Below are 49,208 nucleotides of genomic sequence, written 5' to 3'. Positions count from 1 at the left end.
GCCGCGCCGAACAGCCCCAGGTAACCCATCAGCACCGGTCAGTGGGCCGGGTAGTCGGCTATGTATGTATGGACTCGCCCCCACTTTCAACCCGCTTTTCAAACATTGGTACCCGGTTGCATCTATGTATCAGGCCTATCCGAGGAAGCTCCAAACAGCTTCTGGCCAACATTGGATCAGCTCGCGATCTGCCCATTACAAAAAGGGCCTCAAGGGCCGGTAGGAGCGCAGGCATCAATTCGCGACGGTCTGACCAGGGGTCAATGTTCGTTAGCGCGGGTTGGAGCGGCTAAACGCCCCGGTGGCAGAACTCTGTAAATCAGTGGCTCATCGCAGCCTCCTGACTATTGCCTGGCTGACGTCGATAAGTCTGGTCGCTTTGCAAGAGCCGCCAGAGGATACGCAGGTTGCGGTTGGCCAAACGCACCGCCGCTTCCTTGCGCCCTAAGGCGAGATACCCAACGCTGTAGCCGCTGGTCGTCGGGCTGTTCTGAATCCGGTCGCACCTGTCTTAACACGGCGTGGGCCCCCTGGACCGCCAGGCTGCGCAAATACGCATCACCCTTCTTGCTCATCTTGCCGAAATTGCCCTGTGCTTGCAGTAATCGCGCCCATGCCTGAGCACCTGGCCCGGTTTCCACCAGCACCGTCACGCTTGCTGGAAGCTTAAGAAGAAAGGTTTGAAAGGCCTCTCGTGACTTAATCCGATCCTCGAATATCACCTGGCCGAGCGCATTCTCACCGGCCACCTGGAAGACCTTTTTGGCAAGGTCTACCGCGACGTTTACGCAAGTAGATACATCGGCTGACAAAGACTGATTGATCGTCGTATGCTTTTTCATGGGCTCGCCCTCGCTGTCGTTGGCTTCTATAAGAATGCCACCGTGGCGCATAGACGCCTCGGCTTGGGCGAGTCCATCTAATTACAGAGGTAACTCATGAGCGCCGCACGAAGGTGCGCATGGTTTGCCCAGGGCCGGTGCTGAATACGGTGGGCCTGGGCATGCCTTCATCCGCTGCGATAAATACGAAATCATCGCCGTCGAGCCGGTAACTGGCGGGAAGCTGCTTGCCCGCGTCATCGCCGATAGCGTCAATCCAGGTAATGCTTTTGGGCGTGGTACTGGCATCCAGGAAAAAACGGCCCGCCAGCAGTTGATCACCATTGACGGTGGTCACTTCGAAGCAATCGCCCGTGATGGTGGTAATAGCCCCTGGCGCACTGTGGGCGTCGGCGGGGTTGAGGATGCCACTGTCTTCAAGGGCAGTCTGCTCCCAGGTGCCTTGTAAGCCGCGTAAATCGAGAGTTGAAACAGACAGCATGCAAATTCCTTATTGCTGATCAGGGAAGCGCCCCGTTGCATCAGGTACGCAACCACGACGTAGGCGGATAAGTTTTTTCTTTAGAAGACAGCTATTTGACAGCATTTTGATGTTCTATTGACTATGCTTGCAAGCGCGCAAGTCCGACAATGCTGCGCCATTTGTACTACTCCTCGATATAAAACCGAAATAATCCTTGGAAATGTGGGATATTTCGGCTGGCTAAGTGGTCACATCGCCACCGGTCCGGCGTATCCAGGGCGTTGTCCCTGATTTTTGAAGCCATTTAGGTTTCTGAGAATGATGGCCTTTTAGTATTATTTTAAGGTGTTCTTATTTTGAATCGCACTTCCCCGCTCCCGCCCTCCGTAGCGTCTGATGAAATTGACTTGTTTGAATTGTTTCACGCCATCTGGCGACAAAAAAAGCTGGTAGTCGGATGTACGCTTCTGGTGGGCGTATTAGGGGCAGGGTACGCGTTCCTGGCACCCAAGACTTATGAAGTCAGCAGTGTGCTGCGGCCTGCGGCAATCAATGAACTGGATGCGTTGAACCGTTCGGAAGTCTATAAGTTGCCTCCCGCTGACGCCCTGATGAAAGTGGGAGCACAGTTAGACTCTTACGAGGCGCGCTTGGGATTTTTCAAGGAACACGAGGAATTGTTCAAGGCGTTCAAGAAGCCGGGGCAGAGCCTTGAGCAAAGCTTTGAGGCGTTCAATCGAAACTCTGTCAACCTGATCTTGCCGGACCCGAAGAAATCAGACTCGCTGAGCAGCTATATTCGCTTGGAACTGCAATACCCGACAGACGTTGATGGTGTCGCGATCCTCAACGGCTTTGTAGACTACGCCATCGCCGCCGAGCGTCAGCAGGTTGGCGCCGACCTCAAGGTGATCGTCAATAACCGCTTGAGCGAACTCAAAGGCAAGATCGACGCCGCCCGTGACAACTACGATACGGAAAAGGAATCCAAGATCGCCAAGTTGCTCGAGGCTGACCGACTCAAGCGTGCCCAGTTGCAGGATGAGCTCAGCGCGCTGCGCTTGCAGATGAAGATGGAGCGTACCAATCGCCTGGCCGAGCTGGCGGAAGCCATCGCCATTGCCAAGTCCATGGGCATCCGCACCCCGACGACACCATCTTCCATGGCGGACTCCACGCGCAGTGGGTCGAGCCAGGTCATGCGCACAGAGGTGAACAATCAAAAGATCCCGCTGTACTTCATGGGCACCGAGGCTCTGGAAGCCGAACGCGCTGCGCTGCAACAGCGCACCAGCGATGACTTCACCAACCCGCGAATTGCCGAGATCGGCAAGGATTTGCAACTGCTCGAAAGCAACCGCGAAGTCGAGGTGCTGCGCAAGCGCGGCAATGAGGACATATTCCTGCAGGACGTCGAGCCGCTTCGTGCTGAAGTTGCCAGGCTGCGTGGCTTGAACATCGACATGAGCAACCTCAAGCTGGTAACGGTCGACCGCCGCGCCCAAGAGCCTCTGGCGCCGATCAAACCGAAAAAATCGCTGATCATTGCTTTGAGTCTGGTGGGCGGCCTGTTGGTGGGACTCATGATCGCGCTGATTCGCTACTTCATCCGCAGCCGCAGCCAGGCCGTACCCTTTACGGCGTTGGGAGACGGCAGTTTGCCCCGCCGCGAGATTAAGGACACCCCGCAATAATTTCAGCAAAACCTTTAAGCAGGTGGGCGGGAACGCCCGCCTGTTCCCTTCCCCAGCACACTCAGTAGACAGCTTTTCACAATTCTTAGTTAACCTTTGGTTACAAAGTATGGCTAAATAACGGCCAATGGTTACACGCCGCAGGTCGCCCAGCCTGCCGTGTCACCTGTACGTGAATTGTGATTTCAGGTGCTGCATATCCATCCTCGGCCGTTGTGGGCCCGCAGGAGCAGCCTGTTCTCTCCCTGACTTGTGACGAATCCCTTGAAACTCATCATTGTTGCTCTCTACGTTGCCTCCATTGCGTATGTACACCTGCGTGGTCGGGTGCGACACAAGCTGGGTCGCCAGCTTAGCGATCACTCGACGTTCCTGGCGCCGATCAACTGTTTCCTGTACTTGTTCTCCAAGCAGCCCAGCCGTCCCTATCTGTCGCCCAGCGATTTTCCAGACCTGAGCCCCCTGCAGGAACATTGGCAAGAGATCCGCGAGGAAGGCCAGAACCTGATGCGGGCCGGGGAGATCAAACGTTCGGATCAGTACAACGACGTGGGTTTCAACTCGTTTTTCAAGTCGGGCTGGAAGCGCTTTTACCTCAAGTGGTATGGCGACAGCCACCCTTCGGCGATGAAGCTGTGCCCGCGCACCACCGAGTTGGTGCAAGGGATCGGCTCGATCAAGGCCGCGATGTTCGCCGAACTGCCACCGGGCTCCAAGCTGGTGCGCCACCGTGACCCGTACGCGGGCTCCTATCGGTATCACCTGGGGCTCGATACGCCCAACGACCCAGGGTGCTACATCAATGTGGATGGCGAGAGCTATTACTGGCGCGACGGCGAGCCGGTGATGTTCGACGAGACCTACATTCACTACGCAGAAAACACCACCCAGCAGAACCGCATCATTCTGTTCTGCGATATCGAACGCCCGATGAAGTACCGCTGGGCGGCGGCATTCAACCGTTGGTTCAGCCGCAATGTAATGGCCGCTGCAGGCTCGCCCAATGATGATGGCGACAAGACCGGCGGCCTCAACCGCGCCTTTACCCGCTTGTACAAGATCCGCCTGCGCGGCAAAGAGCTCAAAAAGCGCAACCGCACACGCTACTACCTGGAAAAATGGGCGATCTTTGCCGGTCTGGCGCTGATCTTCATTCTTATCTGAACCCTGTGCCGGGCGCGAATCACTGCGGTGGTTTTGCGCCCAGCTTGTCCCACATCTTCTTGCCGATTTTCTGCCGATTGGCATAGCCGGCCCATGGGTCGCCCTTCAACCCCTGCAGACGCTCATGCAGGTTCGCCACCGTCCACTGCTGGGCCCCGCGCAATCCTTTCAATTCTTCCCGACTGACCGGCACCGATACCGGCAGACCCGGCCGTGCACGCACGGAGTATGCCGCCACAGTGCTGGCGCCACGGGCATTGCGCAGGTAGTCGATAAAGATCTTGCCCACACGGTTTTTAGGGCCGCTGGTGGCGGTAAAGCGTTCGGGCAGTTGCTGGCTCATAAATTGGGCAATGGCCTTGGCGAATGCCTTGACGGCGTCCCAGCCATCACGCCGGGCCAGCGGCACGATCAGGTGCAGACCTTTACCGCCGCTGGTCTTGACGAAGGCTTGCAAGCCCAGCTCATCCAGCACCGACAGGGTCAGTTCGGCCGCTTCCAACATGGATTTCCAAGGCAGGGCCGGGTCCGGGTCGAGGTCCAGGACGAACAGGTCAGGGGTTTCAATCTTGTCCGTAGTGGCGCCCCAGGTATGCAACTCGACAGTGCCCATTTGCACGGCGCCGGCCAGCGCCTCTGCGCTGTCTACCTCCATCAGGCGTGCATGACCGGGATCCAGGGCCTGATCCAGTTGCTTGATGTGGGGAATTGCCATGCGTTCGGAGTGCTTCTGAAAAAACTGCTCCCCTTCGATGCCTTCGGGTGCGCGCAGCAGCGACACAGGACGACCGCGCAGGAACGGCAGGATCCATTCGCTGATGTCGGCGTAGAACTGCGCCAATTGCTGTTTTTGCGTGCCACTGTGCTTGTCGATAATGCGATCGGGGTGGGTGATTTTCACGTTCTTCACCGCGTTGTCGGCTTTATCGGTTTTCTGCTTCTTCGAGGCATTGACCGACTTTGCCGCACGCGGCTGTTCATGAATTATCTGCGACGCAGGCTTATCAGTGCGCAGCCCCACAAAGGCCGCCTGGCGCACCACGCCTTCACGCGTCCATTCGGCGAATTGCACTTCACCCACCAGGCGCGGCTCGACCCAATGCACGCCACGGGCCTGGGTGCTGGTCAAAGGCTTTTGCAAGGGCGAGTCCTTGCGCTCCAATGGCGTGAGCTTGGCGTAGATGGATTTCAACGTGGCCTGATCAAATCCGGAGCCCACACGCCCGGCATATACCAGCCCGGTTTCATCGTTGACGGCCAGCAGCAGCGCGCCAAACCCGCTGCGCGAACCCTGAGGGCGGGTGTAGCCAACAATCACAAACTCCTGGCGCAGGCGGCATTTGAGCTTGATCCAGTCAGCACTGCGGCGGGACACATAGGGGCTGCCTGCACGCTTGCCGATCACGCCTTCGAGCGCCAGGTCGCAGGCGCTTTCGAAAATATCGCGGTGGTTGGCGGCAAAGGCTTCGGAGAAACGCAGCAGTTTGCTTTTGCTGCCGGCGAGCGCAGCTTTAAGCGCAGCCCGACGCTCCTCGACCGGATCTTCGCGTTGATCACGGCCGTTCAGGAAGGGGGCATCAAATAGGTAATAGACGATGTCCAGGCTGCGGCCGATATCGAAGGCATTCTGCAACGCCTGGAAATCCGGCAACCCGTCGCCGTTGAGGCTGACCACTTCGCCATCCAGCCAGCTGTCCTTGAGCTTGAGGGCTTGCAAGGCTTTGGCCTGGCGCGGCAGGCGTTCGGTCCAGTCGTGGCCGTTGCGAGTGAACAGGCGCACTTGACCGTCATGGATGCGCGCGAGAATGCGATAACCGTCGAACTTGATCTCGTAGCTCCAATCGCCCTCGGGGGCGCGATCGACCAAGGTCGCCAATTGCGGGGCAAATTCTTCGGGTATGGCGCTCACTTGCGTGCGGGCCTTGGCCTTTGGCGCTGGCTTTTTTTTGACTGGGACCTTGGCCTTGGGCGTGCCGACCACCGCATCGCTGAGCACGCTGGCAGGCTCGGCGTCGACAATATCGTATTCAGAAGCGGGGCGTGCCTGCTGGTCTTTTTCCTTGATCAGTAGCCACTGCTCCTTGTCGCCACTACCCTTGAGTCGGGTGCGTACCAGGGTCCAATCCCCAGCGAGTTTTTCGCCCACCAGCGTGAACTTGAGCTTGCCGGCCGCATAGGCTTTGCGCGGCTCGTCATGGGGTTGCCAGATACCTCGGTCCCACACAATCACATCGCCTGCGCCATATTGGCCGGCTGGGATGCTGCCCTCGAAACCGCCATAGCTCAGGGGGTGGTCTTCAACGTGGACCGCCAGGCGCTTCTGGCTTGGGTCCAGGCTCGGGCCCTTGGGCACCGCCCAGCTCAACAGCACGCCGTCGAGTTCCAGGCGAAAGTCATAATGCAGGTTGCGCGCATCATGCTTTTGAATCACGAAGCTCAGCGCCGAGGCTTTCCGCTTGCTGGCGGGTGAGCTGCCGGCGGGTTCGGCGGTGATCTTGAAATCGCGCTTGCGGTTGTATTCGCTCAGGAGCTTTGCCATGTCGCGCTCCAGTCAATGGCAGGCTCAAGAGGCCTTTTTGTTGGATTTCTTCGCGGCGGGCTTTTTCGCCGCGGGTTTGCCCGCCAGGCTGCGTTTAAGCAGTTCGGTCAGGTCGATAACGTCGGCGGATTTGCGCTCTTCGCTGTCTTGGCTCGACTCCACGTCTTCGATCTTGCCGGCCTTGGCCTTTTTCGCCACCAGCGCCATGATCTTGTCCTGGAAGCTGTCGCGGTACTCATCGGGTTGCCAGTCTGCACTCATGTCTTCCACCAGGCGCTTGGCCATGTCCAATTCACCCTTGGCCAGGGTCGGTTTGGTTACATCGGCACCGAGTTCCAGCTCGTCCAGGCTGCGCACTTCTGCGGGCCAGCGCAGCATCACCAGTACCAGGGCCGATTCGAGCGGCATCAACGCGGCCAAGTGCTGTTTGGTATGCAGCACCACATTGGCCAGGGCGACCTTGCCGGTTTTCTTCAGGGTTTCGCGCAGCAGTGCATAGACCTTGCCGCCACGTTTGTCCGGCGCCAGGAAGTAGGGCGTGTCGATGTTTTGCAGGGGGATCTGGTCAGCGGCGACAAACGCGATGATCTCAATGGTCTGGGTCGATTTCGGATGGGCCGAGCGAATTTCATCTTCGCTGAGCACCACATAACGGCCCTTCTCAAAGGCGACGCCCTTGACGATATGTTCCTTGGTGACTTCCTTGCCCGTGGTTTTGTTGATGCGCTTGTAGCCGACCGGGTCCATGCTGCGTTTGTCCAGCCAGTCGAAATCAACGCCTTGGGAAGATGTCGCCGAGACCAGCGACACCGGGATATGAACCAGACCGAAACTGATAGCGCCTTTCCAGATTGCCCGTGGCATAACTCCGATTCCTTAAAAAGTGAGCCTGTTCTGGTGACTCGCAGGCCGCGGCAAAAGTTTCGGCGGGCAGATGCTCGGACAGATCGTGTTACACCTGATGAGAAACTATTTAGTGTCGCAAGCCGAACCCATGGCGTAGCGTGTTATCGAAAGCACGTAGTACTCGGCATAGAGAGGCTCCGTCATGAATGCTTATGTACGTTATCTTGCAGTACTTGCGCTGGGCCTGGCCCTGGCGCCTTGGGCCCAGGCGCAAAACCTGCCGGGCCAATATGACACCAATAACAGCCCGATTCACCGGGCCAACCCCAATAGCATGCAGGGCACTCAGCCCAATGCACCTGCGGCCGGCGGTATCCAGACTGCGCCCACCGGCCCTCGGCCGACCGTGGAAAACCGCGGAATCGGCAATACGTATCCCAAGCGCGACGTAGCTCCCAGTCGCCCGGCCACCGAAACCAAAGCACCCACCTATGATGCCAACGGCAATCGCCGGTAAGGACTTCGCCTTATGTTTCTACGCAAAACTCTGCTAGCGGCTGTCTGTGCCGCCACGCTGCTGCCGTTGACCACCGTTTATGCCGCCGATAGCCAGCAATTCCCCAGCGAGCAAGGCAGCATCACCGTCACGCCGATCGCCAAAGGCCTGGATCATCCCTGGGCGCTGGCGTTTCTACCGGATCAGCAGGGCTTCCTGGTGACCGAGCTTCCCGGGCATCTGCGATTTGTCAGCCCCGACGGTAAGCTTTCCGCTCCGTTGAAGGGGGTGCCGCAAGTCTGGGCCAAGGGGCAGGGCGGGTTACTGGATGTGGTGTTGTCACCCGACTTCAAGCAGGACCGTATGGTCTACCTGTCGTACGCCGAAGGCGGCGGGCAGGATGGCAAAGCCGGAACCGCTGTGGGGCGCGGGCGCCTGTCCGCTGACATGAGCGGCCTGGAGGACTTCAAGGTGATCCTGCGCCAGGAGCCCAAGCTGTCTACCGGCAACCACTTCGGCTCGCGCCTGGCGTTCGATCGTGACGGCTATCTGTTCGTGACCCTGGGCGAGAACAACGACCGCCCGACCGCCCAGGACCTGGACAAGCTGCAAGGCAAAGTTGTGCGCATCTATCCAGATGGCCGCGTACCGGATGACAACCCCTTCGTCGGTCAACCCGGTGTACGTCCCGAGATCTGGTCCTACGGCCAGCGTAACCCACAGGGCCTGGCGCTGAACCCGTGGAGCGGCACGATCTGGGAAAACGAGCATGGGCCGCGTGGGGGCGATGAAGTGAACATCATCGAGCGCGGCAAGAACTACGGGTGGCCGCTGGCGACCCACGGCATCAACTACTCTCTGCTACCGATTCCCGAAGCCAAGGGCAAAACGGCAGAAGGCACGGTGCAGCCCCATCATGTCTGGGAGAAGTCCCCGGCCATCAGCGGCATGGCGTTCTATGACGCCGACCGGTTCAAGGTGTGGCAGCACAATCTGTTTATCGGTGCGCTGGGCACTCAGGAGTTGATTCGGTTGCAGTTCGAGGGTGACAGGGTCGTTCACGAGGAACGTTTGCTGGGCGAGTTGAAAGCGCGAATTCGTGACGTGCGGCAGGGGCCGGATGGGTTTCTGTATGTGCTGACGGATGAGGATAATGGAGTGTTGTATCGGGTCGGGCTGAATCAGGACTGATGCCTTTCGGTAATCGCTTTTTGTAGGAGCGAGCAAGCTCGCTCCTACAAAGGGTAAGAGAGCTACAGCCCTAGGTCTGACAAGCCCGGATGATCATCCGGGCGACGCCCCAGCGGCCAGTGGAACTTGCGTTCGCTTTCCTGGATCGGCTTATCGTTGATGCAGGCAAAGCGGTTGGCCATCAGGCCGTTCTCATCGAACTCCCAGTTTTCATTTCCGTAGGAACGAAACCAGTTGCCGGAGTCGTCATGCCACTCATAGGCATAGCGCACGGCGATGCGGTTGCCGGTGAACGCCCACAACTCCTTGATCAATCGATAATCCAGTTCCCTGGCCCATTTACGGCTCAGGAACTGCCTGGCTTCTTCGCGGTTGTGGGCGAATTCGGCGCGGTTACGCCACTGGGTGTCCAGGGTGTAGGCCAGGGAAACCCGTTCTGGGTCGCGGGAGTTCCAGCCGTCCTCGGCCAGCCGGACTTTTTCGATGGCTGACTCGCGAGTAAAGGGCGGTAGGGGCGGGCGGGCTTGTGCATTGGCTGACATGGGGTGGCTCCTTAAAACAATAGGGTTGAATGATAGAAGTTGCCAATTCCGAGAATTCAAAGTCCCAATAACGTTCGCGCCATGCATTGCGCATTATCGGCAGCTGTTGAATCACCCATGATCAGGGCAACGGTAATGGCGCCATCGATCAGGATCAGCAGTTGCGCGGCCTGCTGTTGCGGGTCGGGGGTGCCATGTGCTTGACACAGTTCAAGTGCGTACTCGAACAGTTTGTGTTTATGGGCCTTGGCCAGCAGGCGCACCGGATCTTGAGCGTTGCCGGTTTCGCCACTGGTGTTGATAAAGGCGCAGCCGCGAAAATCCGCGGAACCGAACCAGCTTTTCAGGGCGCTGAACAGCGCCAGCAAGCGCTCGCCGCTGTTGTCGCTGCGTTCCACTTCGCTGCGCAGCCACTGCATCCAGCGTTCGTCGCGACGCTGTAGGGCGGCAATCACCAACTCGTCCTTGTTGGCGAAATAGCGATAGATGCTTTTTCTCGATACGCCAGCGGTTTTTACCAGCAAGTCCATGCCGGTGGCGGCGATGCCATGGCGATAGATCAGCTTTTCGGTGACGTCGAGGATAATGTCGCGGGTTATGTCGTTCATGCTTACTACAGTAGAACGATCGTTCTTCTTGGTCAACCGGCTTTTTTCCATGCCGTACGGCGAGACCTGAGCAGCCCCATGGTGTAAGCTCTGGACCTCTTCGGATTCGACCCATTGCGAGCCCTATGCCGTCGTTCTTCAAACGCTCCCTGTTGCCCAAACTACGCGGTTTCCCGCTGTCCCCGGAGGCCATCGAGGTGCTGTCCGGCGCCGATGCCTATCGTCGCTGCCTGCTGGAAAAAATCTCCCAGGCGACGCGTCGCATCTACATCGTCGCCTTGTACTTGCAGCACGACGAAGCGGGGCAGGAGATCTACGACGCGCTTCACGCTGCCAAGGCGGCACGGCCGGAGTTGGACATCGTGGTGATGGTCGACTGGTTGCGCGCCCAGCGTGGCTTGATTGGCGCCGGCAAGCAGCCGGGCAACAGCGCCTGGTACCAGGCCATGACGCAAAGCCACGCCAGCGAAGTGCCGGTGTATGGCGTGCCGGTGCAAACCCGCGAGCTGTTTGGCGTATTGCACCTCAAGGGCTTTGTGATCGATGACAGCGTGCTGTACAGCGGCGCCAGCCTCAACAATGTGTATTTGCACAAGTTCGACAAGTACCGCTTTGATCGTTACCACCTGATCCATAGCCAGGTGCTGGCCGATTCTATGCAACACCTGATCGAGCACGGCCTGGTGGCATCCAAGGCCGTGCACCGCCTGGACCTGCCCAACCCGCCGACCACCCGCAGCCTGCGCAACGATATCGGCGACCTGCGCAGCCGTCTCAAGCACGCGGCCTATGACACCACGGCCGGGCAGTTGCCCAATGGTCACCTCTCGGTGAGCCCGTTGCTCGGCGTTGGCAAGAACAACCCCCTGAGCCGGGTCATTCTGGAGCTGATCGCCAGCGCCCAGCAGCAGTTGACCATCTGCACCCCGTATTTCAACCTGCCGTTGCCGGTGACCCGCGAGATCAACCGCGCACTGGCACGTGGGGTGAAGATCGACATCGTGGTCGGCGACAAGACGGCCAACGACTTCTATATTCCGCCCAGCGAGCCGTTCAAGGTGATCGCGGCCTTGCCTTATCTATATGAGATCAGCCTGCGGCGCTTTGCCAAGCGTCACCAGCCGATGATCGACAGCGGCCAGTTGAACCTGCACCTGTGGCGCGATGGCGACAACACCTACCACCTTAAGGGCATGTGGGTTGACCAGCGCTATACCTTGCTGACCGGCAACAACCTCAACCCCAGGGCATTTCGCCTCGACCTGGAAAACGGCTTGCTGATCGACGACCCCAAGGGCCAATGGCTGGAGCCGCGGCGTACCGAGCTGGCGCAGATTTTCCAGCACACCACGCGTATCCGGGGCTACCAGCAATTGCAGACGTTGGTTGATTACCCGCCGGCAGTGGGTAAATTCCTGCGTCGGGTCAGCCGAGTGCGCATTGAGCGTTTGCTGTACCGCATTTTGTAGCCGTTATCCCGCAGGCAAAAAACACCCAGGCCCTCAACAGGGCCTGGGTATTTTTTTTGCCGGTAGCCTTTAATTCAAACCCAGCTTGCCGCGCAGCATCGACAAGTCTTCAGCCAGGGTGTTGACCGGGCCTACCAGGGCCTTGCGGTCGTTGTCCTTGACCTTGTCGTAGGTTTCAAAGCCGCCATCCTGGGTCTTGTACTTGGCCAGGATCTTGTCCACGGTGGCGAAGTTTTTATCGACCTTGGCCAGGAACGCCTGGTCCTGCTGCCCGATCTGGCCACGGAACAAATCGACGATTTTCTTCGCACCGTCGATGTTGCCCTGGAAGTCATACAGGTCGGTATGGCTGTAGCGGTCTTCTTCGCCGGAGATCTTGGTGGCAGCGACTTCCTCCAGCAGCGCCGCAGCGCCGCCGACGACTTTTTCCGGCGGGAAGGTCAGGCCATCGACCCGCGTCTTGAGATCGTTCACATCGGTATTGAGCTTGGCGGTCAGTGCTTCCAGGCCCTTGGTCGAGTTTTGCGCGAACAGCGCGTATTCAATCCGGTGAAAACCGGTGAAGTCTTCGGCCGTTACACCTTTTTCATGGTCATCGACACGCGAATCGATGGACGCGTCGAGGTCGCTGAACAGCTCGGCGATCGGCTCGATGGCCTCATAGTGCACGCGGGTCGGCGCATAGAGCTTCTTGGCGGTGGCCAGGTCACCTTTATTGATGGCGTTGGTAAACGCCTGGGTCTGGGTGAGCAGTTCGCCGATTTCCTCGGTAACGTAGATCTTGTAGTCCGATACCGGGCCTACCAGGTCGAGCGGCGCGGTAGCGGCGAAGGCAGCCAGCGGCGCAAGGCTCATTAACAACGACAACGCGATAGACGACTTCTTCATGGGGGCATTCCGCTCTGGTGTGTTTCAGGTCTTGGCAGGGGTGGTGGAGTGCGTTGCAGCAAGCAGCGTGCGCCCGATGAAATCCTCAGGGCCGGTGACGCCGGGCAAGGTGAAGAAATACCCGCCGCCGACCGGCTTGAGGTATTCCTCCAGCGGTTCGCCGTTGAGCCGCGTTTGCACGCTGATAAAGCCTTTCTCCAGGTCAGCCTGATAGCAGATGAACAATAGGCCCATGTCCAGCTGACCGTTTTTGTTGACGCCGTTGGAGTAGTTGAACGGCCGCCGCAGGATCAGGTTGGCCTGGGTCTGCGGGGTGCGCGGGTTGGCCAGGCGGATGTGCGCATCAAGCTTGGTCAACTTGCCATGCGGGTCTTTGCTGTAGTCCGGCACCTGGGTTTCATGCTGGCCATCCATGGGGGCGCCGGTGGGTTTGACGCGGCCGATGATGCTTTCCTGTTCTTGCAGTGGGGTGCGATCCCAGCGCTCGACAAAGTTGCGGATGATACGCACGGCCTGGTAACTGCCATGGGCCGCCCAGGCGGGTTCGTCGCTGCTCGGTTGCACCCAGACGATCTGGTCCATGGCCTTGGCATCGTTGGAGTCGGGGTTGGCCGAACCGTCGCGAAAACCCAGGAAGTTACGCGCACTCTGCGCCGGTTCGCCGGGCTTGGCCGGGGCCTGGGGCGGCACGCTGCCTTCTTGTTTCCAGCGCACCAGCAGCAAGTCAGGCAGGTTTTTCACGATATCGCGCAGGGCGTGGATGTTGGTATCGGGCGTGTTGGAACTGAACTGCAGGCTCAGGTCGCCGTGGCACTGCGCCGGCTCCAGTGCATCGTTGGGGAAACCCACCATGCGGATCAGGCGCTTGGGCTTGACGGCACTGAGGCCGAAGCGCTCATCGAACAACGATTCGCCGATCGACACGGTGATGGTCAGGTTATCTGGGGTAACCACCGGGCCAAGGATGCCGGAGTCGGTGGGTGGCAGTTTCGGGTCGACCTGCGGCACGGTGCCGCCGCTCATCAGGAACGCGATACGCTCGTTCAGGGTGCGGAACAAACGTTCGAGGTCCTCGCGGTCGCTGGCCAGTACGTCGAAGGCCACCACCATGCCGCAGGCCGGGCGCGGGGTGACAATGCCGCTCTGATGCTGACCGAAAAAAGCCTGGTGGTCGTGGGTCTTGTCGCTGCGCGGAGCGCTGGTGACTTGCTCGGCCGCTGCGGCCATGGCCGGGCAGGTCAAGGTGCTGCCGGCGATGGCCGCGCCGGTGGCCGCCATGCCCAGCAGGACGCGGCGGCGCGCAAGGTTTAGCTGTTTTGAATCACTCATGTATGCGTTCGTCTCACTGCAGGCCGGAAAGGCCAAGGGCGGGGTCGATTCCATCGAGTGCGGCGGCCAGTGCCTTGGCCTTGTCGGCGATCTGCTGGCGCTGATCGGCGGCGATGCTGTCGTACGTGCTGTAGGTATTGCCGACTTTGAATGCAGCGAGTTCGGCGTCGAAGGCATTCAGCGCGCTGTCGATATCGGGCAGCAAGCCGGCTGCGGACTTGCCCAGTAGCGGGCGCATCAAGTCGACCACTTTACGAGCCACGTCCAGGTTGGCGGCAAAGCCGTTCAGATCGATATGGCTGTAGCGCTCCTCTTCACCACTGCGGGCACGTACATCCGCCAGGCTGTTGAGGTTGCGTACCACAATGCTCACCAGTTGCTCTGGGGGCAGCGATTGCGCCAGCAATTGTTGCTTGAGCTTGGTGACGTCGGCCACCAGGCGTTGCGCGACCGGCGCCAGGCCGTCGAGACTGTGTTGCTGGAACAGGCTGTATTCGAGGCGATGGAAGCCGCTGAAGGCCGGGTCCTGCTCGCGCTTTTCAAAGTAGTCGGCGCGGGCGTTGATTGCGTTATCCAATTCGGCCAGGCGTTGAGAGGCAGGCGCCAGGCGCTGATACGCCTCACGGGCCGGCACATACAGGGCCTGCGCCTGGGCCAGATCACCGGCGTCGATAGCCTGTTGCAGCGCCGTCACCGCCTTGATCAGCGCACCGCTCTGGCCGCTCAAGTACACACGGAACTCCGACAACGGGCCGATAAACGCCACCATCGACGGCTTGGCCTTGGCCTGGGCGTCGGACTCTGCCGTGGGCGTGACATGCAAGCTGCCACGCGGGTTGCTCAACAGGCCACAGGTGATGGCGTAGTCACCGGGCAACAGGTTGGCGTTGATCACCTGGCTCAGGCCTGGGGCAATGTTTTCCCGTTCCTCGACCACCAGCACACCGTCGAGGATTTCCCACTCCACCGCACGGTCGGAGCGGTTGATGATACGAAAGCTTGCGCGCCCGGCCGGCACGGTGAGGGCGTTGGGCTCGCAGGCGTGGCTGTGAATCGTGACTGCGATTTCATTGTGGTTGGTCTGGCGCTTGGTCGCGGCCAATTGCGAGGCGTAGTAGAACAGGCCACCGGCGGCGATCATCACCACCACCGAGCCGGCCACACCCCAGCGCAAGGCGCGGGATGGCGGGGCCGATTGAGGGGTTGGGTTGGACAAGAGACGGTCCTTACTGGCTGGAAACGGAAGAAGTCGTGGCGACAGGCTTGGCGGGGGCCGAGGGCAGGAAGAACATCACCAGGGCCACCACCAGGTAAATCACATAGGCACCCAGGGTGCTGACGGTCGGCGCCTCCTGATAACCGAACATGCCGGCCAGTACCGAGCCCAACGGGCTATCCATGGGCAGCGCAGCGCTGAAATCGAACAGCACGGTTTGCCAGTGGTTCCACACACCGGCCTCATGCAGGGCTTGCACCGAATTGGCGAGAATGCCGGCCGCCACTACAAGGATGAACAGGCCGGTCCAGCGGAAAAACGCGCCGAGGTTCAGGCGCATGCTGCCGGAATAGATGAGGAAACCGACGACGATGGCCAGGATCAGGCCGAGCAGGGCACCGACCGGCGCGCCCGGGCCTTCGCTCTGCTGGAACACGGCCAACAGGAAAAATACCGTCTCCAGGCCTTCGCGGGCCACGGCGAAAAACACCATGGCGATCAACGCGATCACTTGGTTCCTGGAGCCGGTCAGGGCGAGGTCAAGGGATTCGTGCAGGGTATGCTTGATCGAACGCGCCACCTTGCGCATCCAGAACACCATGGAACTGAGGATGCCCACTGCGACAAGCCCTACGATCCCTTCGAACAATTCCTGCTGCTTTTGCGGAAATTCAGCGCTGACCAACTCAAGGCCGCCACCGACCAGCAAGGCCAGGGCAGCGGCAAGGAATACGCCGATCCACACGGCGGGCATCCATTGGCCACGCCCGGTCTGTTGCAAGTAACTGGCGATGATGCCAACGATCAAGGCGGCTTCAATGCCTTCGCGCAGCATGATTAAAAAAGGAACGAGCATCGGGCACCAGGGCGTAACTAGTTAGGAAGCTAAGTTGTAACATAATGATACTCATTGCTAAACAAGAAATATTGACCTTTGCTGAACGAGGGCTGAACAGTGGTGGCGAAGCGCGACCGCCCTTATGATGCAGGCCACCTGGTTTGCAGTCGGATAACTCAACATCCCATGTCGGAAAAAGACACCATCTCCATCCACCTTGTGCGCGAAGCGCTGTTGCAGAGCTGTGCGCCTGGTGCGGCCACTGTCGAGGCATTGAGCAAAGTCGGGATTGACCCTGCGTTGCTTGAGCAGCCCAATGCCCGTGTCCCGGCCACGGCCTATGCGCGCCTTTGGCGTTTGCTGGCGCGGCGCAGGGATGACGAGTTTTTTGGCATGGACCCGCGCGCACTCAAATCCGGTAGCCTGGCGTTTCTGTGTCGCGCCGCCATGGCGCAACCGAGCCTGGCGGCGGGCCTGGAAACCGGCCTGGGGTTTCTGTCGTTGATGCTGGAGCACATGCCGGCACAGTTGGTTCGCCAACAGAGCCTGGCGGAGATCGTCCTGCTCGAACCCGATGAGCCCAAGCGTGCGTTCACGTATTTCACTTATTGGATGATCGTCCACGGCGTTGCGTGCTGGCTGGCGGGGCGTCGCATCCCGATCCTGGCCATTGAGCTGCGTTGCGCGCAGCCGGACTTCTGTGACGATTACCAGGTAATGTTTTCCGACAACCTGCGCTTTGATCGACCTCGTACCCGCATGATCTTTTCTGCCGACTGCCTGGACCTGCCGATCAAACGCAGTCAGCAGGAGCTCCAACGTTTTCTGGCCCATGCACCCGCTAACATCCTGGTCAAATACCGCGACCCTGAAAGCCTCGCCACGCGCATCAAGCACGACCTTCGGCAGATGCCTCCCGACACTTGGCCGGAAACGGAGGGCCTTGCCGCCAGGCTATGTATTTCTGCGTCCACCCTGCGTCGGCGCCTGGCGGAAGAGGGGCAGACTTATCAGGGCCTCAAAGACAGTGTGCGCAAAGAACTGGCGATTGTGTGGTTGGCTGAACCGCAGATCAGCTTTGCCGAGATTGCCACGCGGCTGGGGTTTGCCGATGCGAGTTCGTTCTACAAGGCGTTTCGCAAGTGGGTGGGGTCGAATCCGGGGCATTATCGGAGTTTGATTTTGAGCGAATCGAGTCGGTTCTAACCTTCGTTATGCGCAAGTAAGACATTTCTTACTCATTCCTTCACCCCAGTATGACAGAACGCTCCTTCGATATTTTAGGACGCGGCCGGCATATTTGGCGCTTGATTTCGTGCACTGTAAGCAACGTGTTCCTATCCATGTTTTCGGGCACTTAATGTCTGCTTGGTGAACATTGAACTTCGCGTACTGGGATCCGTGGTTTTATCGTGGAGTGCGCTTATGGGCAAATAAAGTGATCAGCTGCTTTCAAATGAATTATTTATTGATTTGAGGTGAGATTATGAAAGGTCTTATTGCGTTGCCGTGTCTTGCGTTAATGCTTTTGTCTGCTCAGGTGTCTGCCTTGTGTCTGTATATAACTGATAGCTATAGCGGGCTTTTGCAGCCAGGCGTGGAAACGGCAGTTTATGGTCCGTTCACAATAACGTCGGCTAATGGGTGTGCTGGTGCGACCATTGATGTTTCTGCTTCCACAAGCGGTGGGGGGAGGGCGCCGCAGTTGATAATTCAAAAGCAGACCGGGGCTTCCTGGGGAGATGTTGCTGGAACCTTTGGAAGTAGTACGTCCTTCTCAGGTGTGTTTGGAACCTATCGAGTCGTCATGATTAATTCTGGTTCGGAGGTGCAATCTTACTCTGGCACCGCACGATACGGTCGCTGAGTCGTTAAGCTAAACAGTGCGCCACGAGGTTATTGGCGCACTATTTGCGAGCATCTGGATCAAGCTTTTTCATCTATGGATAAAGCCGTATTGGAAGAGTTTACAAAATAGACCAGTGCCCCCATGGCGTGATTAGCTGCAACCATTCCCTGCCGCCATCTCAACGTATGCTCGTTTGCGGTTGCAGGGTTGTCTTCCAGGAATTCACTGTACTCCACCAGTCGCTCATTAAATAAGGCAATTGCGTTGAATTTTACGTGCGTCTCTGTTGGAACACCTTTCGCATCGGTATGCAAATTACCACCTATGAACATTCTGAATGCATAGATATCAATCATTTCGTGCTCAAATAGTGTGCGCCCTACTTTTCTTAGGTCATCTGAACTTATGGACGTCATGTCATAATCTTTCAAATAAGCCTTCAGCTGGGTGATTTGATTGTTATCATTGAGCTGTAGGGTGTCAGCTGCCACCTTCTTCTCTGTAATTGTGAATGCATTCATTGTCTGCTCTGGATTTTTGATCGCGAACGCATTGGTTGCCTTGGTATACCGCATCTGTTCAGCAGTCAACAAGATAGCCATGTCCCTTCCTCCATTAGTAAGTGACACTTCGTTGTCGACGCATGTGCGTATTACTTTAATGGCGCGTGGCGTCTGAAATGTGAGTTGGTTGTGAGGCATTAAAGCCTGACGGCGAGGTACAGCGCGGGACTAGGACATTACCTACGAAGGCCTTCTTATTTGACTTACAGAAGTTACTTTCAACATTTTAGGAAGTCCCGGCAAAAAAAAGCCCCGCGACCGAATGGATCGCAGGGCTAAAAATTGGCTGGATGCGACCAACCAAAGGAGCTCTTTACATTACTTGTTGCTGGCCACCACCGTATCCGGCTGCCAGCCACCACCCAACGCCTTGTAGATCGCCACAATGCCGCGATACAGATCCACTTCGGCCTGGGCCTGGGAGTCCTCTGCGGCCAGGCGTTCGCGTTGGGCGTCGAGCAGTACCAGGAAGTCCACGGTGCCTTCGCGGTAGCGGATCGCGGCGAGGTCGGCGGCGGCGCGGCTGGATTCGCTTTGGCGGATCAGAGACACCAGGCGTTGCTGACGCTTGCCGTAATCGCTGAAGGCGTTCTCGGACTCTTCCAGGGCCAGCAGCACTTGCTGCTCGTAGGTTGCCAGGGCGCCGTCGGCCTCGGCATTCGCACCGCGCAAACGCGCACGCACACTGCCCAGGTCAAACGCGGCCCAGGTAATGCTCGGGCCCAGGGACCAGGCATTCGCTGCAGCCGAGCCGATCTGCGAACCACGTCCGGCGGTAAAGCCGAGGAAGCCGCTGAGGCTGACCCGTGGGAACAGGTCGGCCTTGGCCACGCCGATACGCGCGGTGGCGGCGGCCAGCTTGCGTTCGGCGCTGAGGATGTCCGGGCGCCGTTGCAGCAATTGCCCCGGGTCGCCAATCGGCAGGGCCTTGGCGATTGCCGGCAGGTCTTTGGGGCTCAGGTCCACGCTCAGCTTGTCGGGACGCTGGCCGAGGAGGGTGGCGATGCGATTGCGCTCGCGCACTTGTTCGGCTTGCAGCTGCGGCACGCTGGCTTCCACCGCCGCCAGGCGTGCGTCGGCACGCTCGACGTCGAGTTGATCACCCACGCCGGCATCGCGCAGGCTGACGGTGATGGTGCGTGATTCTTGCTGGTTCTTCAGGTTGTCCAGGGCGATGCGTTCACGCAGTTGCGCCCCGCGCAGTTGGCCATAGGCATCCACCAGTTCAGCGATCATGGTGACTTGCAGTTGGTACAGGTCGGCTTCGGCCACCTGTTGGTCAGCGTCGCTGGCTTCCAGGTTGCGGCGGATGCGCCCGAACAAATCCACTTCCCAGGCCATGTCCAGGCCCAGGTCATAGCGCTCGCTGTTGACACGCTTGGTAGTCTGGCCGGGAATCTGGCCCTTGCCCACATCGCTGCTGGCGCGGGAGGTGACCACTGGCATGATGTCGTTGGCCGCGTCGTCACGGATAGCCCGTGCTGCCCGCAGGCGGGCAAAGGCTACGCGCAAATCACGGTTGCCGCTCAGCGACTGGGTTACCAGCTGGTTGAGCGTCGGGTCTTCGAACTGCTGCCACCAGATGCCTTCGTACTTGGCATGGTCGTAGCTTTTGCTGTCGGCGGCGGCCGTGATGTTGGCCGCCTCCAGTTGCTGGGTCTTGTAGTCCGGGCCTACGGCACAGGCGGCGAGCGCCAGTACCAGCAAGCTCGGCAGGAATACTTTCACACTCATTGCTGTGTCTCCAGCTTCAAGGCCTTGGCCGCTTTGCGCGCTTCCTGGCGCTCAACATAGCGACGGATCAGTACGTAGAACACTGGCGTCAGCAACAGACCGAAGAAGGTCACACCAATCATCCCGGAGAACACCGCCACACCCATGGCATGGCGCATCTCGGCACCCGCACCGCTGGACAATACCAACGGCACCACACCCATGATGAACGCGAACGAGGTCATCAGGATCGGCCGCAGACGCAGGCGGCAGGCTTCCAGTACCGCGGCCAGCGGGTCGAGGCCCTCCGCTTGTTTATCCTTGGCGAACTCGACGATCAGGATCGCGTTCTTGCAGGCCAGGCCCACCAGTACGATCAGGCCGATCTGGGTGAAGATGTTGTTGTCGCCGCCCGAGATGATCACCCCGGTAATGGCCGACAGCAGCGTCATCGGTACGATCAGGATCACCGCCAGCGGCAGGCTCCAGCTTTCGTATTGGGCGGCCAGTACCAGGAACGCCAGCAGCACGCAGAGCGGGAACACGAACAGCGCGGTATTGCCCGAGAGGATTTGCTGATAGGTCAGGTCAGTCCACTCATAGGTCATGCCGTTGGGCAGTTCATCCTTCAACAGCTTTTCAATCGCAGCCTGGGCCTGGCCGGAGCTGTAGCCCGGTGCGGCGTTGCCGTTGATTTCAGCGGTGATAAAGCCGTTGTAGTGCATCACGCGGTCCGGGCCCGAGGTGTCGCTGACCTTGATAAAGGTCGCCAGGGGGATCATCTCGCCTTTGTTGTTGCGCACTTTCAGCTGGCCGATCTGGTCGGAGTCCTGACGGAACTGCTGCTCGGCCTGCACGTTGACCTGGTAGGTACGCCCGAAGCGGTTGAAGTCGTTGGCATACAACGAACCCAGGTAGACCTGCAGCGTGTCGAAGATGTCGCTGATCGCCACGCCGTGGGTCTTGGCCTTTTCGCGGTCGATGGCGGCGTCGACTTGCGGCACGTTCACTGTGTAGCTGGTGAACAGGCCGAACAGTTCAGGCACGCTGTGACTCTTGGCAATCACGTTCTGGACTTCTTTGTACAGCTCGTCGTAGCCGAGGTTGCCACGGTCTTCGATCTGCAGACGGAACCCGCCGATGGTGCCCAGGCCCTGTACCGGTGGCGGCGGGAAGATCGCCATGTACGCTTCTTCAATGTTGGCGTATTGGCCATTCAACGCCCCGGCAATCGCCCCGGCCGACATGCTAGCGTCTTTACGCTCATCGAAGGGCTTCAAGGTCACAAACACGATGCCGCTGTTCGGGCTGTTGGTGAAGCCGTTGATCGACAGGCCCGGGAAGGCAATCGCGGCCTCCACGCCGGGCTGTTTAAGGGCGATCTCCGACATGCGCTTCATCACGTTTTCGGTGCGGTCCAGGCTTGCAGCATCGGGCAGTTGAGCGAAGGCCACCAGGTATTGCTTGTCCTGGGCCGGTACGAAACCGGTCGGGGTGTGAGCAAACCCGAAGAACGTCAGCACCATCAGGCCGGCGTATACGAACAGGGCAATACCACTGCCGCGAATCACTCGGCGTACGGTACCCACGTAACCATGGCTGGCCTTTTCGAAAAAGCGGTTGAAGGGACGGAATAGCCAGCCACCGAAGAGCTTGTCGAGGAACTTCGAGAAGCGATCCTTCGGCGCATCGTGACCGCGCAACAACACGGCGGCCAGGGCAGGGGACAGCGTCAGCGAGTTAAACGCCGAGATCACGGTCGAGATCGCGATGGTCAACGCGAACTGCTTGTAGAACTGCCCGGTCAAGCCACTGATAAAAGCGGCTGGAATGAATACCGCACACAGCACCAGCGCTGTAGCGATGATCGGGCCGGTAACTTCGCTCATGGCTTTTTCGGTGGCCGGGAATGGCTCCAGGCCCAGTTCGATATTGCGCTCGACGTTCTCCACCACCACGATCGCGTCATCCACCACGATACCGATGGCCAGTACCAGGCCGAACAATGACAGGGCGTTGAGCGAGAATCCGAACAGGTGCATCACCGCAAACGTACCGATCAAGGATACCGGCACCGCCACCAACGGAATGATCGAGGCGCGCCAGGTCTGCAGGAACAGAATCACCACCAGCACCACAAGGATCAGCGCTTCGAACAGTGTGTGCACCACCGCTTCGATAGAGCCGCGTACAAAAATGGTCGGGTCATAGGCAATGCGGTAATCCATGCCCGCCGGGAAATTCTTTTTCAGCTCGGCCATCTTGCTGCGCACATCGTTGGAGATGTCGATGGCATTGGAGCCGGGGCGCTGGAAGATCGGAATCGCAACGGCCGGCTGGTTATCGATCAACGAGCGCAGCGCGTATTGGCTGGAGCCCAGCTCGACCCGGGCGATGTCTTTGAGGCGCGTGATTTCACCGTTGGCGCCGGCACGAATCACGATGTTCTCGAACTCTTCCTCGGTGACCAGGCGGCCTTGGGTATTGACCGACAACTGGAAGCTGGTGTCACTCGGCGCAGGCTGAGCGCCCAGGGCACCGGCAGCCACCTGGCGGTTCTGCTCGCGGATCGCCGTGACCACATCGGTAGCGGTCAGGTTGCGCGAGGCGGTCTTGTTCGGATCCAGCCAAACACGCAGGGAGTAGTCACCCATGCCGAACAGCTGCACATCGCCGACGCCACCCAAACGGGCCAGTTCGTCCTTGATGTTGAGGATCGCGTAGTTGGACAGGTACAGCATGTCGTAACGCTGATCCGGGGAGGTCAAGTGCACCACCATGGTCAGGTCGGGGGAAGCCTTGTCCACGGTGATACCGATGCGTGTCACTTCCTCAGGCAGCTTTGGCTGAGTCCGCGTCACACGGTTTTGCACTTGCACCTGTGCGTTGTCCAGGTCGGTGCCCAGGGCGAAGGTAATAGTCAGGGTCAGCTTACCGTCGGCGGTGGACTGCGAGGACATGTACAGCATGTTCTCGACACCCGTGATGGCCTGCTCCAGCGGTGCGGCCACGGTTTCGCCGATGACTTTGGGGTTGGCACCCGGGAAGTTGGCGCGTACCACCACAGTCGGCGGCACTACTTCCGGGTATTCGCTGATCGGCAGTTGGAACAGCGAGATTGCACCCGCGATCAGGATCAACAGCGACAGCACCGCTGCGAAGATCGGCCGCGAAATGAAGAACTTGGAAAAATTCATCTTGAGTCTTATCCCTTAACCGCGTGGAGTCGCAGTGCTGGCGAGCTTGGGCGCGGTCGTTTCCGGCGCCACTTGCTCCAGGTTGCTGGCTTCAAGCGCTTGTCGTTGTTGGGCCAAGGCGGCGAGGGTTTCCTTGCTGGCCATCGGAATGGTTTCCGGCGCGACCGGTGAGCCGGGGCGCACACGCTGCAGGCCCTTGACGATCACGGTGTCGTCCTTGGTCAGGCCGCTGCGTACGATGCGCAAGCCTTCGATCTTGGGCCCCAATTCCACCGCGCGGTAAGCCGGCTTGTCGCCGTCCATCACCAGCACAAACTTCTTGCCCAGGTCGGTACCGACGGCTTCATCGTTGATCAGCACGGCGGAGTAGGTGCCGCTGCCGACCAGCTTCAAGCGCGCATACAGGCCAGGGGTGTATTCGCCCTTGCTGTTGTCAAACACCGCACGGCCACGGATGGTGCCGGTGGACGGGTTGACCTGGTTGTCGACGAAGTTCATCTGGCCCAGGTGCGGGTTGCCGGTTTCGTTGGACAGGCCCAGATACACCGGGGTGGTTGCGCCGCGACGGCCTTCACGGGCCAGTTCGGTGTACTTGAGGAACACACGCTCGTCGGCGTCGAAGTAGGCGTAGACCTTGTCGGTGGAGACCACACTGGTCAGCGCCGTGGTGTCGGCGGTCACCAGGTTGCCGGCGGTGATTTCGGCACGGCTGACGCGGCCGCTGATCGGTGAAGTGACACGGGTAAAGCTCAAGTTCAGGCGGGCCAGGTCCAACTGCGCCTGGATCCCGGCCATGGCGGCGCGGGCCTCCTGGGCGGCGGTGGTGCGCGAGTCGGCCAGTTCAGCGGAGATCGCATTGCTCTGGCGCAGGCGTTCGCCGCGTTGCGCTTCGTTTTCGCTGCGGGTGGCGGCGGCTTTGGTCTGTGCAAGCTGGGATTCCAGGCGGCGCACTTCGGCCTGGAACGGGCGCGGGTCGATCTGGAACAGCAGGTCGCCTTTCTTGACCAAAGCGCCTTCAGTAAAAGCGACCTGGTCAATCTGGCCGGACACCCGAGGACGAATCTGCACGGTTTCCGGGGCTTCCAGCCGTCCGGTAAATTCGTCCCACTCGTTGACCGGCTGTTCCAGTACCTTGGCCACGCTGACCTTGGCTGGGGGCATGGCGGCCGCTTGTTCGGGAGACTTGCCGCACGCGCTCATCACCACCACGGCCAGAATCGCCAGGGGGAAGCGCAAAAGTTTGAGTGACTGTTCCATGAGGTGCATCCGCCAATGTATTTGAGATGGGCGGATCATGCGCGGCGGGGTGCTATGTCACGAATCGAATGAAGCAAAGGTAACTATCATTCGGAATGATATAAGAGGGGAGTCAGCCCTCTAGCATGGGGGGTTCGTTAGGGAGCTATCAATAGCCTTGATGACAAAAGACTGTTGCCTAAGGTGCATCGAATGCTTCACCCAGAAAATCGATCAAGGCGCGCACCGACGGCATCAGCCCGCGCCGGGATGGAAATACCGCCGTGATAACGCCTTGCACGGGCTGCCACTCAGGCAGCAAGACAACCAGACGCCCCTCGGCGACATCCTCCTTGACCACCACCCATGGCAGGTTGGCGATGCCTACTCCCGCCAGTGTCGCGTTTTTCAAAGTCGGCACATCATCGCTGACCAGGCGCGGCGTGTGCTGGATCTGCGTCGTCGCGCCATCCTGGCCGGTCAGCTCCCACACGTACTGAATCATCAGGTTGCCCCAGTGCACGGTGGGCAGCCCGGCAAGGTCGGCGGGTTGCGAGGGCAGGGCATAGTCCTGCAAAAAAGCCGCGCTCGCCACCAGCACCTGAGTACTTTTACCGAGCAGTTTCATCACCAGTTCACTGCTTTCCAGGGGTGGGAAACACAGGCTCAAGGCAAGGTCATAACCCTCGGCAATCACATCGACCTTACGGTTGAAGCTCTTCACATTCAGTTCGACGTTGCCGCATTGCGCCATGAATTGAGCCAGCATCGGCGCCACCCAATAGTTGAGCAGCGCGGTGGTGCAACTCAGGCGAATCAAGCCGCGTGGTTCTGATTTGTTGAAGGCCACCACATCTTCTGCCGACTCGGCCTCGGCAATCATCGCCACACAATGTCGATAATAGGCCTGGCCGATATCAGTAACCTGGAACTGGCGCGTCGAACGCTGTATCAGCCGCGCCCCAAGCCTTGCCTCAAGCTGACCGACTCTGCGACTCAGGGTCGATTTGGGCAGGTTCAACGCTCGGCCCGCCGCCGCAAAGCCGCCGTGCTCGACCACCTTGGCGTAAAGGAAGAGTTCGTTCAGGTCGAACATGGGCAGTGTTCCATTTTTGAGATGCCCCCAGCTTAATCCAACTCAGGCCCTACGTTGAGCGAATGTCAGCGCTTTCATCCGTGCGTCAGTTCAGTGTACGGCTGACCTCACGCAGGCGCGCGTCGCTCAGGTTGCCGGTGGACGCCAACAGGTGCAACTGGGCCATCAGGATCGCATAGCGTTGTTGGGCCAGGCGTTGTTGGGTATCGGTGACTTTCTGTTGCGCATCCAGTACGTCGGTGTTGATGCGGGAACCGGCTTCGAAGCCGTGGGTCACGGCGGCGAGGTTGATCTGGCTGGAGTTCAAGGCCTGCTTGAGTGCCTGATATTGGCTCATGCCGTTGGTGACTTGCAGGTAGGCCTGACGGGCCTTCATCCCGGCGTTGCGGCGTGCGTCTTCGACTTCGTCCGCTGCCTTGCTTTGCAGTGCATGGGCTTCGCGCACGCGACTGCTGGTGCGGCCACCGCTGTAGAGCGGAACGCTCAGTTTGACCCCGACCACGGTCTGGTTATAGCGATTTTCCGGTAACGTCACATCGTATACATCACCGCCGACAGAGGCGAAGCGGCCATGGGCGGCGATCAGATCGAGGGTGGGCAAATGGCCGGCCCGTTCCTTGTCGATGTCCATTTCGGCCAGGCGCTGGGCAATCTGCGCCGCCTGTACGGCAAGGTTGCCCTGTTGCGCGGTCGTGGCCCAATCATCGATGGCAGCGGGCACCGGGGCACTGAACTGCGGCTCTTTGCCTGACCAAGGCCCCACCTGTGCGGCAGTCAATTGGGTGAGTGTTTCGTTGGCGATGTCCAATGCACCACGGGCGGCAATCTGTTCGGCGAATGCCTGGTCGTATTTGGCCTGAACCTGCGCGAGCGCGTTAGCGGTGGTAGCCCCGTCGGCCAGCAGTCGCTGGCTGCGCGTCTGGCTCTGGCGCAGGGTTTGTAGCTGTTGTGTGCGGGTGTTCAACAGTTCCTGATTGAGCAGTACGTCGAAGTAAGCGCGGGCAACGCGCAGCATCAGCGCTTGGCGCGCCTGTTCAGTGTGCAGTTCACTGGCGCTGATCAACAGCTTGCTTTGGTCGTGGGCGATCACATTCTGCCAACGCAGCAGCGGCTGTGTGAGGACCACCGCGTAGGCGTTGGTGTTATTGCGATTGCGATGATAATCGGAAGAGTCCTCGGCATCGACCCAGGCCGCGCCGCCGGTGACAGACAGGTCTGGCAGCAGGTTGGCACGGCTTTGCGGTTCCTTTTCTGCCGTGGCCAATTGCTGGGCCTGTGCGGCGGCGAACTGCATGTCGTGGGTCAGTGCCTTCTGGTACAGGTGGTACAAGTCATTTGCCGATACCTGGGTGGGCGCGCAGGCGAGTGCCAGCCAATACAGGGGCGTGAGCAGCGAGGTGGTGTTGAGATGCAAACCTGGAATACGCAAGGGGTGTGCTCCACTGAAAGATTTATCGACTGATGTGGCTTCTGCGCATCATCAGCACCATGGGAATCCCGATGGCCATCACCGCTCCCAAGGTGCCGAACAGCATGCTGAACGCCAGCATTTGCCCTTGTTCGCGTGCTTGCATGTAGGGCATCAGGGCCAGGGCTTGTTGATGGCTCGCCAGGCCCAGGGAAAGAAACAGCGGGTCGGTTTCCACGCCTCCCCAGCCACTGGCAACCAGACTCGATTCGGTGACATGTTCGGAAAGCAGGCGGTAGCGTTCCCACGAGAACCGTGTGAGCAGGGTGGCTGCGATGGCGATACCCACGCTGCCCCCCAACTGGCGCATCAGGTTGAGCACGCCCGAAGCACCGGAGATCAATGTCAGCGGCAGGCGGCGCATCGCCAGGTTGGTCAGCGGCACAAAGATCATGCCCAGGCCCAGGCCGCGGATCACCAAGGGCCAGTACAGCGTGTCCGGGTTACTGTCGAGGGTGAACTGGGTGTGCAGGAACATGGCATAGCAGTACATGACGATGCCCAGCGTGACGAACACGCGCTCGTCGATCTTGTTTTCCTGGGACAGCTTGCCGATCACCAAGGTGCTGATGGCGCTGGCCACTGCCCCGGGGAAAATCACCAGCCCGCTCTGGTAAGCGCTCTGCGCCAGTAAGGTCTGCAAGAACAGCGGCACCATGAACAACGTGCTGTACAGCCCGAAGCCCACACAAAATGCACAGATGCATCCCATCAGGAACTCGCGACTCTGGAACAGTGCGACGTTGACGATTGGGTTGGCCACACGCCGCTCCCACCAGAAGAAGCCCACCAGGCTGAAGCTGCTGAGCAACAGGCAGGCTACGGTCCAGTTGGACGCCATCCAGTCCCAGTGTTCGCCGCGCTCCAGCAGGATCTGCAGGCTGCCGACGCCCAGAGCCAGCAAGCAGAAGCCGCTGTAGTCGACGCTGGAAGGTTTTTGTTCGTTGGGCGAGTCGTTGATACACAGCCAGCACAGCAACAAGGCCACGGCACCGATCGGCAAGTTGATCAAGAAGATCCAGTGCCACGACAAGGTGTCGATCAGGTAGCCGCCGACGGTCGGGCCGAGGGTTGGCCCCATCATCACCCCCACGCCGTACAACGCCATGCCGCTGCTGACTTTTTCCTTGGGGAACACGTCGTAGATGATGGCCTGGGAAATGCCCAGCAACCCCCCGCCCGCCAGGCCTTGCAGCACCCGAAACGCGACCAGTTGCCAGAGTTCGGCAGACATCGCGCAACCCAACGATGCCAGTACGAACAGCGCAGTAGAGACCAGGTAATAAGTACGCCGGCCGAACCACGCCGATAGCCAGCCACTGACCGGAAGAATCACCACGTTGGCCACCACATAACCGGTGGAGACCCAGGAGATTTCATCCACCGACGCCCCGTAGGTGCCCATCAGACTGGGAATCGCGACGTTGACGATGGTGACATCGAGCAGCTCCATCATCGAGACCAGCGTGACGGTAAACGCAATCAGGTAGGGCGACCTCATAGCGTCTGGCCGGCGTCGTCAGGTGCGGCCACTTCGACGAACGCGCTCATGCCCGGGCTCAACAGCGACTTATAGTCATCCGGCACAGCGTTTAGCGCGATGCGCACCTGCACGCGCTGCACCACTTTGGTGAAGTTGCCCGTGGCATTCTCCTGGGGCAGCAATGAGAATTTCGCCCCGGTGGCCGGTGCCAGGCTTTCGACGACGCCGTCGAAGGCGTGCCCGGGGAAGGCGTCCACGGTAACTCGGGCGTTCTGGCCGACGCGCACGCGGCCCACCTGGGTCTCCTTGAAGTTGGCGGTAATCCACAGCGGTTCGGTGGCGATCAGGCTCATGAGCTTTTGGCCGGCGACCACAAACTGGCCAGGCTCCACTTCTTTTTTCGAGACAATGCTGCGCAACGGCGCGGTCTGGCGGGTGTCGTTGAGCTGGATCCTGGATTGTTCCAGCTCAGCTTGCGCGGCCGCGATCCGATAGTCCTGCACCTTGAGTTCGGCCTTGTTGGCCAAGGTGCTTTGGGCCGCGGCCTGGGCGTTGCTGCGCGCTACCCCCTGGGCATGGCTGAGGGCATCGAAATGCGCCTTGGCCACTTCCTGGTCCTGGGTGCTCAGCACGCCTTGAGCGCCGAGGCGACGGGCACGCTGGTAGTCGTTACGCGCTTGCTCAAGGTTGGCGCTCGCTTGAGCCAGGGCCGCTTGCGCGGCCTCGCGCATGGCCACTGCACCGAGCACCTGGCTGTCCAGCGCCCCCGGCACGCCTGCGCGCCCGGCGGCGGCGAGCAGCGCTTGCCACTGTGCTTCGCGCTGCTGCAGCTGGTAGCGGTATTCACTGTCGCGGATCTGAAACAGCAGGTCGCCGCTTTGTACTGTGACGTTGTCCACCACCGGCACACTGATCACCACGCCCGAGAGCTTGGCCCGTACCGGGATGATCACCCCGTCGAGTTCGGCGTTGTCGGTACTCACGTAGGTGCTGGAATACTGCCAGCGCTGCCAGCCCAGTATCAGCAACCCGCCGACCACGACGCCGCACAGCGTCAGTTTTATCAACTTGCCTTTGGTCATGTGGTACTCCCTGTCGATGCACGTTGAGGTCAAGCAGGCTCAGAAACGGTGTGGACCTCCCGCGCAGGACGGCTCACCGTCGGCTGAGCCTTGTCCAGCAGGAACTGATGCACGCCATTCCACAGGTCAATCCGTGAGTTGATTGCGGTTTTCGCACTCTCGACCATGTGCAGGTGTTGCGCGGGGCTGGTGACGATTTCGGCGATGATGCGTTTGGCCGCCGGGCCGTGATCGTCACCATCCATCTCGATGTGGCGCTTCAAGTAATACGTGAGCATCGGTACCTCGCTTTCACTGACCGACCATTGCGACAGCAGGCGACCAAACATGTCGGGGATAATGTCTTCACGCCCGAAGAAGAAGTACGCCAGGACCGCTTCGGTGCTGCCGTGTTGCGCAATATCGAGGGTCTGGCACATGAACACTTTGGCCGCCGTTGGAATCTCTCCGTGGTTGAGCGCCTTGGCCAGCGGAACCTTGGCCTGGATAGCGGCCAGGAAGCGGCGGAATACGCTGCTGTCGGCGCCGATTTCATCCATGGCCGCGAGGTACAGGTCCAGGTGGCTGATAAAACCGCCCTCGGGATGCTCGTCGGTCTCTTCACCGACCACGATTTCGTTGATCAGGCGGGCGGCGGTGATGTGTACCGGCGGTACCCAGGGCAACTCCACGCAGGTGAGGTCGCGCTGGATACGCTTGAGCAAGGTCATGAAGTCCCAGACGGCGAACACGTGAAATTCCATCAGGGTGCGCACGTCTTCTACGGTGCGGATACTGGCGAACAAGGGGTGACTGAACAGCTGCTCGCGCTCGGTTTCAATGTGGCTATCGATATCAAAGGGCATGCGTGCTCCTGCGGCCTGAAGGGTCAGGCAGAAAATCCAGCGGAAATTAAGGGTGTGTGTCGTTTACCGTGTTTGTACGGTAGGGGTGGCGCCCGGTGGCATACCGGAAAGACCGCACGAAGTGCTTTTCCAGCAGGTATTGCCGGTTTTCGTACCACCCCGCGTCCAGCAGTTGACGGTGTACCTTGGGCAGTCGCCAGCAAGGCACCGCGGGGTAAAAATGATGTTCCAGGTGAAAGTTCGAACCCGCGTGCAGCCAGGTGTTGAGGCGCGAAGTGCGTGAACGCGCTGGCGGCAAGTGCGGGCCTGCGTCGAAAGCATGTTCTTGATAGGCATTGACCGCCGACAGCATGAACGCCACCGCCAGGCTCAAGGAAAACCCCAGCAGCAACCCGTCGATGAGCCACATGGCCAGCCCATAAAGGCTGAGCCATACAACCTGACAGGCGATATTGCAGCGCGCCAGCCATTGCACCTGGGCTGAACTCAACGGCAGCGCCGAGGGATTGCCCAATGGCCCGAACGCCAGGCGCCAGGTGGTCTGCAGATAGCTCAAGGTGGCGATCAATCGCGACAGGGTGATGCGGCTTACCAGTGTGTGGTAACGCGAAAAGAGCCGGTAGTCCGGGTCCTTCGTGCTGTTGCTGTAACGGTGGTGTTGCCAATGGTCTACAAAGTAACCGGTCACACAGAACCCCGGCAGCAGCGAACTGGTGGCAATGCCCAGGTAGCAACTGCGCATGGGGTTCGCACTCAGGTTGAAGTGGAAACCTTCATGCCCAAGGATCGCTTGCAGAAATAACCCGTATCCCGCCAATACCACCAACGGCAAACACACCAGCGTCCACAGGGTGGAAGCTGTGGTCGTCACCCACACAAACAGTGCCAGTGGCAACAGGTACAGGCTCAAGGCGTAGGCGATGATCAGCAAGGACTCCCTCGGCCGGGCCTTGAACAAGGCACGGTCGAGACGGACCTGGGGCTTGGGGTGCAGGTGGCTGGCCATTGGCGACGGCTTACTCGATCAGTTCAGGGTTGAGCACCAGGTGGCCGCCGCGCGTGAGCGTGCGCAGGCGCATGGCGATAAAGCCATCCACCACGCTCGGCACGCTGCGTGCGGTATACATGGCCAGCGTGCCCATGAACGTCAGCCCCCGGTTGCGCAGGCCATTTTTCTGGCAGGCACGTACCAGGCCGTTCGCGGCGGCATCCAGCTTTTCTTCGAGGGACAGCAGGGTCTTGTCACCCCATTTGAAGGTCACCAGGCGTTTGACCGACAGGCCCACACGCTGCGCGGGCAAGTGGATCGCCGTGTCGATGAACCCCGGGTACACCGTGACCACGTCAAGTTCCCCGCGATACTGCATACGCAGCACATCCGAATAAGCGCTCAGCGCACGTTTGCTCGCAGCATAGGCGGCCACGTAGGGTGCATTTACCAGCGCGAACAGTGAGGACACGTTGACCACTTTGCCGCGCTTTCGCAGCAACCCCGGCAGGAACCCCGAAGTCAGTTGCCAAGGCGCGAACAGGTTGACATCCACCGCGCGGGTCACCTCATCGGTGACGCCGGTTTCGCCGCGTTCCAGCGTCAGGGTGCCGGCGTTATTGACCAGAATGTCGATGTCGCCGAAATCGGTGCTGATGGCGCTGATCACGTTGGCCACGGCGTGGCGGTCGCACAGGTCGACTTGATAAAACGCGTCCAGCAGACTGCTGTCTTGCGGTGCGAGGATGTCAAGGCCAATCACGGTGGCGCCCAGTTGCTTGAGTTTGCAGGCCGCTGCGAAACCCAGGCCGCGCGCGGTGCCGGTGATAACAATGGTTTTTCCGAGCAGATTCATGAGTGCGCTCCGGTCATGCTGAAGGTTGATGCGGACAAGTAGGTGTCAAGGTTGGTCGCCATCGAGATCCTGGCCGGTGGATGAAATTGCAGACCGCGGCAGGCCATCAACCCGTTGGAGCTCAGGTTGCTGGTGATGAACGCCATCCCGCCCAACATGGCGTGAGCCTGGTCGGAGAGCTGGGCAAGGCGTTGCTCGATGCCGTAACGCACCAGCAGCAGACGGGCCAGCACGTTAGGCAAGTCCTGTGGGTTGCGCTCGATATCCAGGGCCGCGCCTTCCAGCGCGCTGATCGCCAATTGCAGGTCGGCTGCCAGGTCCACGCGGTGATGCGCGGTCCAGCGGGCGGCGTCTGTGACCGACTCGATCAGGCCGGCGCAGGCACCCACATAGGATGCGCAAATCAACAGTTCGAACCAGATAAAACCCACGGTTTGCACGTCGCCCAGCTGGTGGGTGTAACCGGCGGAAAACACCATGCGCTCGGGTACCAGCACTTCGTTGAGGCGCACTTCGATGCTTTCAGCGCCGGCCAAGGCGCTGTTCTGCCAGAAGGGATTACGGCTGATGCCCGGCGCAGTGGCCGGAATCAATGCGACCATCAGCTCTTCGCCGCCAGGGGTTTGGCGTATATAGCTGGCGGTGAGCAAGTCCATCGACTGTCCGAGGCAGCAGGGCTTCTTGCTGCCGCTGAGTAACACCCCCTCTGGGGTGTGCACCGCTTGCATGGCCGAGTCGAGAATGCCCGCTCCGCTGGTGCCCTCGGCAAACCCCGAAGACAGCAACAAGCGTTTTTGCGCGACGGCAGCCAGCAACAGGCCTTCGGCGCCGCCACCGTTCTGCGTGAGTGCCAATAAGCTCGCCACGGAAAACTGGTGCATGGTGCTGGCCACTGCCAGCGAGGGCGAGCGGGCCCCCAGGGCGATCTGCACATGCACCGCGTCGAGGATATTCGCGCCCAGCCCGCCGGCTTCGCGGTTGACCAGCAAACCCACCGGGCCATGTTGCTTGAACAGGGCGATGACCTCGCTCTGTGGCGCCTCACGCTGGGCCGGAGGAATGGCCGCCAGACGCTCGTCAAAACCAGGGGCGTAGCGTTGAAGCAGATCGCGTGAGCGATTCAGTAACGACAGTGACATGGTTCAGGCCTTCAAGTAGCTCGCCGGAAACAGGCCGGTGATGATCGAGTGAATGTTGTCCCGGATGGCTTGTTTGGCCACAGGGTCGAGCATGTCCGCGAGCATCGGCAGGCCCAGGTCGAAGCGCGATTTGAAGGAGATGATCGCGTCCTTGCCGTCCGGCAAGACGTGCCAGGTGCCGGAGAAGTGATCGACGTCGCCGGCCATCTGCTCGAAATGAATTTCCCGGGTGTCGGCATTGAAGGTGTCACGCTCCTGCCACTTGAGAATGCCGCTGTGGAAGTTGACCTCCCAGGACGTAAACGACACCTGGTCGCTGACCTTGTTGATGCTGATATCGCGCACCGACTCGCAGAGCTCGACGTAATTGCTGAAATCGCTGATCACCGCAAATACTTCATCAGCGCAGGCATGGGGAATATGGGCCTGCACGTTGACTTCTTGCATGGGGGAAAACTCCATTTAAAGGGATGGCATCGAAGTGGTCAGTGCCTGGGTGAAGCCTTCGATCAACCAGTTGCAATCCTGGGCCGTCAGCAATGGCGACGGCGTGAGCCTTATCACCCGGTGATCATTGAGCGAGTGGCACACAATGATGCGCTGCTCGATCAGGGCCATGACCATATTGGCGGCGATTGAGGCCTCGGCGAACTCAAAGCCCAACAGCAAACCTGCACTGCGCAGTTGCACACGTTCGGCCCAACCTCTTTGTTGCAACAGCGCGCTGAAGCGGGCGTGCAGGTCCTGGCCCAGTAACCGGGCACGCGCGACCAGGTCTTCTTGCACCATCACTTGCAGCGTGGCCTGCACGGCCGCCATGGCCAGCGGGTTGGCGCCGAAGGTCGAGGTGTGGACCGTAGGGTTGCGATTGAACGGCGCATAGATCGTGGCGCTGGCGACCATGGCGCTCACCGGTACGCAACCGCCGGACAGGCTTTTACCTACCAGCATGATGTCGGGCACCACCTGTTCCTGGTCACAGCCCCACCAATAGCCGGTGCGGCCCAGGCCAGATTGGATCTCGTCGATAATCAGCACGGCGCCATACTGATTGCACAGCTCGCGCACACGCCTGAGGTAACCCGATGGCGGCAGAATGACTCCCGCTTCGGCCTGGATCGGTTCGAGGATCACGCAGGCCTTGTCCGGCGATGCGCGTAGTTGCTGCTCAAGTGCGACGCTGTCGCCAAACGGCACGAACTCGCTGTCGCTGAGCAACCCATTGAAGGGTTCTCGGTAGCTCTCGCGGCCGGTGACGGCGAGGGCGCCGAGGGTCTTGCCGTGGAACCCCCCGAAGGTCGACAGCGTACGACGGCAACCGTTGAGGCGCGCGAGCTTCAAGCCGGCTTCGGTGGCCTCGGCGCCTGAATTGCAAAAGAACACATAGTCCAGGTCACCCGGGCACTGTGCTGCCAGGGCACGTGCTGCAAAGGCCTGTTGCGGGTTGAGCAACAACTTGCTGGCCAAAGCGTTTTGCTGCAGTTGCCGAGTAACCGCCTCCACGACGACCGGGTGGCCGTGCCCGAGGAAAAACACGCCATAGCCGCCTGCATCCAGGTATTGACGGCCTTGCTCGTCGTAGATGTAGACGCCACGGCTGGATTGCTCGATCGGCAGGTTCATCAGCGAAGCGAGGCGTGCGTAGCCCGAGTTGACGTGCTGGCGCAGGTATTGGTCGACCTGTGCGGCGTCGAGAGTAGGTTCGATAACAGTGTGGTTCATGCCACGCTCGCTTCTGTGGACGTTGTCACCGGCTGCTTGAGCATGCGCGTCAGAGCCCCCAGCTTGGGTGCCAGGTGGTTGAGCGACAGCAGCAACTCGCGGCCAACATCACGCTGGCTGAACGCCGGCTCGCCGAGTAACTGCGGCAATGAGGTGGGCAGTGGCGTGCGCAGGCAGGCATAGCGGCACAACTGCGTGGCACGGGTCAGGGCAGCCTGGATATTGCCGCTCAGCGCCGGCAGAAATACCGGGCGAATCAATCGTTCGTAAATATCCGGCGCCATGCAGCGTGGCCGTGTGAAGGGTTGCATCTGGGCTTCCATGGATTGGCACATCAGGTCCAGCAGCCCCGTCAGATCCAGGGCCTGTGGACCGCTGGTGAGAAAGTAGTCGTCGCCGATCAAACGCTGGTGCAGCGCGTTGGCAATCGCTCGGGCCGCGACGTCACGGGCGATCAGGTCGACATAGCCAGCAGGCGGGCAGGGTACGATGGGCAGTACGCCAGACATCATCAGCCCCATGGTCATATGGAAACCCTGAAAGTTGGGCATATGCCCTGTGCTGGCGTCACCGATAATGATGGACGGACGAAAGATCGACACATCGATGCCGGCCGAGCGCACCAGGGTTTCGGCCTGGCGCTTGGCGACTTCGTATGGCGTTTCCGCTTGCACGCCTTCGTAATAGTCGCAAGGGTGGGTAAAGGCGGTGCTGATGTGATACAGCGGCACCTTGGCTTGCTGCACGAAGGCCACGACGTTTTCGGTGCCGAGGTAGTTCACCGAAAAGATCTGATCGATATCACCGTCCAGGCGCGTCACCGCCGCGGCGTGGATCACCCAGTCGACACGCTCAACCAGCGCCGCATAAACGTCGCTGGCCAAGCCCAGGTCAACGCTGCAAATATCACCCTTGAGCACTTCCACTCGGGGATCGCGGATACGGCTTTTGCGCGCCAGGCAGACCAGGTGAAAGTCCTCTGCCAGGCAGTCGATCAGTGACTCACCGAGCACCCCTGAGCCTCCAGTGAGAAGGACGGTTAGTTTTTGCTGTGCTGACATGTAGGGCGCATCCTGCGGATTCATCGAAAGAATTCATGGTGCGTTTCGCCGAATTGCAGGCACAGGTGCCCCGGGCGAACACTCTTCTATTCACTTTCGGTGGCGCTGAGGTGCTCTGGGAGGAGGTGATCAGCGCTTAACGTTGTCGCGAATAAGATGCGATCGATATTGGCGTTTTGATATCAGTGCGTCTTGAACGAAACGCTTGTCTTACGCAAAACCTCAGCGGCGGTGCGCGGCGTCATGCCAATCATGCGGCGCATCATGCGAGCCAGATGCGCCTGGTCGGAGAAACCGCCGTCGGCGGCCGCGTCCGATAACGTCGAACCGCCGGCCAGGGATTTGGAGGCCCGTTCCAATTTGTTCCAGATGATCCACTGGGAGAGGGAAACACCCATCTGGTGGGTGGCGACGCAGCGCAACCGGGGGCTGGACAACCCCACCGCCTGGGCAGCGCGACTGACGCAACCTGGGCCGTCGCGGTCCAGGCGCAAAATATTCAGGGCTTTGTGGAGCCTATGGTCGATCGGCGGGGTAATTGCCAGCAAACGCGAGAGGGCATCGACAAAGTGCGACAGGGATGTGCTACGGCGAAAGCACGTCAGCAGTTCATCACTGGCCAGGGCGATGCCATCGTCCTGGAGCAACGCATTGAGTGCACGGCCCAACGCCGTGTCCGGGCTGACATATAAAAACGCTACCGGATGACTCTCCGCCACGGCACGGTGTTCGACGTTGGGACCGATGATCACACCTGCCGCACGGAGCACCCTTCCGGGCAACTCAAGGGTGGCGGGGTGACCTACGCCGATGCACAGTTGGATGGCGACATGGGAGTGAGCAGTGTTTTGATCCGCACGGCCAATGTAGCCGGCCCACGAGTCGCCAAAGGTAACGCTGCCATCCCACATTTGAAGTCTTCCTTGACGTGTTGGGTGATTGTTCGACGCGTGCAGGGTAGGCCTGCGCAGGGCTGGATTCAAGCGCGGCGCTGGGTCGCTGTCTTTTCGTTGCACAGCGAGTGCATATCAAGCCGACGCTTGCTAGAGGCTATCCGGATCCCCGAAAAACATCTGAATCCGCGACCTCAACCACCGCTCCCCCGGATCATTATCCTGCGACCCCCGCCATGCCATATGCAGCTCAAACGAGCGCACGGGCAGCGGCGGGTCTTCGGCGCGCAACCCTCCCGCCGCGGTCAACGCTTCAGCCGCATAATCCGGCACTGTGGCCAGAATGTCGGTGCCCGCCAGCAACGTGCCCAGCCCGTTGAACTGCGGCACGGCCAGTACTACGTGGCGTTTGCGGTCGAGTTTCTCCAGCTCTTCATCAATAAACCCGCTCAGGTCGCCGGCGAATGACACCAATGCATGGGGGCGTGAGCAGAAGTCGTCCAGGCTCAGCGAGCCGGGCACGCTGTCGGCGCGCAGCAGTTTTGGCAGGCTGCGCCGCAGTACCTTGCGCTTGGCATTGGCCGGCAGGTCGGCGGTGTAACTGACGCCGATGGAGATTTCACCGGAGGCGAGCAGACTGGGCATCAGGATGTAATTGACGCGGCGTACCACCAGCACAATGCCGGGGGCTTCGGAACGCAGGCGTTTGAGCAATTGCGGAAGCAGGGCAAATTCCACGTCATCGGACAGGCCGATACGGAACACGGCGGTGCTGGTGGCCGGGTCGAATTCGGCGGCGCGGCTGACGGCGGTGGAAATCGAGTCCAGGGCCGGGGAGAGCAGGGCGAAGATTTCTACGGCGCGGGCCGAGGGTTCCATGCTGCGCCCGGTGCGCACGAACAGCGGGTCATCGAACAGCCCACGCAGGCGCGACAAGGCCGCGCTGATGGCCGGCTGGCCGAGGAACAATTTCTCGGCGGCGCGGGTCACACTGCGCTCATGCATCAAGGTTTCGAATACGATCAAGAGGTTAAGGTCGACACGACGCAGGTCGTTACGGTTCATCTTGTGTCCTGGAAGAGTCTGCAAACTTGATGTGAGCGGTCACACAGGAACCCATAAGGTCCTATTCAGAAGCATGACCGGCATGAATCTTACGGGGAAAGGCTGGTACTCTGCACCGGCTAATTGATTTTTCCTACGATAGTTGAGGTCTGCTCCTCCTTCGCGGAATCAATGACAGGCATGTCGACTATTAATGGCGACCGGTGGTCTTACCTGGAAAGCCCAGATAAAGTTCATGGCATTAGAGGTTACTTTGACGAGGTTTGCGATGTCCCGCACGATCCGTTTTCACAAGTTTGGTCCGGCCGAGGTGCTCAAATGCGAAGAGCATGCAGCCGCGCAGCCCGCACCGGGCGAAGTGCAGGTGCGTGTCGAGGCAATTGGCATCAGCTGGTACGACATCCTGTGGCGCCAGAACCTGGCGTCTTCCCATGCGCGCTTGCCTTCGGGCCTTGGTCATGAAATGGCCGGTGTTGTTGTCGCCCTCGGTGAGGGCGTGGATGACTTGGCAGTGGGCGATAAGGTGGCCAGTTTTCCGGCCGAGAGCCCCAATGATTACCCGGTGTACGGCGAGCAGATAGTCCTGCCCCGTTCGGCCCTGACCCGTTACCCGGATGTGTTGAGCCCGATTGAAGCCAGCGTGCACTACACGCCGTTGCTGATTGCCTACTTTGCCTACATGGATCTGGCGCGGGTCAAACCGGGGCAGTTTGCCTTGGTGACCGATGCCAGCCATTGTTCCGGCCCATCGTTTGTACAACTGGGCAAGGCCTTGGGTGTGCGGGTGATCGCCGCTACCAAAGACAGTGCCGAGCGCGAATACCTGCTGTCCCTTGGGGCAGAAAAAGTCATCGTCACCGAAGAACAAGACCTGCTCATGCAGATCAACAAGTTCACCGATAACCGTGGCGTGGACGTGGTATTCGATGGCCTGGGTGGCCCGCAGATGTCGCTGCTCGGTGATGTGCTGGCACCGCGTGGCAGCCTGGTGCTGTATGGCCTGCAAGGCGGCAACCAGACGCCGTTCCCGGCCTGTGCGGCGTTCCAGAAGAACATTCAGTTCTTCGTGCACTGTATCGGCAACTTCACGGGCAAGCCGGAACTGGGCATCATCCAGGACCAGGTGGCAGTGCAGCGCGCCTTGCGTGAGATCAACCAACTGACGGCCGACCGGGTGCTGGTCCCACTGAAAACCACGGTGTTTCCGTTCGGTAAGTTCGTCGAAGCACATCGATACATGGACGAATGCCCGTGTCGCGAGCGTGTGGCGTTGCAGGTTGAAGCTGTTTGAGCTGTAGGAGTATTCGTAAATGAATACGTTGGCGTCTGAGCCTATGAGGCAAATGCGCCATTTGACAGGGCTTAACCCGCATCGGGGTTGAGCCGCCGCGAGGGTGTTGCGCCCTGCAAACAATACCTTTTTTCCTTACGCCGCCCTGAATTCCAGCGCGGCGCTGTTGCGTGCGCGCCAAAAAAGTTCGGTCGCCTGCCCATCTGAACTGCTTTCAGGCGTTGTTCTGTATCTGTTAATCATTATTTGAGTGCCGATAATTGTGTCTTCGCTGTCATCTCAAGGATTGAGCAATGATTGAATACCTGACATTAACGTCTCGCACCTCTGAAACTAGCGATGCACGGGTCGCCTTCTCGAAAGTGCAAAACAAATACGCAGTCGCTTTACCTGAGCCAACAATGAGCGGGTAACTAATATGCGTCGGACGTTTCCTTAGTTGCTTAGTTAAAGTGGTGTAGGGCGTTGTCGGAATATTCCTAAGACATGCGGCCAGCCGCGCTGGAAGCCGTGCACGCCCACGACTCAGCATCGGTGGCGCCATTGACTGCTCCGGTGAGCGGTCCTGCGATTTTGTTGCAGGGTGCTAATGTTGAATCAACCTCGCACGATGCAACTGACGACAAACTTATAGATGTAATGGGTCGAGCAATGACGATTGATAATTGCTTGAAGCTAATATTTCAATTCAGGTAGTAGAACGATGAGCGCTATTCATGAGCAAGCCATGAACTATGTTTACCAGCAAGTTCTGCAAAGGTTGGTCGGGCACTTTACCCGTGACGAACGTACCGCACTGCAACTGTTGATCCAGCGAATTGTGGTAGCGGCCGGTGGCATGGAACAAGTAGGCAACTACAAAGTGCTGATTGCTCACGGCGGGGGTGAGGTCAGCAGTTACACCCTGGCGCTGTTGCGTGCGGCGCAACTGAGCATCGCCGGGCGTGCACCCAAGACTTTTCATCTGCGCGTGGCAACGTTGCGGCATCCGGGTATGACTCAGGCAACGCTTGATTCACTGCATCAGGGCTATGGCGCGTTGTTCTTCCATGATGATTCTCGGGTTGAACTGCTGATGGTCGAAAACCATGAAGTACTGCCCTTTAATCATCAGCGCCCGGCGTCCAGTGCCGGGCGTGAAGTCAGCCAGCGCAATATGCTGATGATAGGGCACCTGACGTCCGGGGACATTCGCGCCATCCTGCGCAACGACACATATCTGGCCCTTGGCGATTTCTATCAGCGGGTTGCTACCTGGAACGGCGGTGTGCACGCAGTGGTCAGCGGCGATTCGGTGCGCAAGCAAAGCCAATACATCGCGTGGCTGAAGAAAAATGCCCTGGCAACCGGTCTCGCGTTCGCGCCCGGCAAGCCGACATCGCTCAACGGGTTGTTTGCACGCATGGAAGAATGGAGCGTCGGCTGCTACCGCGACCTCTATGGCGAGCACTACGCGGGCACCGAGAACCCAGGCCGGGGCGGGCACCGGCATTTAGCCTACATCGGTATTGCCGACCTGCTCGACGATGTCGACGTCGCGCGCGCGCCGCTGCTTGCAGAGTTTCTGGCTCACAAGCGCGACCCGTTCGAGTTCCAGTTCAGCCACCCAGCCTATCCAAACCCGTTGCTCATGGCACATATGTACGGCTTGCAGGCCCAATGCCTGCGTGAGCTCTCCTATGAGCACGGTGTGGAAGGTTTTGTTCGTCACGCGGCAGACTACATGCTGCGCAGACGCGTCCCCATTGAGTTGATCACCGAGGCGTCCAGCCCGGATGGGCGGGTATTGTCGACCACCTACGCCCAGGCGTTTTTTGGTCTGGATGAAAGTCAGTTGACTTGCCTGCTGTTCGCGCCTTTCGTTCAGCATGGCGAACGGCTGGAGGGCTTCTTGCGTCAATGCCATCCCGGCATGTTGGTGGCACTGCCCGAACTGCACAAGGCGCTGCAGGGCAAGCCTGCTGCGGACATGTTGCATCAGTGGCTGGTAGACACCAGTGGTTTGCCGCTGGCCTTATTGCAGCATTTGTATCGCAAGCGAACATTGCCGGCTGCGCACGGCTCTCGCATCCACAAACAACTGTTTAGCCGGCCCGAGGCCCGGATCGCCCAAGTGTCGGGGCGCTAGCACCGTGCATTGGCGTATAGATGCCGGTGAGCGGCGATGAACCTGAGGGGAGAGCGGCAGGCAGACTTTGCCTATCAGGCGGTGTACCGCTACATGATCAACCTGATCAACGAAGTCAGCCTGGAAACGCCGGTCAAGTTGCCGTCGTTGCGTCAGTTGTCGACACGGATGAACGTGTCGATCTCGACGATTCAGTACGCTTACTCTTTGCTGGAAAAGGAAGGGCGGGTCTACTCGGTGGCCAAGTCTGGCTATTTCGCCTGGCCTGTGGCGACAAACCCGCCGGTCATGGCGGGCGCCGACCTGCTTGAGCGGCTGTATGCGGCGGCGCGACGCCCGACCATGGTTGTGCTCAGTGGTGATGAGCCGGCGTTGTTGGGGTCACTGGATGGCGCTTTGCTTGCGCTGGAGCGCCAGCTGGTGCGCAGGTATCCACACCACCTGCAACCGTCACAACCTTGTGGTGTATGGGAATTACGGGCGGCATTGGCGGCCCGTTATACCTCGTCGCCTAGCCATTGCTGGCAGGCCGACGAGGTGTATATCGGCGCCGATCTTCAGGGCGTACTGCAAATCCTGATCGACACGCTTGGCCTCGAGGGTACGGTGGTGCTGGCTGAATCGCCCTGCGATTACCTGGTCTTGCGCCTGTTACAGGGCGCTGGCGTGCGGGTTATCGAACTGCCCTGGCACGCCGATGGCAGCTTCGACTTGGCCACGTTCGAGCACCTGCTCAAGCACGAACCGGTACACCTTGTGCTGCTGTCCTCCGTGGTCAGCATGCCCTCGGGTAATGCGCTGACGCTACCCGAACGGCTGCAAGTAGCGCATTTGCTGGAGCGGCACGCCTGTTGGTTGCTGGAGAACGACACATTTGGTGAGCTGAGCTTCGTGTCGTCGCAAACGGCTTTGCGCAACCTGGTCAACCCGCAGCGGCTGATTGTGTTTTCTTCGTTCGAAAAGGTGTTGGGGCCAGAAGCGCCGTTTGGGTACCTACTGACGCAGCAAATGGGCAGTGAGTTGCAGCGCCAGTTTTTGCTGCGCTCATTTCGACTTTCATCCATTCGGCAACGCGCCATTGCTCGGCTATATGAGAGCGGGCGGTTGGATCAGCACCTGCAGACGTTATGCCAGCGCCTCCAGGAACAGGCGCAAGCCATGAGCCATCGGTTGGATGTGCATATGCAAGGGCGTGTGAGTTATCGAATGCCTATCGCCGGGGCAAGTTTCTGGTTGCAGTCGGTGGTGCCGGTGGATATGCGTCTGGTGTTCCAGCGCATGCTCGCCCAGCAGGTCGTGATTGCGCCGGGGGAGTTGTTCAGCCTCTTAGGCTTGCATCACCAGCATATGCGCTTGAGTCATACGTTCAGCGGCCACCCCAATCTGGATATTGTCCTGAATGCGCTGGCTCAGGCGCTGCTCCAGGCACAGACCGATTAATGTGTGAAACTTCTCTCCGAATTGTGGGATCGATAACATCGCTCAGTAGTCCAACTCTGAGTAAACTGTCATTTTTTCCGAATCCTTATTTTCCGAGGTTTATGCATGACTATCAGTCCTTTTGCGGGCAAACCGGCGCCGGCTCAGTTGCTGGTGGATATCCCGCGACTGGTCACGGCCTATTACACCGGCCAGCCTGATGCAGCAATCTCTACCCAGCGTGTAGCCTTTGGTACCTCCGGGCACCGAGGCAGTTCGTTCGAGCTGAGCTTCAATGAATGGCATGTGCTGGCGATCAGCCAGGCGATCTGCCTGTACCGTGAAGCCCAAGGCATCACAGGGCCGTTGTTCGTTGGCCTGGATACCCATGCATTGTCCACGCCGGCCGGTGCCAGTGCCCTGGAAGTGCTGGCTGCCAATGGCGTGCACGTCATGCTGGCTGAGGACGATGAGTACACACCGACCCCGGCGATTTCCCACGCCATCATTTGCTACAACCGCGGCCGCACCAGCGGCCTGGCGGACGGCATTGTGATCACCCCGTCGCACAATCCGCCGCAGAGTGGCGGCTACAAGTACAACCCGCCCAATGGCGGCCCGGCCGATACCCACGTCACCAAGTGGATCGAAGCCAAAGCCAATGAACTGCTAGCCAACAAGCTTGCTGGGGTCAAGCGCATCACCCATGCCCAGGCGCTCAAGGCGGACACCACTCATCGCCATGACTACCTCAACAGCTATGTAGCCGACCTGATCAATGTGATCGATATGGACGCGATCCGTAGCGCTGATCTGCGCCTGGGCGTTGATCCATTGGGCGGGGCGGGGGTGCGCTACTGGTCGGCGATTGCCGAGCACTACCGCCTGAACCTGGAGGTGGTGAACACCGAAGTGGATTCCACCTTCCGCTTCATGAGCGTGGACTGGGATGGACAGATCCGCATGGACCCATCCTCCAGCTACGCCATGCAGAGCCTCATTGGTCTCAAGGAACGTTTTGACGTGGCGTTTGCCTGTGACCCGGATCATGACCGTCACGGTATCGTCACGCCCTCCGGCGGCCTGTTGGCGCCGAACAACTACCTGGCGGTGTCCATCGATTACCTGTTCCAGAACCGTCCTGATTGGCGAGCCGATGCGGCGGTGGGCAAGACCGTGGTCAGCAGTGGCCTGATCGATCGCGTGGCTGCACGTATGGGCCGGCGCCTGTATGAAGTGCCGGTGGGCTTCAAATGGTTTGCCGATGGCTTGTTCGAAGGCTCGTTGGGTTTTGGCGGCGAAGAAAGCGCTGGTGCTTCGTTCCTGCGCAAGGACGGCACGGTCTGGAGCACTGACAAGGACGGCCTGATCCCGGCCTTGCTCGCAGCGGAAATGACCTCGCGCAAGGGCCAGGATCCCAGCCAGATCTACCGCGGCCTGACCGATGCACTCGGCGAACCGTTTGCCATTCGCGTGGATGCCAAGGCGACCCCGGCGCAGAAAGCCCTGCTGGGCAAGCTGTCGCCGGAGCAGGTGACGTCCACCCAATTGGCCGGCGAGAGCATCCAGCAGATCCTCAGCCATGCCCCGGGCAATAACCAGGCGATTGGCGGCTTGAAGGTCATGACGGAAAACGGCTGGTTTGCTGCGCGGCCATCGGGTACCGAGGACATCTACAAGATCTACGCCGAGAGTTTTATCGGCGAAGAACACCTCAAGCAGCTGGTGGAAGAGGCGCAGGTGCTGGTGGACGGCGCAATTTCCCAGTAACTGTGTAGGAGGGGGCTTGCCCCCGATAGCGGTGGGTCAGTCACAGATGTGTTGACTGGCATAACCTCATCGGGAGCAAACTCCCTCCCACATTAGATAGCAGCATGATGCAAGATCAGGCCAGGTCGACCAGCACGATCTCGCTGTCCTCGATCGCCGTCACCCGCAACACTTGCTCATCCTCAAAGGCCACGCCGTCTCGCGCCTGTGCGCGCAAACCATTGACTTCAATTACGCCGGTTGCCGGCACCAGGTACGCCCGGCGTCCGTTGTCCAGCCGGTATTCGGCGCTTTCCCCAGCTTTCAGGTTCGCCGCCACCAAGCGTGCATCGGCACGAATGCGCAGGCTTTCACTGTCGCCAGCCTTGCCGCTGGCCAGCGTCACAAAGCCTTCACGATTACCTTGCGGAAACGGCTTGGCACCCCAGGACGGTGGCAAGCCGGCCTCATTCGGGATGATCCAGATCTGGAAGATCTTGGTCGGGGTGGCTTCCAGGTTGTACTCGCTGTGCGCGATCCCGGTACCAGCGCTCATCACCTGTACATCGCCCGCCTCGGTGCGGCCTTTGTTGCCCAGGTTATCGGCATGGCTGATTGCGCCTTCGCGTACGTAGGTGATGATTTCCATGTCGCGGTGCGGGTGCTGGGGGAAACCGCTGCCAGGCGCGATGATGTCGTCGTTCCATACCCGCAAATTGCCCCAGTGCATACGCTCGGGGTCGTGGTATTCGGCGAATGAAAAGTGGTGATGGGCGTCGAGCCAGCCATGATGGGCGCCGCCGAGGGTGTTGAAAGGTCGAAGTTCAAGCATGATCGTCTCCTATGAATGAGCCCATCATCCAGCAGCGCATGATCGATAAAAAGCGTAAAAAATGCCTGATTCCTATCCATCAATTCGATCATTTAAACCTGCTTCAACTTTCACTTCATCGCCTAACTACATGACCGTAAAGCAATTGGCTGGAACTGAGCGTCGATTCCGGCGACCATGGCGGCCTTGTCAAAGCCAAGCTCATCGCAGGAGTCCGCGTGCCGCAACAAAAGCCTGATCTGCCCCCTGAACTGCGCCCCTTGGCTGAAATGCCGTTATTGAAGCGGCTGGCCGCTCGCCTGTTCGGCCATGGCCTCACCCGTTTGCGCGCGCAGCACCGGTTTTCCTGGCTGCATGGCCAGGCCGACGGTTTTCGCAATGGGCATGAAGCCGGTGTGGAATATGGGTATCGCGAGGGTAAGGCCGATGGTCTTGAAGAGGGCCGGCAAGTCCTGTTGATTCGCGACTTTCGCCCTGATGAGCACCGAGCGCCCGGTGTGGATGACAGCCTGTTCGACGATTGGCGATTGCCGCTCACCGCCGATGTGAAGAAGCGCATGAAGGCGGATGTGGCACGCCTGCTGTCAGCCCACGCGCAGCCGAGCACAGCGCAGTGGAAGATGATCTTCAGCGACACGCCCTCGACCTCGGTGATTGCGGGCGCCGGCGCAGGTAAATCGACCTCCCTGGTGTTGCGTATCCTGTTGCTCACCCATTACCTGGGTTTTGAGTTGAGTTCGATGACCGTGGTGACGTTCACCCGCGAGTCGCGCAAGGACTTCATCAACAAGCTCATGGAGATTCTGAGCCTGTGGGGCCAACCCCTTGACCTGAAACAAGCCCAGGCGGTGGTGCGTACGTTTCACTCGCGCATCCTGCCGATGGTGCGCAGCCTACCGGGTTTTGAACGGCTGCAAGCCTTTGAAAACCTCAGTGGCGGCTTCGAAGACGCCGATAGCAATGCCTTCGATCTTCGTATCAGTGATGCCCAGCGCCAGCATATGAACGCCTGTTTTCACCGTTTGCAGGGGCATCATGCGCGTTTTCGCGAGTTGATTGCGCCGCTGGCTCGCCAGGGCCTGCAGCTCAAGGAGCTGGAGCGCGATCATCCGGACGTGCAAAAGCGCATGGCCGTGACCGAGTTGGCGGCCAAACGTGATGAAGAACTCTGCGACGTGATCGAGGACCTGTGGTTCCGCGCGGGCGCCTGGCCGATCAAAGGCATCGAACCCAGCCGTCAGACCTTTGAAATCAACGGTGCCAAGTTTCATTGCCACGGCTATATCCCGCAGTTGGATGCCTGGGTCGTATTGGGTTTCGATGCGCGGGAAAACGCCGGGATCAGCCGCCCAAACTCAAAATTATCGGTGCGCGCAGAGTGGGCGGTAAAGCGCACCCTGTTTCAAGCTTTTTTCCATAAGCCTTTGATATGGCTTGATAACTACGATTCATCCAAGCGCCTTTTAAGCAGTCTGGCCGGCGAAGCCACGGCCGGGCCGGGCTTTGATTACAAGGTCAAGGGTGAACTCGCCTCGGCCCCGCTGCTGGACAGTTTTGTCATGGCGGCCGGGTTTATCGAGAACCTCGGGTTGGACGTACCGACGGCCGTGGGCCAGATGAGCTTCGCCAAGGACGACCCGGATCGGTTGTTCTTCGAGGCCTTGAGCATTTTCTGGAAGGCCCTGGAAGACCACCTGCTCGATCAATCACCGCCGATCATGACCTACAACCGAATGTTTTCCCTGTTTGGCGAAAATACCCCGGAGAACCTCAAGCTGCTCAGTGATCCCTTGCTGCGGCCGATGTCACACCTGATGATCGACGAATTCCAGGATGTATCGCCGCAGATCGTCTCGTGGATCCGTGCCACTCTGCGGGAAATCCGCAGTCGCGGCCCGGCCATGCACGTCGGGCGTGGGGCGCAACGCTCATCCTTGCTGTGTGTCGGCGATGACTGGCAGTCGATTTATGGCTGGCGCGGCAGTTCGCCCAAGTACTTCATGGAATTCAACCAGGAATTTGTCGCACCGAGCACCACTCGCGTGATGCTGGGCGAGAACTACCGCAGCCACCAACACATCATCGACGCGGCCGAGCATATCGTGCGCACCGCACCGGCTATCCCCGGCAAGAAGGCTAAGGCCAGTGGCGAGCCCAAGGCGTTGGTGCCGGTTACCGTGCTGGAGCGCGACGACGCGGCGCTCGGCCGGCGGTTGCTGGAGCATTACCAACGCGGGGATACGGTCTTGATGCTTTATCGAAAAAGCAGCGATAAGTTGCTGATTCAAGAGCATATTCAGTCTGTTGTTAATGTGGATTCTAGCTTGCCGGTCCACGAGCGCCGTCTGAAACAGCTCACTTACCACAGCGCCAAGGGCCTGCAGGCCGATGCAGTATTTCTGCTTGGGGACTGCCAGCATCTCACCAGCTCGCCCTACAAAAACCAGGTCTACCGCATGGCGGGCTTGGGCAAGGAAGGTGACAGCGAGCCGTACGACAATGCGCAAAAGGACGAAATACTACGACTGGCCTACGTCGGTATTACCCGAGCGGTCAGCCACTGCTACTGGTATGTGGAAAAGTCGGAGGGCCAGGGTGTAAACGTGCCCAGGGCATCCGAGCGGGTGGATGGCAAGAAAGCGTTTTTCGACGATCAGCGCTGAACCTTCATCTGACACACAGCAAAATGTGGGAGGGGCTTGTCCCCTCCCGCATCAGGTAATCGGCGGCTGACAAATACTATTCAGGCCCGCAACGACAACGGCGGCACAAAACACTCCAGCTCATCCTCCACGGCCTCGATAATGCGCTCCACATCAGCGGCGTTCATCACTGTGGCGCAAGGTATGCCGGCGATGGCGATCAATGTTTCACCGCTGGCGCGGTCGAACAGTCGGGCGATCATGCTGCCGGGGGCATCCATACTCCCCTCGAAGCCCATCGGATGAAAATGCCAGCGCATCAACTGGCACGCATTGGGAAAAGTTACTTTGTTCATGTTGCCTACCTTGTTCATTGAGCGCTTCCTTTAGCTCGCGGCAGGGGTCAGGACCTTCGTTGGTCAAGACGGCGAATAACTTAAAAATAGCATTCGTTCGCAAGTACAAGGTGAGTTTTTCGGCCCCGTTCGGCGGTTCTTTTACCTGATTTTGATGTGGATCATGTCCTACAGCAGATTAGGCAAAAGGCCATTACTTCGAATGGTCGTCTGGCCATTGTGGGGGGCGGGCAGATTTAGGCAATCTCAAGCATTTTGTTCGCTGTGCTGGCGCAGGGGCGGTGCGACGATTCGACTTGCTCCCGATGGCGGCCTCAGGGCTGACCAGGGTGCTGGATCAGACCGGGTATATATCCGTTATTTGGGTAAAGGCTGCTATTGGTTCCGCTTTTACAGCGGGTCACTTTCGA

Annotated in this window: 39 protein-coding genes and 1 pseudogene; 11 read left to right on the top strand and 29 right to left on the bottom strand. The window is 59.5% G+C overall.

The window, feature by feature from the left end:
• Positions 1 to 319: 319 nt before the first annotated feature.
• Together TK42_RS22990 and TK42_RS22985 are read right to left on the bottom strand one after the other, a co-directional pair.
• Positions 320 to 842 (bottom strand): annotated as a pseudogene (locus tag TK42_RS22990) (hypothetical protein).
• Between the two features lie 94 nt (positions 843 to 936).
• A complete protein-coding gene (locus tag TK42_RS22985) occupies positions 937 to 1,323 on the bottom strand; it encodes a TIGR03067 domain-containing protein (protein ID WP_032875090.1) in 387 nt (128 codons plus the stop codon).
• A 338-nt stretch (positions 1,324 to 1,661) separates the two neighbouring features.
• Between TK42_RS22985 and TK42_RS22980 the strand changes: the two genes are divergently transcribed.
• Entirely contained in the window at positions 1,662 to 2,999 is a 1,338-nt protein-coding gene (locus tag TK42_RS22980) for a Wzz/FepE/Etk N-terminal domain-containing protein (RefSeq protein WP_103735219.1), read from the top strand.
• A 264-nt stretch (positions 3,000 to 3,263) separates the two neighbouring features.
• The gene (lpxO, locus tag TK42_RS22975; protein ID WP_032875099.1) at positions 3,264 to 4,163 is read left to right on the top strand and encodes a lipid A hydroxylase LpxO; all 900 of its coding nucleotides are present in this window, start codon (positions 3,264 to 3,266) and stop codon (positions 4,161 to 4,163) included.
• 19 nt (positions 4,164 to 4,182) lie between these two features.
• Here the strand turns inward: lpxO and ligD are convergent, their stop codons facing one another.
• Entirely contained in the window at positions 4,183 to 6,702 is a 2,520-nt protein-coding gene (ligD, locus tag TK42_RS22970; RefSeq protein ID WP_103735218.1) for a DNA ligase D, read from the bottom strand.
• Between the two features lie 24 nt (positions 6,703 to 6,726).
• Positions 6,727 to 7,566, bottom strand: coding sequence for a Ku protein (locus TK42_RS22965; RefSeq protein ID WP_005788504.1), 840 nt, complete (start codon positions 7,564 to 7,566; stop codon positions 6,727 to 6,729).
• A gap of 184 nt (positions 7,567 to 7,750) precedes the next feature.
• Here TK42_RS22965 and TK42_RS22960 point away from each other — a divergent pair, with 184 nt between their 5' ends.
• Positions 7,751 to 8,065 carry a hypothetical protein gene (locus TK42_RS22960; protein WP_078821416.1) on the top strand — a complete coding sequence of 105 codons (315 nt, stop codon included), beginning with the start codon at positions 7,751 to 7,753 and terminating at the stop codon, positions 8,063 to 8,065.
• A 12-nt stretch (positions 8,066 to 8,077) separates the two neighbouring features.
• Positions 8,078 to 9,235, top strand: coding sequence for a PQQ-dependent sugar dehydrogenase (locus tag TK42_RS22955; RefSeq protein WP_103735217.1), 1,158 nt, complete (start codon positions 8,078 to 8,080; stop codon positions 9,233 to 9,235).
• A gap of 62 nt (positions 9,236 to 9,297) precedes the next feature.
• Here TK42_RS22955 and TK42_RS22950 read toward each other — a convergent pair whose 3' ends face one another.
• Together TK42_RS22950 and TK42_RS22945 are read right to left on the bottom strand one after the other, a co-directional pair.
• Entirely contained in the window at positions 9,298 to 9,777 is a 480-nt protein-coding gene (locus TK42_RS22950) for a nuclear transport factor 2 family protein (protein WP_032875113.1), read from the bottom strand.
• Positions 9,778 to 9,833: 56 nt separating this feature from the next.
• A complete protein-coding gene (locus tag TK42_RS22945; protein WP_005788500.1) occupies positions 9,834 to 10,385 on the bottom strand; it encodes a TetR/AcrR family transcriptional regulator in 552 nt (183 codons plus the stop codon).
• A gap of 125 nt (positions 10,386 to 10,510) precedes the next feature.
• Between TK42_RS22945 and pssA the strand changes: the two genes are divergently transcribed.
• Positions 10,511 to 11,854 (top strand): CDP-diacylglycerol--serine O-phosphatidyltransferase, encoded by a 1,344-nt coding sequence (gene pssA / locus TK42_RS22940; RefSeq protein ID WP_032875119.1) that lies wholly within the window; start codon positions 10,511 to 10,513, stop codon positions 11,852 to 11,854.
• A gap of 69 nt (positions 11,855 to 11,923) precedes the next feature.
• Here the strand turns inward: pssA and efeO (TK42_RS22935) are convergent, their stop codons facing one another.
• Genes efeO (TK42_RS22935) through efeU form a run of 4 tightly spaced genes read right to left on the bottom strand, consistent with a single transcriptional unit; the run spans position 11,924 to position 16,143 of the window.
• The gene (efeO, locus tag TK42_RS22935) at positions 11,924 to 12,742 is read right to left on the bottom strand and encodes an iron uptake system protein EfeO (protein ID WP_103735216.1); all 819 of its coding nucleotides are present in this window, start codon (positions 12,740 to 12,742) and stop codon (positions 11,924 to 11,926) included.
• A gap of 24 nt (positions 12,743 to 12,766) precedes the next feature.
• Positions 12,767 to 14,071: an iron uptake transporter deferrochelatase/peroxidase subunit gene (gene efeB, locus TK42_RS22930; RefSeq protein WP_103735215.1), complete on the bottom strand. Its 1,305-nt coding sequence runs from the start codon at positions 14,069 to 14,071 to the stop codon at positions 12,767 to 12,769.
• A 13-nt stretch (positions 14,072 to 14,084) separates the two neighbouring features.
• Complete coding sequence (gene efeO, locus TK42_RS22925) at positions 14,085 to 15,287, bottom strand: iron uptake system protein EfeO (protein ID WP_103735214.1); 1,203 nt, start codon at positions 15,285 to 15,287, stop codon at positions 14,085 to 14,087.
• 10 nt (positions 15,288 to 15,297) lie between these two features.
• A complete protein-coding gene (gene efeU, locus TK42_RS22920; protein ID WP_103735213.1) occupies positions 15,298 to 16,143 on the bottom strand; it encodes an iron uptake transporter permease EfeU in 846 nt (281 codons plus the stop codon).
• Between the two features lie 168 nt (positions 16,144 to 16,311).
• Here efeU and TK42_RS22915 point away from each other — a divergent pair, with 168 nt between their 5' ends.
• Positions 16,312 to 17,331, top strand: a complete 1,020-nt coding sequence (locus TK42_RS22915) for an AraC family transcriptional regulator (RefSeq protein ID WP_103735212.1) — start codon at positions 16,312 to 16,314, stop codon at positions 17,329 to 17,331.
• A gap of 720 nt (positions 17,332 to 18,051) precedes the next feature.
• Here the strand turns inward: TK42_RS22915 and TK42_RS22910 are convergent.
• The 17 genes from TK42_RS22910 to TK42_RS22830 form a co-directional block, all read right to left on the bottom strand.
• A complete protein-coding gene (locus TK42_RS22910) occupies positions 18,052 to 18,576 on the bottom strand; it encodes a hypothetical protein (RefSeq protein WP_078821409.1) in 525 nt (174 codons plus the stop codon).
• Positions 18,577 to 18,855: 279 nt separating this feature from the next.
• Positions 18,856 to 20,271, bottom strand: a complete 1,416-nt coding sequence (locus tag TK42_RS22905; protein WP_078821408.1) for an efflux transporter outer membrane subunit — start codon at positions 20,269 to 20,271, stop codon at positions 18,856 to 18,858.
• Positions 20,268 to 23,447, bottom strand: coding sequence for an efflux RND transporter permease subunit (locus TK42_RS22900; RefSeq protein WP_103735211.1), 3,180 nt, complete (start codon positions 23,445 to 23,447; stop codon positions 20,268 to 20,270). Before TK42_RS22900 ends, TK42_RS22905 begins: the two co-directional genes overlap by 4 nt.
• A gap of 15 nt (positions 23,448 to 23,462) precedes the next feature.
• Positions 23,463 to 24,704, bottom strand: coding sequence for a multidrug efflux RND transporter periplasmic adaptor subunit MexE (gene mexE, locus TK42_RS22895; RefSeq protein WP_103735210.1), 1,242 nt, complete (start codon positions 24,702 to 24,704; stop codon positions 23,463 to 23,465).
• Between the two features lie 178 nt (positions 24,705 to 24,882).
• Positions 24,883 to 25,779, bottom strand: a complete 897-nt coding sequence (locus TK42_RS22890; RefSeq protein ID WP_032875145.1) for a LysR substrate-binding domain-containing protein — start codon at positions 25,777 to 25,779, stop codon at positions 24,883 to 24,885.
• Positions 25,780 to 25,864: 85 nt separating this feature from the next.
• Positions 25,865 to 27,208: a TolC family outer membrane protein gene (locus TK42_RS22885; protein WP_103735209.1), complete on the bottom strand. Its 1,344-nt coding sequence runs from the start codon at positions 27,206 to 27,208 to the stop codon at positions 25,865 to 25,867.
• Between the two features lie 22 nt (positions 27,209 to 27,230).
• Positions 27,231 to 28,748 carry a DHA2 family efflux MFS transporter permease subunit gene (locus TK42_RS22880; RefSeq protein WP_103735208.1) on the bottom strand — a complete coding sequence of 506 codons (1,518 nt, stop codon included), beginning with the start codon at positions 28,746 to 28,748 and terminating at the stop codon, positions 27,231 to 27,233.
• Complete coding sequence (locus TK42_RS22875) at positions 28,745 to 29,812, bottom strand: HlyD family secretion protein (RefSeq protein WP_103735207.1); 1,068 nt, start codon at positions 29,810 to 29,812, stop codon at positions 28,745 to 28,747. The genes TK42_RS22880 and TK42_RS22875 overlap by 4 nt, the downstream gene beginning before the upstream one ends.
• Positions 29,813 to 29,841: 29 nt before the next feature.
• The gene (locus TK42_RS22870) at positions 29,842 to 30,657 is read right to left on the bottom strand and encodes a DUF3050 domain-containing protein (protein ID WP_032875157.1); all 816 of its coding nucleotides are present in this window, start codon (positions 30,655 to 30,657) and stop codon (positions 29,842 to 29,844) included.
• A 46-nt stretch (positions 30,658 to 30,703) separates the two neighbouring features.
• On the bottom strand, positions 30,704 to 31,663 hold the full coding sequence (locus TK42_RS22865) for a fatty acid desaturase (RefSeq protein ID WP_103735206.1): 960 nt from the start codon (positions 31,661 to 31,663) through the stop codon (positions 30,704 to 30,706).
• A gap of 10 nt (positions 31,664 to 31,673) precedes the next feature.
• Entirely contained in the window at positions 31,674 to 32,501 is an 828-nt protein-coding gene (locus TK42_RS22860) for an SDR family oxidoreductase (RefSeq protein ID WP_032875162.1), read from the bottom strand.
• The gene (locus TK42_RS22855; protein ID WP_032875165.1) at positions 32,498 to 33,640 is read right to left on the bottom strand and encodes an acyl-CoA dehydrogenase family protein; all 1,143 of its coding nucleotides are present in this window, start codon (positions 33,638 to 33,640) and stop codon (positions 32,498 to 32,500) included. The genes TK42_RS22860 and TK42_RS22855 overlap by 4 nt, the downstream gene beginning before the upstream one ends.
• Positions 33,641 to 33,643: 3 nt before the next feature.
• Entirely contained in the window at positions 33,644 to 34,087 is a 444-nt protein-coding gene (locus TK42_RS22850; protein ID WP_032875168.1) for a type II toxin-antitoxin system RatA family toxin, read from the bottom strand.
• A 15-nt stretch (positions 34,088 to 34,102) separates the two neighbouring features.
• Positions 34,103 to 35,362 (bottom strand): aspartate aminotransferase family protein, encoded by a 1,260-nt coding sequence (locus TK42_RS22845; protein ID WP_103735205.1) that lies wholly within the window; start codon positions 35,360 to 35,362, stop codon positions 34,103 to 34,105.
• Positions 35,359 to 36,423 carry an SDR family oxidoreductase gene (locus tag TK42_RS22840; protein WP_103735225.1) on the bottom strand — a complete coding sequence of 355 codons (1,065 nt, stop codon included), beginning with the start codon at positions 36,421 to 36,423 and terminating at the stop codon, positions 35,359 to 35,361. The genes TK42_RS22845 and TK42_RS22840 overlap by 4 nt, the downstream gene beginning before the upstream one ends.
• A 182-nt stretch (positions 36,424 to 36,605) precedes the next feature.
• Positions 36,606 to 37,334, bottom strand: a complete 729-nt coding sequence (locus TK42_RS22835) for an AraC family transcriptional regulator (RefSeq protein WP_032875173.1) — start codon at positions 37,332 to 37,334, stop codon at positions 36,606 to 36,608.
• Positions 37,335 to 37,466: 132 nt separating this feature from the next.
• Complete coding sequence (locus tag TK42_RS22830) at positions 37,467 to 38,381, bottom strand: LysR family transcriptional regulator (protein ID WP_078821402.1); 915 nt, start codon at positions 38,379 to 38,381, stop codon at positions 37,467 to 37,469.
• 268 nt (positions 38,382 to 38,649) lie between these two features.
• On the opposite strand from TK42_RS22830, the gene TK42_RS22825 reads away from it, so the two are divergent.
• The 4 genes from TK42_RS22825 (at position 38,650) to pgm (ending at position 44,989) form a co-directional block, all read left to right on the top strand.
• On the top strand, positions 38,650 to 39,672 hold the full coding sequence (locus TK42_RS22825) for a zinc-dependent alcohol dehydrogenase family protein (protein ID WP_103735204.1): 1,023 nt from the start codon (positions 38,650 to 38,652) through the stop codon (positions 39,670 to 39,672).
• Between the two features lie 703 nt (positions 39,673 to 40,375).
• Complete coding sequence (locus TK42_RS22820; protein WP_177464521.1) at positions 40,376 to 41,800, top strand: hypothetical protein; 1,425 nt, start codon at positions 40,376 to 40,378, stop codon at positions 41,798 to 41,800.
• Positions 41,801 to 41,836: 36 nt separating this feature from the next.
• Positions 41,837 to 43,240 (top strand): PLP-dependent aminotransferase family protein, encoded by a 1,404-nt coding sequence (locus tag TK42_RS22815; protein ID WP_103735202.1) that lies wholly within the window; start codon positions 41,837 to 41,839, stop codon positions 43,238 to 43,240.
• Between the two features lie 105 nt (positions 43,241 to 43,345).
• A complete protein-coding gene (gene pgm, locus TK42_RS22810) occupies positions 43,346 to 44,989 on the top strand; it encodes a phosphoglucomutase (alpha-D-glucose-1,6-bisphosphate-dependent) (protein WP_103735201.1) in 1,644 nt (547 codons plus the stop codon).
• Positions 44,990 to 45,104: 115 nt separating this feature from the next.
• On the opposite strand, the gene TK42_RS22805 is transcribed toward pgm, so the two are convergent.
• The gene (locus tag TK42_RS22805; protein WP_103735200.1) at positions 45,105 to 45,800 is read right to left on the bottom strand and encodes a pirin family protein; all 696 of its coding nucleotides are present in this window, start codon (positions 45,798 to 45,800) and stop codon (positions 45,105 to 45,107) included.
• Between the two features lie 218 nt (positions 45,801 to 46,018).
• Between TK42_RS22805 and TK42_RS22800 the strand changes: the two genes are divergently transcribed.
• Positions 46,019 to 48,463: a UvrD-helicase domain-containing protein gene (locus tag TK42_RS22800; protein WP_103735199.1), complete on the top strand. Its 2,445-nt coding sequence runs from the start codon at positions 46,019 to 46,021 to the stop codon at positions 48,461 to 48,463.
• 80 nt (positions 48,464 to 48,543) lie between these two features.
• Here the strand turns inward: TK42_RS22800 and TK42_RS22795 are convergent, their stop codons facing one another.
• Complete coding sequence (locus tag TK42_RS22795) at positions 48,544 to 48,816, bottom strand: DUF1652 domain-containing protein (RefSeq protein ID WP_005788459.1); 273 nt, start codon at positions 48,814 to 48,816, stop codon at positions 48,544 to 48,546.
• Between the last annotated feature and the right edge of the window lie 392 nt (positions 48,817 to 49,208).

It is taken from the genome of Pseudomonas sp. GZJR-8 (assembly GCF_002916705.1).
GTDB lineage: Bacteria > Pseudomonadota > Gammaproteobacteria > Pseudomonadales > Pseudomonadaceae > Aquipseudomonas > Aquipseudomonas synxantha_A.
This window is presented reverse-complemented; position numbering and strand designations above follow the sequence as displayed.

Coding starts and splice junctions, on each gene's coding strand:
- TK42_RS22855 (WP_032875165.1), bottom strand. CDS start 33,640: ATGTCACTGTCGTTACTGAATCGCTCACGCGATCTGCTTCAACGCTAC.
- TK42_RS22965 (WP_005788504.1), bottom strand. CDS start 7,566: ATGCCACGGGCAATCTGGAAAGGCGCTATCAGTTTCGGTCTGGTTCAT.
- TK42_RS22890 (WP_032875145.1), bottom strand. CDS start 25,779: ATGTTCGACCTGAACGAACTCTTCCTTTACGCCAAGGTGGTCGAGCAC.
- TK42_RS22960 (WP_078821416.1), top strand. CDS start 7,751: ATGAATGCTTATGTACGTTATCTTGCAGTACTTGCGCTGGGCCTGGCC.
- efeO (WP_103735216.1), bottom strand. CDS start 12,742: ATGAAGAAGTCGTCTATCGCGTTGTCGTTGTTAATGAGCCTTGCGCCG.
- efeB (WP_103735215.1), bottom strand. CDS start 14,071: ATGAGTGATTCAAAACAGCTAAACCTTGCGCGCCGCCGCGTCCTGCTG.
- TK42_RS22915 (WP_103735212.1), top strand. CDS start 16,312: ATGTCGGAAAAAGACACCATCTCCATCCACCTTGTGCGCGAAGCGCTG.
- TK42_RS22985 (WP_032875090.1), bottom strand. CDS start 1,323: ATGCTGTCTGTTTCAACTCTCGATTTACGCGGCTTACAAGGCACCTGG.
- TK42_RS22840 (WP_103735225.1), bottom strand. CDS start 36,423: ATGTCAGCACAGCAAAAACTAACCGTCCTTCTCACTGGAGGCTCAGGG.
- TK42_RS22805 (WP_103735200.1), bottom strand. CDS start 45,800: ATGCTTGAACTTCGACCTTTCAACACCCTCGGCGGCGCCCATCATGGC.
- TK42_RS22820 (WP_177464521.1), top strand. CDS start 40,376: ATGAGCGCTATTCATGAGCAAGCCATGAACTATGTTTACCAGCAAGTT.
- TK42_RS22955 (WP_103735217.1), top strand. CDS start 8,078: ATGTTTCTACGCAAAACTCTGCTAGCGGCTGTCTGTGCCGCCACGCTG.
- pssA (WP_032875119.1), top strand. CDS start 10,511: ATGCCGTCGTTCTTCAAACGCTCCCTGTTGCCCAAACTACGCGGTTTC.
- TK42_RS22845 (WP_103735205.1), bottom strand. CDS start 35,362: ATGAACCACACTGTTATCGAACCTACTCTCGACGCCGCACAGGTCGAC.
- ligD (WP_103735218.1), bottom strand. CDS start 6,702: ATGGCAAAGCTCCTGAGCGAATACAACCGCAAGCGCGATTTCAAGATC.
- mexE (WP_103735210.1), bottom strand. CDS start 24,704: ATGGAACAGTCACTCAAACTTTTGCGCTTCCCCCTGGCGATTCTGGCC.
- TK42_RS22830 (WP_078821402.1), bottom strand. CDS start 38,381: ATGAACCGTAACGACCTGCGTCGTGTCGACCTTAACCTCTTGATCGTA.
- TK42_RS22860 (WP_032875162.1), bottom strand. CDS start 32,501: ATGAATCTGCTCGGAAAAACCATTGTTATCACCGGCACCGCGCGCGGC.
- TK42_RS22905 (WP_078821408.1), bottom strand. CDS start 20,271: ATGAGTGTGAAAGTATTCCTGCCGAGCTTGCTGGTACTGGCGCTCGCC.
- TK42_RS22865 (WP_103735206.1), bottom strand. CDS start 31,663: ATGGCCAGCCACCTGCACCCCAAGCCCCAGGTCCGTCTCGACCGTGCC.
- pgm (WP_103735201.1), top strand. CDS start 43,346: ATGACTATCAGTCCTTTTGCGGGCAAACCGGCGCCGGCTCAGTTGCTG.
- TK42_RS22900 (WP_103735211.1), bottom strand. CDS start 23,447: ATGAATTTTTCCAAGTTCTTCATTTCGCGGCCGATCTTCGCAGCGGTG.
- TK42_RS22870 (WP_032875157.1), bottom strand. CDS start 30,657: ATGCCCTTTGATATCGATAGCCACATTGAAACCGAGCGCGAGCAGCTG.
- TK42_RS22945 (WP_005788500.1), bottom strand. CDS start 10,385: ATGAACGACATAACCCGCGACATTATCCTCGACGTCACCGAAAAGCTG.
- TK42_RS22815 (WP_103735202.1), top strand. CDS start 41,837: ATGAACCTGAGGGGAGAGCGGCAGGCAGACTTTGCCTATCAGGCGGTG.
- TK42_RS22880 (WP_103735208.1), bottom strand. CDS start 28,748: ATGAGGTCGCCCTACCTGATTGCGTTTACCGTCACGCTGGTCTCGATG.
- TK42_RS22875 (WP_103735207.1), bottom strand. CDS start 29,812: ATGACCAAAGGCAAGTTGATAAAACTGACGCTGTGCGGCGTCGTGGTC.
- TK42_RS22825 (WP_103735204.1), top strand. CDS start 38,650: ATGTCCCGCACGATCCGTTTTCACAAGTTTGGTCCGGCCGAGGTGCTC.
- efeU (WP_103735213.1), bottom strand. CDS start 16,143: ATGCTCGTTCCTTTTTTAATCATGCTGCGCGAAGGCATTGAAGCCGCC.
- TK42_RS22835 (WP_032875173.1), bottom strand. CDS start 37,334: ATGTGGGATGGCAGCGTTACCTTTGGCGACTCGTGGGCCGGCTACATT.
- TK42_RS22850 (WP_032875168.1), bottom strand. CDS start 34,087: ATGCAAGAAGTCAACGTGCAGGCCCATATTCCCCATGCCTGCGCTGAT.
- TK42_RS22950 (WP_032875113.1), bottom strand. CDS start 9,777: ATGTCAGCCAATGCACAAGCCCGCCCGCCCCTACCGCCCTTTACTCGC.
- TK42_RS22910 (WP_078821409.1), bottom strand. CDS start 18,576: ATGGCTATCTTGTTGACTGCTGAACAGATGCGGTATACCAAGGCAACC.
- TK42_RS22795 (WP_005788459.1), bottom strand. CDS start 48,816: ATGAACAAGGTAGGCAACATGAACAAAGTAACTTTTCCCAATGCGTGC.